This is a genomic window from Cerasicoccus sp. TK19100 (assembly GCF_027257155.1).
Lineage (GTDB): Bacteria > Verrucomicrobiota > Verrucomicrobiia > Opitutales > Cerasicoccaceae > Cerasicoccus > Cerasicoccus fimbriatus.
In genome coordinates, this window is record NZ_JAPWDU010000002.1 from 456,545 (window position 1) to 512,947 (window position 56,403).

A 56,403-nucleotide genomic window follows, 5' to 3' on the forward strand; every position below is an offset into this window, starting at 1 on the left:
CCTCGTCCTTGCCATAAACCGGGATCTGATACGTGCCGAGCACCTTCTCGCACAGGTGCAGGATCAGGCCCTTCACGAGGTCCATCATGCCGCGGTAGTCGGAGTATGCCTGGTAGACCTCGAGCATCGTGAACTCGGGGTTGTGGCGGCGGGAAAGGCCCTCGTTACGGAACACGCGGCTGAGCTCGAACACGCGGTCAACGCCGCCCACGAGCATGCGCTTGAGGTGCAACTCCAGCGCGATGCGCAGGTAGAAATCGCAGTCCAGCGCATTCATGTGCGTGACGAACGGACGCGCGGCGGCACCACCGGCCACGTTGTGCAGGCAAGGCGTTTCCACTTCGGCGAAGTCCTTGTCCCACAGGTAGCGGCGGATTTCCTTAACGATTTCGCTGCGCTGACGGAAGCGCGTGCGGCTCTCCTCGTTGCTGATCAGGTCGAGGTAGCGCTGGCGGTAAATCTGCTCGCTATCGGTCATGCCATGGAACTTCTCCGGCAGCGGACGCATCGACTTGGAGACGATCGCGTAGTCCTTGATGTGGACCGTGATCTCGCCCGTCGAGGTGCGGAAAGTCTGGCCGCGGACGCCGATGATGTCGCCGATGTCCACCATCTTCTTGAAGAAGTCGTTATATTCGCCCTCGGGGAGGTCGTCGCGGGTCACGTAAAGCTGGATAACGCCGTCGCGGTCGAGGATCTTCATGAAGCTCGCCTTGCCCATCACGCGGAAGGTGATGACGCGGCCCGCCATCGAGACCTCGGGGCCCATCGGCACTTCCGGCTTCGCGGGGACTTCGGGCAGTTCAAACGGATCGTCCTGCGAAATCTCGCCGGCCTGGATCTTGGCGCGGCGCTCCATCTTGGCAGCGTTCTGTTTCTCGGCAGCAGCCTCGTAAACCTCGAGCTCGGCTTTCACCGTTGGGTTTGCGTCAAAGAAAGCGGCTTCTTCGGCTTCAAATTGCGCGAAGGCCTGCTTGCTGGTGTGCGTCTGTTCCCAATTGGCGCGAAAAGGATCGCGGCCGGCTGCGCGCAGCTTGTCGAGCTTTTCGCGGCGCACGGCGAAAAGGTCATGGGAATTGTCTTGATCGGGCTGTTTCTGGCTCATGAGAAGCGGGAAACGCTGATGCCGAGCCGCCCCTGTGGCAAGTTTAAAGGCGCCTGCTTAGCTGCCTTTCACGATTTCGAATTCCCGCACCTCATATTTGCGCTCGTCGGCGATCGCGACTCGTAGCAGTTGGCCCGTTTCGGGGTTCAGCGCCATGGCCCCCAAAAGTCCGTCGCTTAGCAGGTAATATCCGTCGGCCTTGCGGTCGATAAGGATGCCAAATTTGCCACTGATCTTAATCCCCCGCTCATCGACTTCTTCCGTGGGCAAGCTAATGCCAGCGATCAGTCGATCTTCGTCGAGCATGAGACAGTTGCCCAAGTAAATTTTGTCCCCATTGATCGTGAAAACAACGTCGTCCTCATCCGCCGAATTCCGTGAAATCTTAAATTTACGGATGTCTTCCCCTCGGGCGATATAGGCGTAGCGGTTATCCCACGGCGGCACCTGTAAGCTACTGCTTGCAATGCACGTATTGAGCCGCTCCAAGCGAACGGGATTTGCGCTATCCACACGAAAAATGCCATTGCCGCCACAGGCCCCGAGCGTGAAGAGCACGTCGCCATCGCGATCATGGGCAATCTGGCCACCAAAGAACCAGAAACGGCCCTCCTGTTGGTCTTTGGCTCGCTCTTCCGGGCTGATACCGGGCTCGCTCTTTATATACTCCAGCGGCACGATGTCCCGCGCACCCGCTTCGGGCGTCCACGTAATTAGCTTCATGTGCGGCGTCGTTCCATTACCGGAAGACATGATAATTTCGCCATCCTTGCCAATACTCATGCCGTCCATCCAATAAGGAACAACGCCCAACGTTTTCTCACGCAGGGAAACGACTCCCAGATAGTTTGCGGGTACACGATTACCGCCAAATTTGAAGCCATCAATACGCGGGCGGAAATGCGCGAACTCGAACTCATCAGGAGTGTGCAGCGTGCCCAATTCAATGATACGCTGTTCCTCAATAAACTCCCGGTCGGCGGGGCTTAGCTGATCAATCTGGAGCTGAAATATCCGCTGATCCACCGAGCGGCGCACCTCGACACGATCATCCGTCGAAGAAATATAATCCGCTTCGAGTGTTCTCCCGTCGAGACTCGTCCAGGTTCGCCCCTGTAGTCCGTTTAACGCTAGCGAAAATACAAACAGTAACAAAGTCGGGATAGATAGCTTCATCACTTGATCTGAATCCAGCAATCACAGATTGTCGAGGCGAACTTACTCCAGATAGCTCCAGGACTGGACTCGCCAAAAACGTGGGGAGCCGCCCGGCCAGGCCTCAGACCAACTAACCGTGCTGCCGATGGTGCTTTTGCCGCTGTCGATAATTTCCCAATCCACCAGATTATCGCTTACCACAATGCTGGTCGGTTGGCCATAGACGACGCTCCAGCTCGCATCGGTCTCGCGCGTGGTGGAGTCGATCTCGACGCTCGCGCCTACCAGTTGAGCCTCTGCAGGGAAATTCAACCAAGGGACCAGCGCACTTCCCGTGCCCACGGTGACTTCCTTCGTGACCGTTTGGGCGAGTGAGCCGCCCGTGAATGTCAGTTGGTAGTTGCCAGCATCAGCGGGGATGGCGTAGCCGCCTGCTTCGCCGGTCACGGCAAAAAAATTTCCGCTATCGGGCATCACCGTAACACCGCCAAGCCCCTCGCCCGGGTCATAAAGCTGGTTGCCGTTTAAGTCCTCCCAGACTGTGCCCACGATGAAGCGATTATAATGATCGGGCGATGAGCTGCGGGCATTGCAGTAGTTGATCGTCGTCACCTGTGGGCCGATGGCGTTGGTGTTATCATTATCTTCGACGATGCCGACGCCGACATTGCTGTAATTACCCATCAACCCGGCGCGATGGCCGCGCCCAGTCTGCATGCCGGTGCCGTCGTTGCCGCCCCAATCAATGTTAAACCCGGCGTGTCCGTACGGTCCGTTGCGCGAGTAGGAAAAGACGCTGCCACGGTAGCTGGTCCAGCTAAAGCCGGCATCCGTCACCCGTGTGCTTTGGCCGTTGTGGTTTTGCCCATCAACACTGATTAGATAGTTCGAATGGTCCACCGCCGCATTGTGCAAACGGACGTCAAACGCCGCTGGCGGCCGGGCCGGAATCGCGGCGAATTCCTCCCGCAAGATGTCTAGGTTGACGTTGAAAAAACTCACCGCGTTTTGTATCTGAGCATCCGGGACGAGCGACAGCCAGACGCCCTCCACGGTCGGGTTCGTGCGGGCCCGGTTCATCAGCCAGACGTATTGCTGCTCCACGCCGCTAGGTCGCGTGCCGTCGGCACTTTTGTGATAGGTCCACTCGCTCTGCGAGAGCGGTGCCTTATGCTCAGCGGAGCGCGCAGTCGCCCCAGTTAAGGCCGTGGGCTCGCCAATGGCCGGGGGAAATGGTTCCGGGCTCTGGGGTGCGCCGTTGGCGGCAAAGGAGATCAGCCCTAGGCAAGCAAAGCAAAATTGTCGGGGAAATTTTCGCATCATCCATCCTCATCAAGGATGATGCACATGCTATAAAAACGTGCTCCGGGCACGAGCCGGAATCGCCCCCGGTGACGCGTTTCACAATTCTTTCAGCTTTGTCAGGCTGCGCGGCCAACGCTCTGCGCCGTCAGCATTGCCAACAACTGCTGCAAGCGCGGAAACCAGAAACACCCCGCCTGCGTGAGCGGAATACCGTCTGCCTGAGGTTCCCCGATGAGCCCGGCAACGCGCCAGTTTTCAGCAATCGCGGATGAGTCTTCGTGGGCGGGCCATTCGCTGAGCGGTGGCAACATGCGGCGCTGAATACTCGACATCACGGCATCCGTGAAATCCTGCCCGGGCTTGGGCTCTTGAATCGTGCAGCGCGCCCCCAGCGACCCGTCGTCCATCGCGGTTTCGTAGTCATCCAGCAGCCGGTGGCAACTAATGGTCACATTGCTCAAGCGCCCGCCCGCCGAAGAGCCAAACGGCAGGATGTCGGCGCTGGTCTTGGCGAGTTGATTGTAGATGGAACGCTCGCGCTCGCTGCGTCGCCAGTGCTGCGGCGTAAAGTGCTCGAAGCCATGGCGTGCGAGCTCAGCTGCTGCCGCGGTAAACATCTCGGCGCGCAGGTGGGTGTCGGCTGGCGCGGCCATTCTCCCCTGCTCCACCGCCTTCGCCAACGGGCTGCCGGGAAACTGCTTCAGCGCATACAAGTCCAGGCCATCGATACCGGTCTCCTCTGCCAGAAAACGGACGTCCTCAACGACCGAAGCAACATCCTGCCTCGGCAGGCCATAGATCAGATCAACAATGGTCACGTAGCCGAGGGCGACGAAGTTTTGCAGCGTTTCGCGAATTTGGCCGCGGTCCGCGAGGCGTCCCATCGAGCGCCGAATCTTGGTGTTAGTGCTTTGCAGCCCAATGGAAATGCGGTTCGCGCCGGCTTCACGCCAGGCCTCAGCCTTATCACGCGTGAAGCCCCAGATGCGCCCTTCCACGGTGATCTCCGTATCGTCGTCGATGGGATATAAGTCCCGCAGCTTACAGATCACCCGGGCCAGATCAGCCGCATCCATGTCACTCGGCGTGCCCCCGCCAAAGAATACCGAGCTCACGCGGCGCGCCGCAACCGTCGGCCCCAGCCAGCGCGCCTTTCGTTCGAGATCGCAGATCAGGTGGTCCGCATAGCGTGCGCTGAAGCCCGGCTTGGTCGTGTTTTGAAAGAATGGGCAAAACGCACAGCGGTGATGGCAAAACGGCGTGTGCAGGTAGAGATTCAGTGGCTGCTTCCGGCGCTGCCAGTTGACTTCCGGTGCCCAGTCCGCGAACGAATCGTCCACCGCCTTACCACCGCCCATTGCCCCGTGTCCATGACGTGGCCCGCCCCTGACCGGTGGAAATATATCCGCTAAGGGCACCCCAACCCGGGCCATGAATGGCGACTCTGCTACCTGTGTTTCGCATTGCATATGAGAAGCATGCCGGAGGCTGATCGCTTCCGCAAAAGCATTCGTGAGACGCGGTCTCGTTTTCAGGCAAGGCAAAGCCATTCATTAGGGAATCTAATAACATAAAAGCATGTGTTTAGATCAATGAAGACAAAGAAATGACAGAAATCTCACCATTTCCTGACATTTAAAATCTTTAATTGGCTAAAGTAATGGCCATCCACAATTGACCTATGAAACAACCAAAACGCCATTCCTCCTCCGGCTTCACTTTGCTGGAGATCATTATCGTCGTGGGGCTCATTGCCGCACTGGCCGGAACGCTTATCGCCGCATTGGCGAGAAACGACGAGGCCGCCAAGATCAAGATCGAGCAGCAATTCCTGGAGTCCGGCATTCGCGCCCAGCTCATGAGCTACCGGCTGCACCTGAATACCTACCCAACGACCGCTCAGGGCTTGCAAGCCCTGTCGGAGAAACCGCAGGATGTCGGTCGCAGTTGGCGCGGACCCTACGTCGATAGAAAGCTGGTCGATTCCTGGGGCTCCGCATATCAGTATCGGTTCCCCGGCGAGCACAACCGCAGCGATCCCGACATCTGGTCCACCGGCCCCAATGGCATCGACGAAGGCGGGCTCGGCGACGATATTAACAACTGGGGCGAGTAGCATCAGACTTGCCTCCCCGGGGTGGCGGCATACGCTGGCGACATGCAATATCGCCTGTTACTCGCCGCCCTGGTCAGCACCGCCGTTTTACCACTCCAGGCTGACCAGGAACCCACCCCGCCGCCGGCGGAAGCTGAAGTCGTCCGCGAGGAGGTTATCATTCTGGAGGATGCTCCCCCGCCCGCGGACGCCAGTGAGGAGGAAAAGGCCGACTACTGGGAGTCCGTCCGCGCCAAATATGAAGCCGCCAAGGACGCCACGGGCGAATACTACGACAAAGCTAAGAGCAAAACCGGCGAATACTACGACAAAGCCAAGGATACCACGACCGGCTGGTATGAGGACGCCCGCGACTGGACGCAGGAAGACATTAAAAAGGCCGGTGCCTGGCACTACCGCGTGTTGGTGGTCAGCCGCAATGATCTGGCCCGCGACCCGGATAAAGTCACCAACATGCTCAACGCCCTCGGTGCCGAGCGCTACGAATGCTTTTGGGTCGAGCCGCTTGACGAGGATCACACCAAGATCGCCTTTTTCTTTAAAAAATCCGGCTTCAGCTACCTGAAATCCATTCAAGCCACGGAGTTTTGGCGCTTCATGCCCAAGGGTGGCGATGCCGATGCCGGCGACGCACCCGGCGCTCAATAACGCGCCAAGTTTTAGACTCGCTTGCTCGCCAAAAATCGTAAGGATTTACGGGACATTATGATCAAAAAGATTCTCATCGCTTTAGTACTCATTGTGGTCATTGCCGCAGTAGCGCTCTTTTTCACGGTTAATTCCCTCATTGGCGGAGGCGTCACCAAGGCCTTCAACAAATTCGGACCAGAAATCACCGGCACCAAGACCTATATTGAAAGCACCAGCGTCAATGTGTTCGACGGCAACATCGGCATCAACGGCCTGTTCGTCGGCAATCCCAAGGGTTTCGAGAAGCCCAGCGCAATGGAAACCGGTGAAATCTACATCGACGTCGATCCCGGCAGCCTGTTTTCCGACACAATCGTGGTGAACGAAATTCGCATTCTCGCACCGAAGTTCACCTACGATCAGAATCTCGCCACGAACAACCTCACCACCCTGCAAAAGCAGATTGATGAGAACATGAAAAAGTTCAAAGGCACCGATGACAAGCCTGCCGAAAAGCCCGAGCAAGCGCCCACCGAAGAGCAGCCCAAGAAAACCATTATTCTGCACAAACTCGTCGTCAAGGAAGCCGAAGTGGACTTGGCGATCAACCTGGCAGTTGTCAAAACCGGTCGCGCGATCACACTCCCGGAAATCAATAAAGACTTCGGCGGTGAGGGCGTGACCCCGGCAGAAGCAGCGGACTACGTCCTGAGCGTCGTGCTGGAGCAAGTTGCCGAAGAAGCTGCCAAGCTTGTACGCGAAATTACCAACGATCCTAATGCCGTATTGGAGAGCGTCACGGGCGGCAGCGGCTCCCAAGCACTGGAAGACGCAGGCGACGCCGTCGAAAAGGCTGGCGAGAAGATCAAGGGCCTATTCGACTAAGCACTCCTCCCATGGGTCCGTTTCGCCTAACGCCTCAGGAAGCGCGGACCCTCACGGTGCTGCTGCTCATTCTGTTGGCGGGTCTGATGGGCCTTATGATTTGGGGCGGCGACGCCGAGCCACGGGAAAATATGGCGTCGCAGCAAGAGTGACCAATGTAACGACTTCGTGACAGCCACCAGCAGAGGTTGACCTCGAGCTATCAAGCCGACTCTTTGGCTTGAGCAAAATCTAGCTGTATTTATGTCGGAATTTTTCATGATACTCGGGTTCGCGTTGGCGGCCTATGCGATCGTAGCCAATGATTCGATCCAGACGCTTGGCACGTTCCTTAGCTCGAACGCGAAGCGCCCTTGGTGGATACTATGGGCGTGGATATCTGGCATTATGATCGTCACGGTGACCTGGGGCTGGGTGAGCAATGGCGGAGACCCGGCTTTCGGCCGACTCACCGCGAAGCACATCCCTTTTCCATCGGAGTATGGCGGCGTCTTTACTTGGGTCTTCATCTTACCCCCGCTTGCGCTCGTCATTCTGACGCGCATGGGGATACCAGTCAGCACGTCTTTGCTGGTTTTGACTGGTTTTAAAGGCATTGTGGCCGCCCAGGAAGGCAACAGCTACACCGAGGCTGTGGACCTGTTTAAATCCATGATGGAGAAGTCGCTCGTCGGCTACGCGATCGCCTTTGCCCTCGGGTTTGTCATTTTCTGGCTAGTTACCGCAAAATTAGAAAAACACTTCATTGAAACGCATGGGGATAAAACGCCTCATCCGTTTTGGACGGTGTTCCAGTGGCTTTCCACCGGCTTTCTTTGGTCGATGTGGCTCGTGCAAGACTTGGCCAATATCTTTGTGTATCTGCCACGGCAGCTGCACGTCTCCGGTTTAGTGCTGTCCTTGCTGGGCATGGTCCTACTCCAAGGATACCTAATCCGCTCACGCGGCGGTAAGATTCAGAAGATCGTCACCAGTAAGACCAATACAATCGATGTCCGTTCAGCGACATTCATCGACCTGCTCTATGGCTTGGTGCTCCTGTTTTTCAAGGTCGACTACATTCCTAAGCTTTTCGAAGCCATGGGCTTAGCAGTTCCCTGGCCGCCAAAAATGCCAATGAGCACGACGTGGGTGTTCTTGGGACTGCTGGCAGGCCGTGAGATTGGCTTGGCGCTCTATCTGCGCCACCGCAGCAAAAAGAAAATCCGCAATCTGGTCTTTGGCGATGCGGGTAAAGCCGTTGTCGGTTCGATTGTCGCGATCGTGTTGGCCATGATTGTCCCCATCATGATCACGCCCGTACCAGAGGAAGTCCAAGAGGAGGCCAGAGCCCAACACGCGACCGAAATTGCCGAATCCGAGGAAGCAACCCTTGAAGAGAGCCTGGCGGACGAAGTTCAAGAGGTCCAAACGACGCCAAACGAGCAATAATCCCGTTTCAATGGTCCAGGTGGACGTCGCCTTGGTGCTCACCTTCCGGGCCTTGGCCGGGGCGGTATTCTAGAGACAAGCATTCGTGAAATTGAATGACCGGCTGACCACGCCTTGGACAACGAACGAGCACCCAGCGGTGGTCTAAGTCCGCACAAAGATGCTGGCTGCGCGGTGCATCGCCCTCCCGTGTGCGGCATTCCCACATCATCTTGGAACGTGCGCGGGTTTCGTTGTCGGCAACTTCGATTTCCCAGGCGTTTTCATCGTAAACATGCGCCTCGTCGAAAAACTTAGCCTTCAGCTTCTGATGCGCCTCAAAGCCGGCAAAGCCATGCCACTCATTATCGCCAAATTTCAGCACCAGCCCGTCCTCGGCAAGGATGTCCATAAAGCCCGCCAGGCCTAAGTGTTCGTCGTGACGACGCCCCCATTTGCGGATCAGCTCTTTTGCTTCGTCTGCAGAAACCATGCCTCTATGACAAGAAAAAGGCCCGAAGTTCCCAAGCTAAAACTCAGGAACTCCGGGCATTTGAAATTCACTTAACAGCCTCAACTGCCTCTCAGCCTCAGCCACGGCTGGCTCTCCGGGGTAGCCGGACGCTGCCTAGTGGGCGACTTCGACCTTCTTACCCTTGGTCTGGCCAATAGCAGCCAGCAGCTCGTCGAACCAAGGCTCGTCAATGTTGAACGGCTTGCCGCCCTTGATGCGCTCGAACTCGATCGCGCGCAGGATGTTGCGCTGGTCTTCGTCGTGGCCGATCACGCCGGTCTTGCCTTCGTGTGCACATTGGACGGCGAGATCCGTGCAGCTCTTGATTAGGCGGAGGTCGTCGATATTGGCCGGAGCCGCACGGCTGAAGTAGCCGCTCTTTTGCACCATGTTTTTCTCGGCACCGAGGGCTTCAGCAAACTTGCTGCCGAAGTATTTGCCGGGGTTCACGGCGTCCAGCTTCACGTGGCCAAAAGCGTCGCGGGGCACTTCCTGGCCAGCGGCTTCCATCTGCTTGACGATGGACTCCACGCCCGCGCCTTCGGAGACAAAAATGTTCACGCAGTCGACTTCATCCATGACCTTCTTGAGGCGCTCGGCTTCGGCTTCGAGGTCGATTTCCATCTCGGGGATAAAAATCGCATGCACGTCGAGGCGCTCCTTGCTCAGGCCAAGGCCGGGCACGAAGCCACGGTCGCCAAGGATGTTGTCACGGTAGTATTTTGCGGTCGCCGCAGTCAACCAACCGCAGGAGCGGCCCATGACTTCGTGAACGATCAGCATGCGGGGGTTGGCGTTGTGCTCGGCCACGATGTTGCGGAAATACTTGGCACCCTCTTCGGCCGCCGTCCAGGCACCGAGGCTCTGAGCAATCGGGAAGACGTCGTTGTCGATCGTTTTGGGCAGGCCGATGACCTGCAACTCGTAATCATTGCGGTGCAGGAATGCAGCCAGGTCCGCCGCAGCGGTGTTGGTGTCATCGCCGCCAATGGTGTGCAGCACTTGGACGCCATCCTTGACGAGTTGATCCGCGGCGACCTTCTGCGGGTCTTCGCCTTCTTTGACGAGGCCCCGTTTCACGCAGTCCTTCACGTTGGTCAGCTTGACGCGGCTGTTGCCGATCGGGCTGCCGCCATGGCGATGCAGGATCGCGGCGTTTTTGCGCATCTCCGGCGTCACCGTGATGCTGTCGCCCAACAACAGGCCTTTGTAGCCGCCCACGTAGCAAATGATCTCCGTATCCGGAGCAATTTCCGTGTAGCGTTCAATCAGGCCACCGATGGCCGACGATAAGCAAGGCGCGAGACCGCCCGCAGTTAGAATTCCGACTTTTTTAGGTGCTGGCATAGCGAGTCCATCCAATCAATCTCCCGCCTCGTGGGAAGAAAAAACCAGCACAGCCAGCGTTTTATTAGCGTCGGCGCAGGGCCAGGAAAGCGTGAGAAACCTGTAATCAATATTTACGCGGACGATATCCCGGCTGGTAGCGCCCGTAGTCCGTCAGCAGGAAAACATCCCGCCGAGGCCAGGCGAAGCGCACCACGATCACGGCAATAATCAGCGTCAGGAATGCGGTCCACGCCGCTGCCAGCCAGAGGCCGTTTACCAGGCCCGCGACGAGGAAGCTCGTCAATACACTGCCCAGCACGGCCAGCGGCAAAAACAACGACCCCGGCGCGATATAGCCCTCCATAAAGATTCGCCCTATAAAATACTGCAGCGGCCACACGATAACCAGTGCCGTGAAGAACCAGCCAAAGAAATTAAGCATCGGCACGCCATAGTATGGCCCACTGCTCTCCCAGTGCCAATAACCGCAAACCAGCGTTGCCACCGGCTCCAGGGAGACATCGACCATCGTCGCCATAATGGCCACACAAAGCGGAATCAGCCCGGGCTTGAGCATTTTTTCCCGTGCCAGCATGTTGAAAAACAGCAGTAGCGGATAGAGCACCACCCACCACGCCAGCGGGATGGCCCAGGGCAGCTCCCCCAGGATGCGCGGTCCAAAGCGACCGGTGTAGCCGTATTCGCCGAACGGAATCCCCGTCTTGGCACCAAACATTTCGATGCCGCCCGACAACACGCCGATCCACAGCAGCACGACGATCGTCGCCCCCCAACCAATGCGACGCACCGCATCGAGAAAAATCACCGCCGAGGCCAAGATCATGAACAGCAGGTCTTCCCAGTGGCCCACGGGCGACTCATATGGGATGGCCACCGCGACCAACCCCACCAGAAACCAGATCACATACCAACCGAGTATGATTTGAAACAGTCGACGAAACATCGCGAAGAATAAGGCGCCCAAATTCTCGCGCCGCAACCATGATTCGCGAAGATTTCGCCAACTCGCTGTCCTGGCCTTTCTATCAGACGAAAGTGAGCCGTTTGCGGAGAATGCCCGCCCCTGGTTGCATTTTAATAAAATCGCTTGCGCCAAAGGACGTTTGCCCCGATGAATAAACGGTTCCAATGCCAGAACCAGAAGCCATACGTTTGCAGAAGTATTTATCCGAGCAGGGTTATTGCTCACGCCGCAAGGCCGAGACCCTGATCGAAGAAGGTGTCGTGACCATCAACGGCAAAACCGCCCAGCTCGGCGACAAAGTTGTCACCGGCAAAGATATCGTCAAAGTCGAGGGCCAGCGCGTCAACGCGCGCAAGCTCAAGCGCTGGGTCCTCATGCTGAACAAGCCCAAGGGCTACATCTGCAGCCACAGCGATCCGCACAACTCCAAAACGATTTACCAGTTGGTCCCTCCCGAGCTCGTCAGCGACAAGTTGATCTGCTGCGGCCGCCTCGATAAAGAGAGCGAAGGCATGCTGATCCTCACCACCGATGGCGACTTGGCCCAGCGCATCACCCACCCTTCCGGCGGCGTCATCAAGCGCTATCGCGTAAAACTAAGCCGCAAATTCGACACCGAGCTTATCCCCAAGCTCATCAAGGGCATCAAGCGCGATGGGGAATTCCTGCAGGCTAAAAAGATCGTCATGGCCACCAAGGGGCAAGACGTGGACCGCCGCCTGGAAGTCCACCTGGAACAAGGTCGGAAGCGTGAAATCCGCCGCATGTTCGAAGCTTTCGGCTACTTTGTGGACAAGCTGGAGCGCTTCCAAATGGGTAATCTCCCCATGAAGGGCATCCCCCGCGGCGGCATCCGCGAAGTGACAAACAAGGAATTGGACTTTCTCTTTTCAAAATAGTCGTTAGGCTTTCCTATGATGAATTTTAAGACCCGCATTTTGCTTTTCCTCGGCGCATGCCTGGCCTCGATCTCCCTCTTTGCTCAGGACCGCATGGTGAATATTTACCTGGAACCCGACATCAACGGCACCATCTATTTCCAGGAAAGCATGGACGAGCTCAATGACCTGGAGCCGCGGCCCTTGCTTGATGGCGGCGGCGCGGGCCAAGGTTGGATGTTCGTCCAATACCCGGGCAAATACGTGGGCTACGTGCCTGACAGCGAGATCCTCGCCAATGACACCGTCCGCAACGGATCCAAGGCATTTCTGCGCCCCGACCTGGCCAGCCCGGTTTTGGCCGTGATCATTGATGGCGACGAAGCCGAAGTTGCCCGCATCGAAAATGGCTGGGCCACCATTTACTTCGAGGGAGAAGCTCCCGCCTATTTCCGACTCGACGATAGCGCCGCCAGCAGCGCCCCTGCCCTTGCGCCGGCTGCCACGATCGGCAAAGCGCCCCAGAGCGCCTCAGCTAACTCAGCGCCAGCCAATTCATCCAATGCGGGCAATGCACCAGTACTACAGGAAGTCACGATGCAAGACACGGCCATCAATACTCCCGTCACCGCAGGCATTCGCCCGATGTCGCAGAGCGTTTCGCGCTACATTCAGGGTAAATTCGAGCGTATCACCGCTTGGGACCGCCTCTTCGGCAGTGACTACGATTACCGCCTCCTCGACGCCAACGACGACACCGTAGCCTACGTAAAGGTTAACGACACCATCATTTTCGGCACTATTGAAAGCTACTTCGGCCAACGGGTCGAAATCCAAGGTGTCATGAAGCGCATCAAAGGCAGTGTCCCTCTGGAAGTCACTGCGGATAACATCCGGGTGCTTCGGTAAGAGCCCTCAAGACTGAAAAAGCGCAGCCGGCGTGATTCCGACTGCGCTTGAAAATATGCGAGATACCTGCCCTCAAGGGCGGAGCATATCAGGACCAAGTCCGGGATTATTCGTTGCCCAAGTGGTATCGAACATCAGGCGCTCCTTCATCGTGAGGGTGTCGTCATCGTAGTCCGGGAAGATCACTGTGCGGTTGGTCTCGTAGCCACCGGAGAGATCATCCAGGACGAGATTACCCGAGTAGGTGTGGTCGGTGTTCGCGTTTTCATCTACGTCCTCAATCGAGAGATAATCGGCAATGTTGTTCGTGAACGTGCCGCCTTGATTGAATTCCCGAATGAGAATCTTACCAAAAGCGAGGTCCGGGCCGCCGTCATAAACTTCATCCGGATGCCCAATGCTCAGGCAATTGCGCACCTCGAAGTTCAAGTTGCCGCGCATGGCAATGCCGTTCTGGCTGTTGCTCACAAATACGCAGTGCTCCATGAGCCAGTCGCGATGGTTGCCGGTCCAATACGGGATGCGACTACTGCTGATGCGCTGGTCTTCGTTTTCGATGAGTGAGCCTTGTGACTTGCCATCGCCGTAGCCAAATACGCGGCGGATAAGCGCCTGGCGGTTCGGCGGCTGGTTGGGATTACCGAACTGGATGATGTCGCGGTGCTCCCCGGAGGTGTGGTTGCCCTCGTGGCCGAGCAGCTCGACATTTTCCAGCCAGATGCCACGGCTTTGCTGGAAGAACGCGTGGTCGTCGGCCACCGTTTGGCTCACCGTGTCAAAGACGCCAAATGCCTTCGTGTTTACGGATGCGGACAGCGCCGTATTGAAGTCCGACAGCGTGCAATCCTCCATCACAAGGTAAGTATCCTCGCGGGTCGTCACCCCGTTGCCGACATAGCGAAAGGTCTCCGTTGTCTCCCACTCGGTGCCGTCATTGAGATCGACCGTGACCGTGTAGCCCGTGAATGTGCAATTCTTCAGGCGGACACCGCGGGATTTCTTCAGCGACAACAGCGTCGTCTCGGAGGTCAGTTCAAAATCGACATTCTCTATGATGAAATGGCCGGTGGTATTTAGCCCGCCCTCCGTGATCTTGGCCCCACTGGCCCCAAGGATGATAACCGGGTCTTCGGTGGAGCTGGTTGAGAGGGCTTTGCCGTATGTGTTGCCCCAGCTGTAGGTGGTGTTCGTGGCTAGTTGGACGACGTTTCCGCCCGTGCCGATGGCGGCCTGAAACTCGGCGTTATTCGTTGGATAATGGGTCGGCGTGCGGTCGTGAGCGGCAATGATATCGAGGTCAATCGTCGCGCTGGCGGTGTCGTTGCGTGCGTCTGTCGCTTGAATAATAATCGCAGTCGACGCAGCACTGGCACTGGTCGGGCACTTGCCGCCAACGAGTCCATTGACCGGCATTTCGACCCAAGCAGGTGCGGATGTAATCGTGTATTCAAACGGCGGGAGGCCACCGGCAAAGAGCACATCGCAGCTAATCGGGAAAAGATGCTGGCCAGGCTCGACATACTGGTGGTCCAGTTGTGCATGCTTTGCGGTATCCAGCGTAGAATTGGCGGCCAAGGTTGCCGGTTCGGCGTCAACTTGCAGGTAAACGGTAGCGCCGTTAACCGATTGCCCGGCAGCGTTTTCGGCATAGATATTCATCGCCGTGAGCGTCTGAGTTGTGGTCGGCGAAAAGGTCAACACATCGCCGCTGACGCTCATGGGGATGCCGGCGTCGTTGGTATAATTACTCACGTTGCCGATGAAGGCGTCAGTCATGTCGACGGTGACGTCTTCGTTCACAAAGCCGAGATGATGCTGAATGTAGGGCTGCTGATCAAGGAAAGGCCGCGGCCCGTCGTCGCCGAGTTGGGTCACTTCGACCTGATAAATCTCGATGCGGCGCGTGTCGCCCGTTGCCACCACACCACGAAGTTGCCAGAAAATTTCGATATACGCAGTGTTTGCGGGAGCGGTGCCAGTGGCAGGCATGATGGTCTGGTTGTCGCCAAGGACGAGGTCTGCCGTCGTTTCCAAAACCGTGCCATCTGATTCGATCAAGCGCACAAAGTGGTCGGTAGAATTCCAACCCGAGCCAACGACCGCACTGCGGATGACGACCTCGTACGACTCGCCCTCCTCTGCCGGGAAGCGAAGCGTTAGGTATTCCCAGCTAGCGCCTTCACCGCCAAAGACCATTGCACCATCTGCCGCTCCGGCGTTAGCAGCGGTGGCGTCGTGGTATAGAGAGGCGGGCTCACTGTGAAATGGCGTCGTGCCGGATTCATCGGTTTCGAAGTCCGATGCGTAAAGTGAGACCGCGCCTGAGACAAAGGAGTCGATCGTTAACACACCGGTAGTAGCCCAAACCGTGGTGTCCCAAATGGCCGCGTAATTTTCGATAATGACGTTACTGGCATCGCCAACATTGACCGTCCCGCTGCCAGAGTTATCCCATAAATCATACGAATGCCCCACCGCTGGCACATAACCACCCTGCGGGACCAGCCAAACAGCACCACCATTCGTTCCCGCCAGGGTTAAAGCACCCGTTGAGTGGCTGACGTCAAAATACTCCGCATCGTCGTCACCAAAGACGTCCAGTTCGATCACGCCCGTGTTGATATCCACATGGCTGCCGACCTTGATATTGAACTTCCGCTGATTGCCGGAGTTCGTCCCTAAGGGCGCGAAAGCTCCGCCGTTTAAGGTGATGCCATTATCCTGTGTGATACTGAAGCCCTCAAGGCGGCCACCGGTTTCCACGGTGGTTGCCGAGCGCACGGAGGCGCTATCGTCATTGGCGTCGAGGAGCAGCCCGCCCGCACCAACAGCCACCCCGCCACTGGAGAGATGCCGAATCGCCGCATAGCTACCATGAACCGACAATGTGCCGCCTGCTTCAACGGATATCGTGCCACCCGAACCACCGTAGACATGGCGGTAAACGGCGGCCTCGTCTACCACCACATTCTCGCCGTCCAGATCAATATCCTGGGAGCTCGACGGCAGGCTGCCACCGATCCAATTGCCAGTATCATGCCAGTAGATACCATCGCCACTGGCACCATCGAGATCGTCTGCATCCCAGTAAACCTGGGCGGTTAGCGGGTTGGTCAGGGTTGCGCCAATTAAAATCAGCGCGCTGGGAGAGAGCAGCCAAGCAAATGGCCGGAGGGTGCCGGTTGTCATAGATGATGGGGGTTGGGGGTGTGTTTTTCAGCCTGGGGTAGGCTTCATCGGCTCCACTTGGATACAGTTAAAAATCACTGTCCCCAAATGGAATCCGCGCAAATACTAACGTTTGATTCACGTTTTTAAAAGAAAAATCAGCCAATCGAACAAACACGAGGAACTTCGCCCAGTGAACGCCAACTCCGAATCGCCCCCAATCTTCGCGCTCAACCTCCACACAACGAAGAACGCTATCGAATGCATTTTTAGCTTTGCCATTGGCGGCGGGGGCTTCTGCAATCGCCCATATGGAACTGATTGATGGTAATGCCATTTCTGAACAAATTCTGGACGAACTGAAGGCCGAGCTCGCTCAGCTGGATGGGCCCAAGCCCGGCGTGGCCTTTGTCCGCGTGGGCGAAGATCCGGCTTCCGTGTTCTACGTGAACAAGAAGCAGAAGGTCGCGGCCAATATCGGCGTCGAGAGCACGCTGCATGTTCAGCCCGAAAGCATTACCCAGGAAGAACTGCTCGCCGTCATTGATAAGCTCAATGACGATCCGGCGGTGCACGGCATTCTCGTGCAGGCACCCCTGCCCTCACACATCGAGGAACGCGTCATTTTTAACCGCGTATCGCCGGACAAGGATGTCGACGGCTTTAACGTCATTAACATCGGTAAACTCGTCCAGGAAGACCCAACTGCCTTTGTGGCCTGCACGCCCGCAGGCGTGATCGAGCTACTCAAGCGCAGCGGCGCCGCCACCAGCGGCAAACGCGTGGTCGTAGTCGGCCGCAGCCTGATCGTTGGCAAGCCCGCCGCTCTACTGCTCATGATGAAGGCCGAGTTCGGTAACGCAACCGTGACCGTCGCCCACTCGCGCACCTCGAATCTGGCTGAGGTCGTTGGCGAGGCAGACATCATCATCGCCGCCATGGGTAAGGCCAGCTTCATCACTGCGGACATGGTCAAGGAAGGTGCTGTCGTGATCGACGTGGGCATCAACCGCGTAGACGACGCCAGCAAGAAAAAGGGCTACCGTATCGTCGGCGACGTAGACTTCCCGAACGTATCGCCCAAGTGCTCCCAAATCACGCCAGTGCCCGGAGGCGTTGGCCCGATGACGGTTGCGATGCTGATGAAGAACACGGTCGCCGCCTACCGCCGCAGTCTGGAGTCCAACGCCTGATTATGGCGGAATCCAGCCCCGTGAAGCCTCCTCCGCTGCCCAAGATACCGGTGATTCAGATCGCGGGTCGGGGTAAGCGCACCCTGTGTGCCCTACTCGATTTTACCGTCATTTTGCTGGTATCGTCGTTTCTGGTGGCCAAGATATTCTGGCCTACGATGTATCCATCGGCCTGGCCGGAGCTCGTCGAATGGCAGCAGGAGGCCAACACCCAAATCGAGCACTGGCAATCCACTCCGGACGCGCCATATCCCACCTATCCCGACCCACCCTTGGCCGCGCAGGAAGGTGTGGCGTTTGCCCAAGTCTTCACGGGTATGGTGGTCTGGTTTTACTTCTTTTTCAGTGAAGTCTTTACGCGGGGAAGCTCTCTGGGCAAATCCGTCTTTGGGCTAAGGGTAATGAGCATGCGCCACGCCGGGCCTCCAACTCCTTTGGAATGCGGAGTCCGGGCCAGCATCAAGGCCTCGTGCTTTATTATGCCGATAATTTTACTACCGATCAATTTGCTCGTCATGCTCTTGCACCGACAGCGCCAGGCATTACACGATTTAACTGCTTCCACGCTGGTCGTCGCGATGCCGATGGTGCTGGTTCAGAAAAAGCCGGTTAAGCGCGACGATTAATTTAACTTGCGGCAACTGCCGGTCGTTATATGTTATGCGGCTTGTTAAAAACTTAACAAAGCCCCGACTCAGACGTCCCAAAATACTGCGCCAGTGCCTCCCGAAACCAATAAACAGCTCATACTGGTCGTCGACGACCAGCCCATTAATATCAAGCTGCTCCAACGGAAGTTGGAACGCGAGGGCTATGAGGTGCTGACCGCTTTCAATGGTCAGGAATGCCTCAACATTGTGGCCGACCGAAAGCCGGATCTTATTCTGCTAGACGTGATGATGCCCGAGATGGACGGCATCGAAACCTGCGAAAAGCTGAAGGAAAACGAAGACACTGAGACGATACCGGTCATTTTCATCACGGCCAAGTCCTCCAAGGAGGGCAAACTAGAGGGTCTCGGCGTCGGCGCGGTCGACTACATTACCAAGCCGATCGACTTGGAAGAAACGCTGGCTCGCGTAAAGACGCAGCTGCGCATTCAGGAAATCTACCGCGAAAACATCGAGCTGCAAACGCAGTTGGGCGAGATCCGCCGCAGCGCAGCCGTGGGTGCTATCACACAAGGCATCGCGCACAATTTGAATAACCTGCTCGGCGTCGTCGTCGGCTACCTCGATCTGCTCCGCAACGGCTACGACAGCCCAGACATGGTCAAGCGCAGCGTCTCGCTGATGGATCAGGCGATCCAGCGTATGGTGAACATCATTCGCCACCTCAGCTCAATCGCCACCAGCGAGCGCGTCCAGATTTCCCCGCTCGAAATTGGCATCCTCATCAATGGCGCGCTGGACCGCTTTAAAACGGAATACGAGATCGAAATGGACATCCCGGTCGAATACTCCATCCCGGAAACCTACAAGTTCGAGGCCAACAGCGAAGTCTTTGAAAACGTCCTGCTCAAGCTGCTGGTCAACGCTTGGGAGGCCTATTCCAAGAACATTGACGATAACCAAAAGGCAATTGCGATCAAGGTCCAGATGTCGGACAACGGCGAAACAATTTTGATCAAAGTGATCGACGAAGGCCAAGGCGTCCCCGCCGACATTCGCGACCATATTTTCGACCCGTTCATTACCTCGAAAACATCCGTTGGCCGCGGCCTGGGCCTGACCATGGCACGCCACTCAATGCGAAATCTCAAGGGCGACCTGACTCTCGTTAACCGCGCTGAGAAAGGCTGCGTGGCCACGATGATCCACCCGATCAAGCAGCCTACGCTGGACCCGGTAAAACCGCCCAGCCCGTCGCAGCACAGCCCACAAGGGCCCGCAATTATTTCCACGCAATCGGGTAACATTTCCTCGGCCGCCACCCGCCATGATTAAAGTCGCATTTATCGGCGCTGGCCGCATGGCGTCCGCCATGGTGCGGGGCCTCCTGAAAACTGGTCACTACAGCCCGGGCGAAATCGGCTGCACTTGCGGTGAAGATCCCAGCGGTCCCCAGCTCGCCGACAGCACCGGCATCATATACGAACCCAAGCTGGAAAAATTGCTGGGGCAGTCGGACATCATCGTCCTGGCCTGCAAGCCTCAGCAATTCAACGGCTTGGATGCGACCATCAGCGCGCTCGCCAAAGATCAGTTAATCATTTCCATCCTCGCGGGCACTACCCTGGCGCGGATCAACGAACGTTTCCCCGAGGCCCGCAATCGCGTGCGCTCCATGCCAAATACACCCGGACAAATCGGTGCGGGCATTAGCGCCTATGCCAGTGATCAACGCCTGGACGATACCGACAAACAAATCGTGCAGCTAGTCCTCGGCGCATTGGGCGAAGTGGTTGCCGTACCGGAAGACCAACTCGACGCGGTGACCGCTGTCAGTGGCAGCGGCCCGGCCTACGTGTTCGAATTTACCGCCGCCATGGCGGAGGCAGGCGTCGCCGCCGGTCTACCCAAGGACGTGGCGGAAAAATTGGCCCGCCAAACCGTCATCGGTGCAGGCCTGCTCCTTCAGGCTTCGGACGAACATCCCGAAGAACTGCGCCGTCAGGTAACCTCTCCAGGTGGCACCACACAAGCCGCCCTGGAGCAGTTCACCGAAGACAAGCTGCGCGACATCGTTCGCCACGCCGTGATCGCCGCCAAGCAGCGCTCCATCGAACTGGCGCAAGCCTAACGCTGTGGCGCGGGCATTCCTTGGGCTGGGCAGCAATCTCGGCGATCGTCAGGCTACGCTGTTGGACGCGATACAGCGCTTGCAGCAAACCGATGGCATACAAGACTGCCGATGCTCTTCCTTTTACGAAACGGCTCCCGTTGGGCCAGTCCAGCAAGGCGACTACCTTAACGCCGTGGTGGAAATAAAGACATCGCTTGAGCCGATGGAGCTCTTCCAAAGCTGCCAGCGTCTGGAAAAGCAGGCTGACCGCGTCCGCGAAGTCCGCTGGGGGCCGCGCACGCTGGACATCGATATACTGGCTTTCGACGACGTTTCACTGAACTCTCCGGAGCTCACCCTCCCCCATGCCGAGGCCTGCCGCCGCGCATTCGTGCTAGTCCCCTGGGCAGAGTTGGCACCGGATTTTATGCTCTTGGGTAAAGCCGTGGCTGACTGGCTACAGGAAGTTGGCCACGAGGGCGTTCGTAAGTTTGACTGACGCCAGCCGCCGCACAGGATAGCACGCATGGCATTGATTGAGCCCAGCAGTTTGCATCCCGTCGAGGCCTTTGCCCGCCTGCGGCGAGAGGTGGGCTGCTGCTGGCTGGACAGTGGCGAAGGTGCCAGCGAAATACAGCGTTACTCAATCCTCGCTGCCCGCCCGAGCCTGACCCTCCGCGCTTGGGGCCCACGCGTTGAGCGCATCACGAAGGCGGGCGTCGAATACATCGACACCGACTCACTGGCGCATCTCGAAGCCGAGATAAAAACCCGCCGTAATGACGCAAAATTTGCTGGCGGCGCGGTCGGCCATTTCAGCTATGAGTTTGGTCGTCGCCTTGCGGGGCAGTGCGACAACTCGGGCCGCGCAAGGCATTGGCCGGATTTTCATTTTCAGTTCTACTCGGCGGTCTATGTTTTTAACCATGAAGATGGCGTCGCCTCACTGCGCGCCACCGATGATGCCGAGGGGCAGACCGCGCTGAATGAGTTGATGAACATCCTGAGGTTGCCCCCCGCTCAGGATGGCCCGGCCTTCGCCGGCAAAGAATTCACCGCTAATCGCAGCCGCGAAAACTACACGCAGTCGGTATCTGCGATCCGCGAGTCCATCGCCGCCGGAGACATCTACCAGGCCAATCTTGCACAGTTTTTCTCAACGCCATTTCTCGGCGATTCGAGCACTCTCTACAACCGTCTTCGCCGCCACAATCCCGCCCCCTACAGCATCTATCTCGACCAAGGCAGCCGGCAAATCCTCAGCAGCTCGCCTGAGATGTTTCTGCGCGTCGAAGGTGGGCGCATCATCACCCGGCCGATCAAAGGCACCCGCCCGCGTGGCGAGACTCCCGCCGAGGATGACGCCTCCCGCGACGCACTGCTGGAAAGCGCTAAAGAACGCGCCGAGCTGCTGATGATCGTCGATATGGAGCGCAATGACCTCGGCCGCATTGCTGAGTTCGGCAGCGTGAAGGTCAACAAGCTCTACCAGGTGGAAAGCTATGCGACCGTCCACCACCTGATTGGTGAGGTCGAAGCGCAGCTCAAGCCCGGCGTGACGCTCGCGGATCTGCTGCGCGCAACGTTTCCCGGCGGATCGATCACCGGTGCCCCCAAATTGATGGCTATGGAGATCATTGCCCACCAAGAGCCCTCGCCGCGCGATGTTTTTTGCGGGGCCATTGGCTGGCTCGGATTCAATGGCGACATCGACCTTAACATCGCCATTCGCACCATCACTTGCCAAGAAGGCCGCGCGGATTTCGGTGTTGGTGCCGGTATCGTTTGGGACTCCGAACCCGAAGCCGAATACGAGGAAACCCTCCACAAAGCCAAGGCACTCTTTGCCGCGCTCAGCGAGCAATAATCAGCTTTGCGACGGCGCACAAACTCTCTAGGATTCCAGCATGCAGATTGTTTTCAATGGTGAGTTTATGGGGCACAGCGAGGCCAAGATCGGTATCATCGAGCCCGCAGTGCTTTATGGCCTCGGCTGCTTCACCACGATTCGACTGCATGCTGGCAAGCCCCGCTTTTTTGACGAACACTGGCGGCGATTCACCGACAACATGCAGCAGCTCTGTATCGAGTTAACACTGAATGCGGACACAGCCCTGGCGCATATCATCGAGCTTGGCCGCCTGAATAAAGTCGCCGAAGGCGCAGTCCGCATCTCCTGCCACCCACGCTATGAGGGCGTGGATTATATGATTTTCGTGACGCCGCCGCGCCGCGCGGATCCGCCCGCCGCCTATCGCCTAACGCTCAGCTCTTGGCCTCACCCGGGTGCCTCTCCGTTGTCCGCCGTGAAGCACAACAACTACGCGCTCTTTCGCTCGGCCCACATGGAGGCACGCGCCGCAGAGTGGGATGAATGCCTGCTCGCCGATGCGTCACAACAGGTCATCGAAGGCGCGATCAGCAATTTCTTCTGGGTCGACGATGAGCAATGCCTCTGCACGCCCTCGATCGAAAGCGGTGCCTTGCCCGGCGTGATTCGCGGCAAAGTTCTGGAGCTATTTCCGGCCATTCGCGAACGCACGCCACACGTTGACCAGCTGCGCCGAGCAACAGAAATTTTCCTCACCAACTCCTCCTTCGAGATTAAGCCCGTCAGCGAAATCGATGGGGAGAAGCTGGCTGGAGCATCCGGCGAAATAACAGCCAAGGTCATTCGCAGCTTTCAAGAGGCCTATCCGGAGATGTAACGGCGCGGAAACGTTTTTTTTCTGGCTCTTGGCCTACGGTATGCTTCAAATGCGGCCCCAACGTGTCATCATCCTCTCCCAAAACAGAACAATGGAACTCGCGGCTGGGCGTCATTCTGGCGGTTGCCGGTAGCGCGGTTGGTCTGGGTAACTTTTTGCGATTCCCCGGCCAGGTCGCCCAAAACGGCGGCGGTGCCTTCATGATCGCCTACTTTGTTTCCTTCTTGTTGATCGGTTTGCCGATCTGCTGGGCGGAATGGACCATGGGCCGTCACGGTGGCCAGAAAGGCTACAACTCCAGCCCCGGCATTTTTAACGCAATCTGGCGCAGTCCGGCATCGAAATACATCGGCATCATCGGGGTCATCATCCCGGTGGTCATTTATATGTATTATGTTTACATTGAGGCTTGGTGCCTGGGCTACGCGGTCAATTTCGCCCTCGGCAACCTGGAGTTCACCACCATCGACGAGTCCAAGGCGTGGTGGGCCTCATTCATCGGCATTGAGAAAGACGGGCAGGCCTTCGAGGGCTTTGGCATCGGCAATGTGGCGATCTTCCTGTTCTTCGTCTTCATCCTGAATTTTGTGCTGATCTTTCGCGGCATTTCGGGCGGCATTGAGTTTTTCTGCAAGTTTGCCGTGCCCACGCTGGTGCTACTGGCGGTGGTCGTATTAATCCGCGTGATGACGCTCTCAACCGACGTCACCGCGCCGGAAGAAAACGTCAACAACGGCCTGGGCTTTCTCTGGAATCCAGTGAAGTCGTTCGTTGTGGAAACCGATGTCGCCACCGGTGAAACGACCCGACGCGAGATCGTCGACAAAGACTTCAAGGAACACTACTCGGCCATTAGCGGCACAACCGAGAACGGTGTGAAATACGAGTATGAAACGGTCGGCGTCGTGAAGCAGCTGATGAATCCGCAGCTCTGGCTCGCGGCGGCGGGGCAAATATTTTTCTCCCTCTCGGTGGGCTTCGGCGTGATAATCACCTACTCCAGCTACATGCGTAAGAACGATGACGTCGTCCTGAGCGGCCTGTCGGCGACCAGCGCCAATGAGTTTTGCGAAGTCGCGCTGGGCGGGCTAATTACCATCCCTGCGGCTGTCGCGTTTATCGGTGTTGCAGGCTTGGCGGGCGCGGGCCTCGGCACGTTCGACCTTGGCTTTAAAGTGCTACCACTGGTCTTCTCGGAAATGCCCATTGGCAATGCCTTTGGCGCGCTTTGGTTCTTCCTGCTCTTCCTGGCGGCCATGACGAGCTCCATCTCCATGCTGCAGCCCGGCATCGCGTTTATTGAGGAAACCATGAAGGCCGACCGCAAACGGTCATGTGCGATCCTCGGCCTGATCACCGCGATTGGTTGTGGCTTTGTGGTATATTTCAGCGCGGGCATCAAGGCGTTGGACACGCTGGACTTCTGGGTCGGCACGTTCCTGATCTTTGTCTTGGCGACGATTCAGATCATCCTGTTCGGTTGGGTATTCGGCATTGATCGCGGTTTCAAAGAAGCCCATGAGGGCGCAGCGATCAAAATACCCGGCGTGTATCGCTTCATCATGAAGTATGTCAGCCCGCTGTTTTTAATCGTTATTTTCGTGTGCTTTGTGCTCACCAATGTATTCGGGATCAGCTTTACCGGTGGCGAAGCACATTTGAGCGGCTATGTAACGGATCTTATTGGCACAGAGGATTCCAAACCGAACGTCGTGGCCTGGCTAAGCGTTGGGCTGGTCGCGATCTTGTTCGCGTTCTTTGCGGTGTTGGTCTCCTCAGTGAAGCGCTACAAGAAACTTCACGAAAACTGGAAGGAGCAAGCATGACTGCGGGTGGATGGATTTTTATGAGCGTATCAGTCGGTGCCGTATGTGTGCTGTTTTCATGGTGCATGTGGAAAGTAATGACCACCCCTGGTGAGTCCGAACACATGCACGGCTTCAGCGCCGATGAGGAAACGCCGGACAAATAAGGCGCGTTTTTTACCTACGGATATCTCGGATGAACGCGGATTAGGCATTGTTAAGCACTTATGATTTCATCTGCGTCCATCTGCGCTATTCGTAGTTTAATATTTACGGTCGCCATCCTCACGCTGGCAGGCTGCGGCTCCACGCAAGAGCACCGCGCCAGACAGTATTCCACGGCATTTGGTAAGCTCGACGCCCCTGCCCAGGAACGCGCACTGAGCGGTGGCATTGCCATCGGGGATTCGCGGGAAGCGGTTTATATCGCCCTCGGCGTGCCACAGGGCCAGCGCAAAATCGATAACGTCGAGGTCTGGGAATACGTAGCGCGCCCGGTTCCCTCGGAGACCCCTTTTACCGACGGCTCCACTCAATATTACCTCACTCCCAACAGCGGCGCATGGTCACCCAAATGGGACGACAATTCCGGCTACCTCTACCTGGAATTTGAAGACGGCGTGCTCGATCTTTACGATTACCAGGAGAATGGCTACCCGCTGAAAATGCAGCCCAACGCGGTCATTAATTTGCCCGGCTAGCGTATTCAGTTTTTCTGAACACCGCCTCAGGCATCACTCATGGCCAATTAAACGCGGGCGTGTTATCCTTGGCGCATGAAAACGCGCATCGCCCGACTCCTCCGCTTCTTTCCACGGTCCAAGACATTCAACAGCCCGCAGTTGCCCTCGGGGCGGAAGTTGTTTATCAATGGACGCATCATTTCGTTATGAGCTTGGAAATCCATTTACTGCGCACGTTTTGTGTGGTCGCCGAGGAGGAAAACGTTTCGCGTGCGGCGGAGCGTCTATACCTGAGCCCGCCATCGGTCAGTGCGCATATTAAATCGCTGGAAGATGAGCTCGGCGTGCGGTTGTTTACCCGGAGTTCGCGCGGCATGGCGCTAACTGAGGCCGGCCGCTCGCTGTGGGAAGATGCGGAGAGCATTATTCAGCAGACCGCTCAACTGCGTCGTAAGGCTCAAAGTCTGAGCCAGGACATCAGTGGCACGCTGCGCATCGGTATCAACAACCCTCCGGAGACATTGTATCTGGACGAGATTTTCAACCGACTCGGGCAGGACTTCCCCACCCTGCGCTTTGATTGCTCCTTTGGCTCCAGCCAAATCATCCTCAACGGCCTGCGCAACGACGTGCATGAGGTCGGCTTTTTCGAGGGCAAAAACAGCAACCCCGACATCGCCTCCATCGAACTGGAAGAGCGTCAACTGGTCATGATCGCGCCCCTGGCCTGGGCGAACGACCTGCTGAATGCGCCGGTCGGCCAGCTTCAGGAGTATCCCTGGATTTTTGCCAGCGAGGGCTGTTCTTATTACAAGTTTGCCCACGAGTGGCAGCGGGCCCGCGGCCTGAAAATCGACGAGCGCATCCGCTCCGTGAACGACGATTGCTCCACGCTGAGTTTCGTTACTTCCGGCCTTGGCTTGAGCATCGTGTCGAAGCAGATTCTCAACGCCTCGAAATATGCCGACACCGTTTGCGTGCTGCCGCAGTTTAGCGGCAGCGTCTGCTTGTCCATCGGCTACCTCAAACACCGGCAAAACGACGGCGTCGTGCAGGCTGCGCTCAAGACGATACAGGAAATCTGGCGCACCAAAGTTAGCACGGTTGCGACCACGGCCAGCTAGCATATATCTCGTTATAAACGGAAAACATTCCAGTTGCGCAATTGTGATTTCGCGCGCAGCCTAGAGGCTGATGTCCGCGTTATCGCTCAGTCTTCCATGCCGCCAAGCCGGGTCTAGCCGCACCTTGGCTCGATGAACCGCGACCGTAAGAACTACCTTGCGCACTCGCTGGAAGGCGGCCTGTTTATTGGCGGCATGTCGTTTATTGCCGGACAAACGGTGCTCACCGTCATGGCCAAAGAGCTTGGCGCGCCCAACTGGGTGATTTCAATTTTGCCGATTGCGATGTTCATGGGGCTCATCATGGCACCAATATTTACGGCCTCGTTCATTGAGCGCAGTCGCCACATGAAGCGCATTTCAATGATCACCGGCGTGCCGCAACGCCTGGTCTTCCTGGTAGCGGGCCTGGTGATTATTTTCTGGGGAGAGGAACGCCCAAGCCTCGCGCTGACAGCCCTGGTCCTGGCCCCGATTCTCTCCGGAGCGTTTGGCGGCATCGGCCATGGCGCGTGGATGCAGCTTGTTGCGCGTACGGTACCGGCCAACCGTCGCTCATCGCTCTCGGCCACGCGCAACCTGATCGCAGCCACGATTAGTATCTTTGCGGGAATTGCCGTGGAGCGTATCCTCAGCGCGTATGACGGCGTATTTGGCTTCGGTTTGTTACACTTGATCGCGTTTGCATTTCTGGTGCTGTCGTATCTGTTTTTTACCCAGATTCAGGAAAACGTGGTTGAGCCAATCGCCATCAAGCGAAGCCGTTCACTACCTGAGTATTTCAATGAGCTCGTGACCATTTTGCGTGCAGACCGGGACTTTCGCTTTTTTGCGATCATGCGGGTCACGGGACCGTTTAACCAGTTTGTCGTGCCCTATATGACGATCTACGCGATCGACGTGCTGGGTGCCTCGGCAAGTTTTGCAGGAAGCGCGCTGATCGCGAGCACCGTCGGGCAATTTGTGGGCAACGCGATTGGCGGCGTGCTCGGGGATCGCTTGGGCGGAAAGATGCTACTCGTCATCGCACGAGTGGCCTTTTTGCTATCCTTTATCTGCGCAACCATGGCGCAGACCTACTTTGCCTTCATGCTGTTTTTCTTCACCACCATGCTGGCAGCGAGTATCAACGGGATTGGCAATATGACGCTGATGCTGGAGATCGCACCCGACCACCGACGCCCGACGTATGGTGCCTTGGCGGGCCTGCTAAATGGTCCATCGATGATTTTGCTTTCGCTGGTAGGCTCGATGTACTGGACGAGTTTCAACTCCATGCAGTTGCAGGCTCTGATCGCGAGCTGCGGCATGATCATCTCCACCTACGCGATCTGCAAGGTCCGCGAGCCGCGCCGGAACAAACTCACGCTTTAATCTTGCTCGGCGCGGATGCCCTTAGTGAATTGCAGGCTTACTTTTTAAAACCCTCCAATGACCTATCCTATCCGCACTTCGACGAACCTCTGGGAAATCCCCGAACTGACACATATCAACCGGCTGGACATGCATTCCGGCCTGTTGCCCTACCCAGAGGCCGAAGCCGCACGGTCCGGTGAAAAATCCCCATGGACCCAGTGCCTGAACGGCCAGTGGCAATTTGCGCTCTTCCACCGCCCATCGGAGGTCACTGATGACATGCTGAAGGCCGCCTTTGACGACGCCTCCTGGGGCGCGCAGACGGTGCCCTCCCAATGGACGCTGCAAGGCTTATGGGACCGCCCCATCTACACGAATGTCCAGATGCCCTACGACAACACGCCGCCGCTGGTTCCCGAGGAGAACCCGACTGGCGTTTACCGTCGCACCTTCACCCTGTCCAACGACTGGGTGGAGCGGCGCACGGTGCTACATTTCGGCGGTGTGGAAAGCTACTTTGAGGTCTATGTAAACGACGTCTTCGTGGGCATGTCCAAAGACAACCGTTTGCCGTCAGAGTTTGACGTTAGCTCGGTTGTCCACGCGGGTGAGAACACCATTGCCGTCAAGGTGCTAAAGTGGTGCGACGCCAATTACGTGGAAGACCAGGACATGTTCTGGCATGCCGGTATTTATCGCCGCGTGTTTCTTTACTCGACCGACAAATGCTGGTTGCAGGATATCTTTGCCGAAACAAATTTCGACACGCTGACCAAGGAAGGAGAGCTGGATCTGCAAATCAAGCTCGGCTATGACCTCGGCGCATATCTGCCCGCCGGCCCCCAAGGAAACGTTGTCGTCGAGGCCGAACTACGCGATCCGGCAGGTGAAATCGTTTACGAAGACAGCGAGGAAATTGACTGCCGCTTCCGCATCAGTGGTTACTCCGCAAACTTGTTTGCGCTGATACCGAATTGCCAGGCCTGGTCCGCGGAATTACCCGCACTCTATACACTGACGGTGTCTCTCTACGACGATGCGGGGAAATTGCTCGAAGCGAAATCCACGCGAATCGGGTTTAAGAACGTCGTCGTCAAAGACCGGCAGCTGCTGACCAACGGCAAGGCCGTCATGATCCGCGGCGTCAATCGCCATGAGTTCCACATGACCACGGGCCGCACATTGACGCGTGAGGACATGATCAAGGACATCCTGATCCTGAAGAAATTTAACTTCAACGCCGTCCGCACTGCACATTACCCGAACGACGAGCTGTGGTATGAGCTATGCAATGAATACGGCCTCTACATTGTCGACGAAACCAACCTCGAATCACACGCGAATTACCCGTCGCTCTGTCGCGATCCGCGTTGGCGCAACCAGTTTGTCGAGCGCGGCGTGCGCATGATCCTGCGTGACCGCAACCACCCCTGCATCTTCTGTTGGTCGCTGGGTAATGAGTCGGGCAACGGCGAAAACCACGACGCTATGGGCCTCGCCATGGCCGCACTCGACGACAGCCGCATCTTCCACCACGAAGGGGAAATCCACCTCACCTGGAAACAGGGCCCGCGCAATTATGCCGAAACCCAGCCGATCCACAACGAGATGATCGACCCGATGTATCCCTCTCTGGAAGAAGTGAAGCGCTGGGCCGAGACCACAACCGACCACCGCCCCTACATCCCTTGCGAGTATTCACACGCCATGGGCAATAGTTGTGGCGGGCTCAAGGACTACTGGGAGCTTTTCGAAAACTACCACGGCCTGCAAGGAGGCTTCATTTGGGAATGGGTCGACCATGGCATCCTCACCACCGACGAGCAGGGCCGTGAATATTGGGCCTACGGCGGTGACTTTGGTGAGACGATCCACGACTCCAATTTCTGCACCGACGGCATGGTCGCGCCCGACCGCACGATTCGCCCGTCCGTGTATGAGTTTAAAAAGCTGGCGCAACCGATCGGCGTCACCGCAGTCGATCTCACGCAGGGCAAAATCCGTGTAGCGAACAAGAATTACTTCACCACGCTTGAGCTCTATGTTGGCAAATGGACAATCGAAACCGAAGGCGCAGTCGTTGCCCAAGGTGAACTGCCAGCACTAGCAACTGTGCCGGAGGCATCCGAGATCGTGACGCTGAATTTGCCTGCGGTTTCGCGCCGCGCCGACCAGGAAAGCTTTCTGAACATCCGCTTCGAAATGCGCGAGGCAACTCCATGGTGCGAGGCTGGCCATGAGGTTGCCTGGGAGCAGATCCCAATGCCAGCCAGCGAAATAACGCCCGCCCTGCCCGAACCGGCATCACGCGAAATTTCGGTCAACGCCGATGGCGACACGACCACCATCACTTGCGGCGATGTTCAGCTAACAACCAACACGGCGACCCACGAGATCACCGGCCTCAACTTTGCTGGACAAAGCTTGCTCAATGAATTTGCGGACCTCTGCGCCTGGCGCGCCACGACCGACAACGACGGAATCCGCCGTTGGGACGGCCAGGATGAGAAGCCAATGGGGCAATGGCTCAATGCCGGACTCAACGAGCTGAAAGTGAAGTCGCGCACGCTGACCATCGACGGCGCGGCGATTACCCAACGCACCGTCTGGGCAGGCAAAGATGAGGCAAAGGAACTCACCCATGAGCAGAAGGTCCAGGTGCTGCCCAGCGGCCACCTATCCGTTGAGAATACTTGCGATTACCACTCCGAGCTGCCGTCCCTGCCCCGCGTAGGCGTCGTCATGCAAGCACCGGCCGGATTTGAGAATGTCCATTGGTTTGGCAAAGGCCCGTGGGAAAACCACATCGACCGCGATGCGGGAACACCCGTTGGCCTCTACGCAGGCTCGGTCGATGATCAATATGTGAAATATGCCATGCCCCAGGAAAATGGCAATAAATCCGGCGTTCGCTGGTTCACATTGGACAATGGCAAAGTTGGTCTGAAGTTCATCGGTTCCCCAACCTTCGAATTTTCCGTGCGCCACTACACCGATGCTGATCTATTCACGAGCTACCACACCCATGAGCTGGAGGACAAAAAGCGCGCAGAGACAGTCATACACCTTGACCACAAACAGCGCGGCTTGGGCACTGGCAGTTGTGGCCCGCAAACCAGCGAGCCTTACACCGTCCCGCCCCAACAATACACATTCAGCTATACGATTGCCCCCTACCAAGTCTAGCTCTGGCATAGTTGATTCAACGGCGTTTTAGGTTTCACATAGCGCCGATCCCGCTTACGATTCAGATCATGCAGCCCCGCATGTATCCTCTTTGTTGTTGCCTGATATTCTTGCTGTTTGCCTGCGTGTGCCCGGCCCAAGTCGAGGTGCCTGAAGCAACTGAGGGCATACGGCTACGCGGTGCCAATGGCGCAGAAATCGTTGTCGCCGGTGTCTTGGAAGCGCGCCCGGAAGGCGCAGTCTTACTGATGTACGGCCAGCAGTCGACGATTCTCGCTCATTGGAACAAGTTCGATCTCGAATTGCTCAAGGAAGACCAGCCCGAGATGTATTACGGCTACCTCGACGCAACCCGCTACAATCGCCCATTCCTGCTGAAGCTCGGCGTGTTCGAAGGCATCGTCAGCTTTGAGGAAGCAGTTACTCAAATACACCGCGAGCTGAGCAAGCCGCGCTATTACCCGCTGCCGGAAAATGTTAATTATTTGATCGAGCAGGAGCCAGATGTCATCCGCTGGAAGGCCCGGGATTTAACGCGCTACAGCAAATTGATGCGTGATCACCAGCAACAGTTGCAGGACTTTCTTCGCCGTATTTTTCCCAAGGAATCCGTCATCATCGACGATCAGGGCAATGTCCACTTCAAGGACCGCCCTACCCGTGTGGACCTCAATCGTGGCGAGACGTCACTCTCCACGATTTTGACCGTGCTGGCAGACACCCGGCGTGCGCCGTCCCGCATCGGCTTGGACTATTTAAAAGAGGTCACAACTTTTCGCGAGGACATCAGTTCCCAATGGAAGGAGCTGCGAAAAGGCATTCCCAACGCCAGCTTCGATGAGGGAAATCTCAACCACCAAAAGCTACCCATACTGATGGACGAGTCACGGCTGGCGCTCATTGCCCTGCTCAACGAGTCCCACCTACATCAAAGCCACCAACAAAAAATTAGTGACTTCTACCTGTTTATTTACAGCCATACCCCCAGCTATTAAATTTTCACCAAACATGGCTCAAAAGTCTTAATACTGACTCGCCGTAACCTTGACTTTGTTACGAAATTTAAAGATTTGAATACTCATCAAATGAGTAAGCGTTTCCTACCCAGCATTGATCAGATTAAGCGAGCTTCCGAAGAACTGCCGGACGCCGATAGCCACGAATCGGAAGAATGCGCCGTGTCCTTCAAGGTTGGCAGTACCACGCGCGAGCTTTCCTTCAAGCGCGTAAAATTCAACGCAGGCGAAGGCAAAAGTATCTACCGCTGGGTTTACGACGGCAAAGTCATGATCCGCAACAGCGACATCCAGAAGAGTCGCCAAAAGGAAAAAGATGACGATTCGGTGATTTTCAGCGTATCGGTTCGATAAATTTGTCCAACACTTTGGCCGAGCTAATGACGCCCGGCAGACCGGCACCAGGATGCGTTCCCGCGCCGACAAAATAGAGACCATCGACGTCCTCACTCTTGTTGTGCGGACGGAACCACGCGCTCTGCGTGAGTAACGGCTCGAATTGAAACGCGCTCCCCTGAAACGCATCCAGACGATCATGGAAATCCTGCGGCGTGAAGATAAGCTTCGACTTTAAGTGCTTACGCAGATCCGGGACGAGGTGGTCTTTCTCCAACGAGGCCAGAATGCGATCCGCGTATTCTTCTTTAATATCGGCCCAATTCTGACCACCCTTCAGGTTGGGCACCGGGCTCAGCACATAAAAGCATTCGCAGCCTGGAGGTGCCAAGCTGGGATCCGTGCGCGTCGGCGCGTGCAGGTAGAGCGAGAAATCCTCAGCGACGACCTTCTTGTCAAAAATATCGCCTAAAAGCTCCTCATAGCGTGGTCCTAAAACGATGCTATGATGCGGCAGGTGCTCGTAAGTCCGGTCCGTGCCAAAGTAGATCACAAACAAGCTCATCGCATACTTCATGCGCTCCAGCCGCGGGTCCGTCCACTTGCGACGATGCTCGGGCTTGACGAGCTTACGGTAGGTGTTGGCCACATCGCCATTACTAATGACGACATCCGCCTCAAAGTATTCATCGGACTTCGCGGTAAACCGATACCCCGGCACATGGCTGGCGTCAGCCAAATCCTCTTCCTGCGAGCCCAGAATCGCGCGAACGCCTTTCACCTTGCCGTTTTCAACCACGATTTCCTCCGCCCGCGCACCGGTGATTAATGTGCCGCCAATGTCTTCAAACAGCTTCACCAAGCCCTTGACCAGAGCCCCCGTGCCGCCCATCGCGAAGTGCACGCCCCAAGTTTTTTCCAGGTAGTGGATCATTGCGTAAATCGCCGAAGAACGCAGCGGATTGCCTCCAATGAGTAACGGCTCAAAGCTGAAAACCTGCCGCAATTGCGGGTTCTTGATGTAGTGGCTGACGCGCTTAAAAACAGACTGCTCTGCGCGCAGTTTCACGAGGTCCGGAGCGACCTTAACCATCTCCCAAATAGAGTGAAATGAGTGATCGGCCAGATCGGTGAAAGCGCGATCAAATATTTGCTCACTGTAGGCCAGAAACTCGCGATATCCCGCAACATCCTCGGGGCTGAACTTGGCGATTTCCGCCTCCAGCGATTCCTTGTCACCACGATAATCGAAGACCTTGCCGTCATCGAAATAGATGCGGTAAAAGGGATCACAGGGCACGATCTCGATGTAATCGGAAAGCTTCTTTCCAGCGACTTCGGCAAGCTCGTCCAACACGAAAGGCACGGTGACGATCGTTGGCCCAGCATCATAGGTAAACCCTTGATCTTCATAGACATACGCGCGCCCTCCCGGCTTGTCGCGCATCTCCAGCAAAGTGACATCATATCCCTTGGCCTGCGTCCGAATGGCCGCGGCCAAACCACCAAATCCACTACCAATGACAACTGCTTTCTGCTTGCCCATGAATGAGATAAGAGCCAACTCAGCGCGTTTGACAAGCCCCACGTGAATAATTCCTCGCGAGGAAGGAAAGAGCTGCACCTACTCCCAAGCCAAGAAAACAAATGATCATGGCTCTCCCCCATAAGGCTGAAATGATTACCGTTATACGACCAAATCTTAGTACCATTCAGGTTAAACTTGGAATTCATACACGAATACTAATCTATATTTGAAATAAAATTCGTACGCCCCATACTCACTCCTATTATTTGATGGTTAAGCATAACTGGATATTGAATATCGCTGCTATTGTGATAATGCTACTGGCATCATCTTGTAATAAACAGGGTAATTCCAGTGTTGATGGTCGGCTAGTAGGCGTTTGGCGACTGAATGTTCCTTTAACATTGGAAATCCTCAAGAGCTCAAATATTGATGAAAGCGTGAAGGCTGAGCTTTCTCGTGCGTATCTAAGTTCAGAGTTAGAATTAGACACAGTTACTATTGAGATATCTAAAGATGGAGCAGTCAAAAGATCGTTTCCAGGCTTTCCTGTTCAGAGATCTGAAGTGGTTTTAATAGATGGTTTTTACCAAATTGGGAATTCGCCAATAGTATTGCAGAAGGATGGCAATTTGAGGATATCCAGTGCCAGAAGTAATGTTGACCTTGAAGAAGTATGGACTAAGGAGTAGCAGGCTATAAGAAGGGCAAAAGTGGCAAAACGTAGAATTAAACATTGATCACCATCAATGCTTAGGGTGTCCTCTATCTGCTCATGGCTGAGCCAGCGCTCGGCTATTCCCCAAAGGACGGAGGTTATGTTGCTGCGACAACACCACTTATGTTGCCTCAACAACAGTGGCTATGTCGACGTAACAACACTACTGTTGTTGGACAAACAACAGTAGTGGCTTTTTGAAAACACAGCAGTAGGCTTTTCCATAACAACAGAATAAGCTTTCTTATTTTGGCTCAGTTGCTTCGGTTGGCTTGCTCTTCGCCTCTTCTGAGAGGATTCGTGCCCCACGCCACACATTGAATGAGTGGGGGCAATGGATATCTAGGCGAAGATGATTTTCTGGGGAAAGCGCGTCTATGTGGATGTGGCCTGGCCTTGGCTCGCGATGCGTATTTTGGGAACCGTCAGGAAGAAGGTCGTGCCTTCGCCGGTTCGGGATTCCACCCAGATTCTGCCGCGGTGGAAATCGATGACGCGCTTAACGATGGCCAGGCCAATGCCGGTCCCTTCGTAGGGACCATCGACATGCGCTCGCTGAAACGGAAGAAAGATATTTTGAAAGTCCTTTTCTTCGATGCCGATGCCGTTGTCTTCGATCTTAAAGCGATGCATGCCCTTGACCTTTTCGTCGGCGCAAATGCTGACCGTCGGCTCGGGCTTGTCGTTGTATTTGAGCGCATTGTAGATCAAATTTGTCCAGATTTGAGTAAAGCGAACGGGGTCGCAGTAGATCGCCGGCAAGTCTCCCTTGATAACGATTCGTCCGCCGCGCTCCTTGCAGTAGAGCTTCAAACGCTGGACGACATCCTTCAGCATATCGTTCATGGATACGGGTTCGCGAGAAAGCTCCACCTTACCGGCGCGCGCGAACTCCAATAGCTCCGTGATGAGCGTGTTCATGGACTCTGCCGCGAATTCAATGGTTTCTAGCGCCTCTTTTTCATCGGGCTTCAATTGGTTTTCGAGGTCCTGCTTCAGCAACTCGGCCAAGCCATAAATGCTGGCGATCGGGTTCTTCAGATCGTGGGCGACAATGTAAGCGAAGCTCTCCAATTCGTCGTAGCGACGCTCGATTTCTTCCGCCATTGCGTTGAAGGCGCTGGTCAGCTTGCCAACTTCATCCAGGGAACGGCTTTCCATGCGGGTTGAGAAGTCGCGCATAGTAATTTTCTCTGCCATATCCACGAGCCTGAGCAAGGGCTTCGTGACGTGAGTGATAGTGAAGAAAATGACGCAGGCGGCAATCGGTAACACTAAAACAATGGGAATGATGGTAAACCAGAGCTCGCGTTCGTCAGCCTTCTCCAGTCGATGCACCGAGTGTTCGACTTCGTTTTCAATGCTATTGGAAAGCTCCTCAATCAGGTCTGCCATTGTGACCGCCACCCTGTCGTTAAGGAGCATGAATGTGGGCTGAGCGTCATCGATCTGCTGTAGATCTTCTTTGCTGAATAGCGCCTCCATCTCCTCGCTGATGCGATTTAGGCCAGCCTGGAAATCTTCCACTTCCTGGCGCTCGATTGGCGTCAATTCGAGAGCATTGAGCTCATTCAGGCGGTTTTGAACTTCACGCTTTTCCTGGACGAAGGTCGTGCGGTATTCGGCATGGCCTGAGAGCGCGTAGCTGTTTTCCGCCATGAGCAAGCGGATGTAATGTGACTCAATGCCCGCCAAGGCTCGCTGTTTGTCGACGCTTTGGTTGATTTGATCGGCGACGTTACGGTCTATCGATAGGGTATACAGGGACGAAGTAGCCATCAATATCATTAGGAACATCATGATGGCCAGTGGGATAGCTATTTTTTGGTTCAGAGTCAGGGAGCGCATGCGTTCAGGTTGCTAAGGGGGATTGTCGATTGGGGCGAAGGCTCTTCATAAGCCGTATTGATGACACTTATAACTAATAAATATCGGCAGATTCTGCAAAAGGCAAAGGTTCAGTGCTCACAAATCGTGTGCAACAGCGCGCAAATTTTCATTAAGCCGGCTCAGCGCTTTGCTTTTTAATCACGATATCATCGGGTGCCTCCAGTGGGAAAGTTGAAAATGTGAAATTACGAGGAAAAACAACCAGCCTCAGGGTCATTGTGCCTCAGGCCTTCACACTCCCAGTCGACCATAGATGGCCATTTGCATTAAATTTCGCCCGAAACCGAAACAACGATACGTAGCATCGCTCGGATGTGAGCCAGGCAAAACCCGAATCGAGCCCGCTGGAGACCGCTCGACGACAATCAGCCAGCCCTCTCAGCGATTGGACTTATTCCTCGGCCAGCTTCGCGACTTCCTTCACGACGACGCTGGTCAACGCGCGCCGGACGCCGGAAAGTGGCTTCAAAAAGCGCATTAGCCGGGGTATATCCCCCCAGTGGACGGCCAAGTGGAGCCCGAGACGAAACGGCGTGGTGACGCCCTTTTCCTGGTCGTAGCTGTGTTGCAGAATGTCGACGGGCACGCTTTCGCTGGCCAAGTCGCTCACGGCGCGAATAACCGTCAGCGGCAAGTCATGCTTTTGCGCGACTTCGGCGATGAAATCGCTTTCCATGTCGACCAGCGGGGCACCGGTTTCGGCGAGCAGACGGGCCTTGTCCTCGGCGGTCGCGATGACATCCCGTGCGGTGTGGATCTTCCCCTGCCCCCGGTTAATGAATACTTCGCCACGCTTGAGCGCAGGGTCCAGCGCGCCGGCATACCCCGCCAAAATCAAATGACTGAGCTGGTAGAATTCGATAAAGCTCTCGGTTCGCGAGGCGCAGTGCGGTGGCCCCATGCCCACGACACCCACGGCGATTTCCTGCCCTTCCAGCTTGCCAAGCCAGGTCGCGCAATACTTCTCCGGGCGCGCCGCCACGCGCTCGGTCATCTGGTTAAGCAGGTCCGCGCTTTCAAAAGAACTGGGAAAAACCACGCCGATCATCGGGTCGTTGTGTCGGGTAATTCCCTTCGGCGCAATCGATTAAATCGATGTATACAGGCTGGCCAAGCCCGGCTTTGTTTGTTCATATTAAATCGCATACTACTCACATGTCCGACGCTCACGAAAAAATTTGGTACTACGCGGAGTCCGGCCAACAGGTTGGCCCGTTTACCGGCGACGAAATGAAAAACATGGTCGCCAGCAAGAAAATCGCTGCCACCACCCCGGTGTGGAAAAACGGCATGGCCGAGTGGACGCCCATCGCCCAAGTCCCGGAATTGGCAGAGGCTCCGGCACCCAAGCAACCCGAGCCTCACGCCAGCGAGGATAGACCCACGAGCCTCAAGCTTGGTGCCGAGCGTAAATACAAGTCGGTTAACGAGGCTGACGAAAATGCGGATGCCGGTATCAACGTCACTGACATGCTCAATGCCGGCCCTCAGCAAGAGGGCAAAAAAGCGCCAGCCAAGCAGGAGCCGCGCATCGTGGCGCAGTCGAAGGTTGGCTTCTTCGAGAGCTTTGGCCTGGGTTCCTTCGAATCGGCCTTTTTCGCCATCACACTGGTTCTTGGCGGCATCGCTTGCGCGATAAAATTCGATTACTGGCACACCATCGTGATCGGCGTCGGCTTCCTTTGGATGTTTGCCGCCGGCATTGCCCTGATCGTGCGCGCCTTTATGCGGCACTGGGGCTGGGGGCTGGTCTACCTGCTGGTGCCGTTTGGCGCGCTGGTCTATATCATCGTGGACATCAAAAGCGCCTTCAAGCCGCTGCTGCTCTACGTCGTGGGGCTGGCGGCTTGCATTGCCGCGGTGCAATCACCCGGCTTTGAGGAAAGTCCACTTTTTGAATTCTACCAGGAATACGCCGAGCAGATTGAGGCCGAAATCGAAAAGCAGCAGCAGGAAATGGAAGAAAGCCGCAACGAGCGGCTGGACCAATTTAGCGAATAACCTCAGGCCGAATTTCCTTGGTCTTCGCGTAAATTTCGCTATCTCAATCGGTTATGGCGGACACTGTCACATCTTCCACCGGCCCTTCACTTGAAGGCGTCGATCAGTCCATTGAGCGCATTAAAGATTTCCTGTTTTCGATCCAGGAAAAAGGCGGCTACTGGAATTGTGAGCTACCCATCGACATCACTGTCGCCTGCGACTACGTGCTCTACCACTACTGGGCCCGCCTGGAGGACAAGCTTCCCAAGGAAAAAATCATCGCGCACATCAAGAAGCGCCAGAATGAAGACGGCGGCTGGTCCCAGTTTCAGGATGGCCCGAGTGAGATCGGTGCCACCGTCAAGGGCTACTACGCACTCAAGATGATGGGCGAAAGCCCGAATGCCGAAATCATGACCAAGGCCCGCGACAAGGCGCTGGACCTCGGCGGCATCCCGGCTCTCTGCACTTGGTATAAGCTCACACTGGCGCTGATCGGCTGCTTCCCATGGAAAGATTGCCCGCTAATCCCCGTGGAGGTGATGCTCCTGCCGCGCTGGTCCCCCTTTAACATTTACCGTGTCAGCAGTTGGACCCGCAACATGCTCGTGCCGTTGGCCGTGATCAACCACTACAAGCCCACGCGCATCATCGAAAGCTGCCCCGACCTGAACGAGCTCTACCCGGGCGGCTCAATGGAGAGCGATCTCGGCCTCAAATGGAGCGAAAAAACCTTCTCCTGGAAGAATTTCTTCCTGGCTTGCGACAAGACCTTCCGCTTCGTCAACAACCTGCCCCAGGGCCTGTTCCGCAAACGTGCGCTGAAGGCCGCCGAGGGTTGGATCAACGACCGCGTCACCCACGGCTCCGACGGTATGGGGGCCATTTTCCCGGCGATGATGAATGTCCTCCTCGCCCTGGAGTGCTTCGGCTACGAGAAGGACCACTGGATTTTCGAAAAGAACTACAAGCACTTCGTCGACCTGACCACCGACGGCGACTGCTGGCCGACCTACGGCAAAACGCAGGGCAACACCACCGACGGGCCCGACGAGTGGCGCATCGCGCCGTGCTTCTCGCCGACGTGGGACACCGCCATTGCCACCATGGCCATCGCCGAGAGCGGCCATGATCCGGAGGACCCACGCCTCCAAGCCGCTGCCGACTGGTTGCTCGACCGCGAAATCACTTTCCGCGGCGACTGGAAGGAAAACTGCGAATTCACCGAAGCCACCGGCTGGGCCTTCGAGTTTAACAATGACTTTTATCCGGACGTCGACGACACCTTCCAGGTCGTCCTCGGCCTCAAGCCCCTCCTCGCCACCAACACCAAGTCGCAGGAGCAAACGCTCGACCGCGCCATCCGCTGGTGCCGTGCCATGCAGTGCAAAGAAGGCGGCTTCGCGGCGTTCGACAAGGATATCAACGACGCCTGGCTGGAAGAAATTCCCTTTGCCGACCACAACGCCATTCTCGATCCGCCCTGCTCCGACATCACTGGCCGCGCGCTCGAAACGCTGGCGCTCATGGGCTACGGCCTGGAGGACGATGTCGTCGACCGCGCCGTGCAATTCCTCAAGGACACGCAGCTCGAAGACGGCTCATGGTTTGGCCGCTGGGGCGTGAATTACATCTACGGCACCGGCCACGCGCTCCGCGGCCTGCACGCCGTAGGTGCCGACATGAGCCAGGGCTACATTCAGCGTGCCCGCAACTGGCTGGAAAACTGCCAAAACGAAGACGGCGGCTGGGGCGAATCCATCTGGACTTACCACGACGAGACCACCAAGGGCGAAGGCGAGTCCACACCCTCGCAAACCGCTTGGGCGCTCCTCGGTCTGCTCACCTTCGGCAACCCGAACCGCCCGTCCATCCAACGCGGCGTCAACTACCTGCTGAACAATCAGAAGGAAGACGGCTCCTGGCGCACCCGCCTTTTCACCGGCACTGGTTTCCCGCGCATTTACTACCTGAAGTATGACAGCTACGAATGGAGCTGGCCACTGTATGCGCTGTCGAAATATCGGCAGTTGGCGAAGACCGGCGAAGAATAATCCTCGCCGTTGAATCCTCACGCCCACGCTGCTGGTAAACCAGCTCAAGACCATTGCGGCACCACCAAGCTCTTCATTGAATCGGCAGAAATGACCACCGAACCTTTCCTCGATAATGACGGGTTGCGCGTTGATAACTGCGAATGTGACGCCAATTAAGCCCCTCGTTGGACGAACGTTTGCATCCAGGTTTTCGCAGTCCGGGTTTGAAAGCTGATTGGCTCAGCACCGCCAGGGAAAGTTGCGCAAGCCCCTTTTGCGGAAGATCTAGACCCCCAATCATGACAGCGAAAAATCTCCTACGGATTATCTAAAGGCAATTCAATCGCATTTGCTCGACCTACCACCGAAGTTCAATTAACAGACAACGTGATGAAAAAATGGATTCAAGATCTAGATAAGACCGAATTTGGAGAAGGGACATACTCCCAGTCATACCAAGACACTCTTTTGGACATTATTTTTGAGAATATCGGCACGGTAAATAACCCTCCGTATTGCGTTGAATTTGGCTACAACTGCGACTCCCTTACCGGTGGTTCGGGCGCAAATGTCGCCAAGTTGATCCTGGACCATGGCTGGAAGCACCTCCTGCTCGATGGGGGTAATGAAAATCCAGCAATCAACCTGCACCAACATTTTCTTTACTCGCATAACATTTGCGAAATTTTTCGTAAGTACAACGTCCCGCAAGAGCCGGATTACGTCTCCATCGACGTCGATTCGACCGATATGTGGCTTTTTGATGCAGTCTTGAAAGAATTCAAGCCGCGGGCATTGACCGTGGAGTATAATTCGCACTTTCCACTAGACCGCGCGATCACCTTCCCGGAAAACAGCGAAGAGCAATGGGTTGGCGACCGGGCCTTCGGAGCTTCCCTGAAGGCGCTAAACATCGTCGCCCAGAATCATGGTTACTCGCTTATCTGGGTGATTCCCTGCCTGGACGCCTTTTTCGTTCGCAATGACCTAATCGACGACGGTTCCGGCGAGTTGACGTTCCCCTATGAAAAATGGGAGCACTGCTGTAAGCTGGTTAACAAAAAACCACTGTACGACCCCAAACGCACCGCCATTTTTCTAGATTATGAAGTATACTTGAAAACCGGTGGCAATGAGGAGGCCGCGCACCAAGCAGCTCAGGATGTTTGCAACCACGTTCTACTAGATACGTTACCCAGAAAGTTCTTACGCCGCATGCGACGACATTGGATGCGCCTTAAGCAGCCGAAAGGATATCTACTGGAGCGAATCTGACGATTCACCGAAAAAGGCCTGCGCGTCCTGCTGGCGGACAATGCCCCAGATCAGGCGAAAGCTCGGCGCATAGTTGCGGCGATCTTCGCGGATCAGCGCATCCAAGGCGTCCGGCTGATACCAGGCACCGGCGTCGATTTCCTCGGGATCTAGCGTCATATCTGCATCCCAGACCAAATGATAAACTTGGATAAATTCGGCACCCGTATGTTTGCAGGCGGGATGTTTAAAGAGCAGCTGCATCGCCTCGGGACCCTGGATTTGGATGCCAAGCTCTTCCCCGAGTTCGCGCACGGCAGCGGTATCGTAGTCCTCCCCGGAGTCGACATGCCCGGAGGCGGAGGTAGTCCAGACACCGGGCATCTGGTCTTTGCTCATTGAGCGCTTTTGCAGGAAGACTTCGTTGCGACTATTCCAGACCAAGATATGCACGGCACGGTGCATCAGGCCTTCGGCGTGTACGCGTCCACGTGGGGCCTGGCCAATCACCTGGTCTGTCTCGTCGACGATATCAAAAATTTCGTTGGGGCTGGAGGGCATATCGATTTGAGATTGGGGGTAGCGGAAATTGTTCCTAAATGGATGCATATCCAAGATTTATGCAACTTATAACCTATTAGTTGGATTTCCACGGGTGTTTACTGACCAGACAGACCCTTGTCCCAAAATAAACTTGCCTCATAGCATGGTGGGACACACTCTCATTTGTTTGATTCAAGATTGCTATGGAAGTTATTAGAGCAGACAGTGCTGGATTTTGCTGGGGTGTTGAGCGCGCCATTGATATCGCCGCTAAATTTGCGGCTGAGGGCAAGCGCCCCGTCTACACAGACGGACCCCTGATTCACAATAAGCAGATGATGGAACGCCTTGAGGCGACCGGCATTAAGGAAGTCGGCGACTACCAGAGCAAATCCGACCTGACCGTCTCCGATGAAGACAAGGAAAACGGCGTGCTCGTCGTCCGCGCACACGGCATTTCGCCTGAGCGCCGTGAGTATCTGAAGAGCCTCGGCATGAATTTCAAGGACGCCACCTGTCCGGACGTCGGCATCATCGCCGGTAAGATCAAGATGCATGCCCGCAAAGGCTTTGACACCGTCATTTTCGGCGACCCCAAGCACCCTGAAGTGATGGGCCTCATGGGCTACACCGAAGGACGTGGACACGTCGTAAAGAACGATGAAGACATCCGCGCCCTGCCCGACTCCATCGGCCCACAAGTCTGCATGGTTTCGCAGTCCACGATGTTTACCGACGAGTTCGAGCGCCTTTCGAACATCCTACGCGAGCGCTTCCCGGAAGCCAAGGTCTTTGACACCATTTGCGGTGCCACCAAAGAACGCCAATCCGATATTCATGTCCTCATGAACAACGGTGCCGAAGCCATCGTGGTCGTTGGTGGCCGCCACAGCGCCAACACCAAGAAATTGGCTGCGCTCGTGGAAAAAACAGGCCTCCCCGCCTACCACGTTGAAACCGTGGCTGAGCTGGACATCACGCACCTGCACGATAATTACAACAAGGTCGGCGTGACCGCTGGGGCCTCCACACCGGAGTTTCTGATCAAGGAAGTCGTTGAAAAACTCCAGTCTGCCTAGCAAGTCGCTAAGCAGTAGAGCTTGTAAAACGACAGAAAATCGATTGTAACGTCTGTTTAAACGCAGAATAGGCGCGTCATTTGGCGTCTATAGTGACTATTGAGAGCGAACTATGTCCGAATTTGACATCACTCGCCTGATAAATGAGCGCGCAGGCGAAAATTACGAGCTCCACGACCAGCATGTAAATCGCACGCTGGTTAAAGTGTTACGCACCATTGGTTTCGATAAAGTTTATACCCGAGCAAAAGGCTCCTATCTCTACGACGCCGAGGGCAATGACTACCTGGATTTTCTAAGCGGTTACGGTGTTTACAACATCGGCCGTAACCACCCTCTGGTCGCCAAGACCATTAAGGACGTCCTGGACCTGGACATGTCCAACATGGTCCAGATGGACTGCGCCCTTCTCAGTGGCTTGCTCGCGGAAAAAGTCGTGGAGATCACGCCGCCGCACCTGGATGCCGTCTTTTTCTGCAATTCCGGTGCCGAAGCCGTCGAAGGCGCACTGAAATTTGCCAAGGGCGCAACCGGCCGCAAGCGCATCCTGTCACTCGCCGGTGCTTATCATGGCCTGACTCTCGGAGCCCTCTCCTTCACCAACAACGGCAACTTCCAGGAGGGCTTTGGCCCGCTGCTGCCCGGCGCGGAAATGGTGGCCTATGGCGACCTCAACCAACTCGAGGAAAAACTACGCCAGGGCGACGTCGCGGCCTTCATTGCTGAGCCCGTTCAGGGCAAAGGCGTTTACTGGCCAGATGAAGACTATTTCCCGCAGGCTCAGGCACTCTGCCGCCAGTATGGTGCCCTCTTCATTATGGACGAGGTGCAGACTGGCCTCGGCCGCACTGGCAAGATGTGGGCCTTCGAACACTGGAATCTCGAGCCCGACATTCTCACCATGGCCAAGGCGCTTTCGGGCGGCTATGTGCCAACTGCTGCGTTTGTCACCCGTCGCGACATTCACCAGAAAGTGTTTTCGCGCCTCGACCGTTGCGTGGTTCACTCCACCACTTTTGGGCGCAACAACCTCGCCATGGCCTGCGGCTTGGCAACGATCCACATTCTCCAGCATGAAAAGCTCGTGGAAAATGCCGCCTGGGCCGGCAAAGTCATTGAGGAAAAACTGCTGGAGCTCAAAGCCCACCATGAGCTGATTAAGGAAGTCCGCGTCAAGGGCTGCATGGTCGCCATCGAGTTCGGCGAACCCCGCTCCATTAAAATGAAGCTCGCCTGGAAGGGCATCCACGCAGTGGACAAGGGCCTGTTCCCGCAAATGGTGGTGACGCCGCTGATGACCAAGCACCGCATCCTCACCCACGTCGCCGGCCACAATTTGGACATCGTTAAGGCCCTGCCGCCGCTCATCATTGGCGAGCCGGAAATCCACCGTTTTGTGAATGGCCTGGATGACATTTTGCAGGACTGCACACGCCTGCCTGGCCCGATGTGGGACTTTGGTCGCAACCTCGTGCAAACTGCGATAAAGCAGCGCAAGGGCAAGAAGCTCGCGACGGCATAGCGTGTCATTTCGATCTTCACACGGCATGCGTTTCATTGCTTAACTGCTGCGCATGCCCAGACTGAATCCCCCCATCCAAGCGTTCCTGGACGAGCTCATTGACCAGGCTGACGAACGCGGCTTGCAGGTTGTCGCCTATCACCATGGCGAACTCGTCGTCGACGCCTTTGCTGGCGTGGCGGATATCAACACCGGGGCACCTGTCGATGCGGATACGCTTTTTCCCGTTTTCTCGGTGACCAAGGCCCTTGCGGCAACTGCCATCCACCTGCTGGCTGAGCGCGGGCAACTCGACTACGACGCGACCGTGGCCAGCTACTGGCCGGAGTTTGCCGTTAACGGCAAAGAGGGAATCACCGTACGCCAGATTTTGGGCCACACTGCTGGTCTTTACAAAATGCCCGATGACCTCGACCACACAAAGCTGGCCAGTTGGGATTACATGGTCAATGCGCTGGCCAAGGAGACTCCGGCCTACACTCCCGGCGAGCAGCAAATCTACCATGCCATGACTTACGGCTGGCTGACTGGCGAACTGATCCGCCGCATCGATGGCCGGGCTTTTCCGCAGTTTCTCGAAGAGGAAATCAAGGCTCCACTCGGCATCGAGGCGATGTATTGCTCGATTCCCGATGAGGTCGAGCGCCGCATTGCGTGGTTGGAGGAGGACAACCCCGGCTCACCCGACAACCTCGGCAACGGCTCCGTCCCGGGGTGGCTTCGCCCGCTGCATGTCTGGATGAACCGCGATGACGCCCGCCGCGCCTGCATCCCTGCCAGCAGCGGCATCATGAACGCGCGCTCGATTGCGCGACACTTTGCAGCCCTATTGCCCGGTGGCGTCGATGGGGTTTCGCTGTTGCCCAAGTCTCGTATTGCGACTGCGACCGAGCGCCAGTGGCCAACCACCGCCCCGGAAAACTCGCTTAACTTCGGCCTCGGTTTTGCCCTCGGCAGCGAGGATAGCGCGATCGGCCCTCACGGCTTCGGCCACGGCGGCTACGGTGGCTCGCAAGCCTTTGCCGATCCCGATGCCGGTCTCGCCTTCGCGCTATGCAAGAACCGCTTCAATGATCAGGGCAACACGCGCAAAGTCATCGATAAAGTGCGCGAACTGATCGCGAGCTAATCCAGCGTCGCCACAAATTCCACAATCGAATCGTAGAGCGGAATACCATGCGCGGCGAGCACGGTCGAGGCCTTCTCGTTGATGGCCTTCCCCGTCTTGAGCGCCACCGGCTGGATGCCGGCATTGACGCCGCATAGCCAGTCACTCTCGCGGTCGCCGAGCATGTAGCAGGCATCGGGATTCAGCCCGTCGCGCGCAATCATTTCGAGAATGTATTTCGGCGACGGCTTGCGGTATTCGCTGGGTTCGTCCGGCCGCTCCGGCGCGATGCAGATGCCCGCAAAAAGATCGTCTCCCATGTTCAGCAGCTCGAATAGCCGCCGATTGCAGGCATGGACGTCGTCCATCGTCAGCATGCCACGGTTCACGCCGCTCTGATTCGTGACCATATAAAACACATAACCCAACTCCCGGGCCCGGAGCAGCGCCTCGCGCGCGCCCGGTATCAGCGCTACCTCATCCGGATCGCGCAAGTAATGCGTGTCGTGATTCAGCGTGCCGTCGCGATCGAGAAAAAGCGCTTTTTTTTTCATGCACTTCGAGTCAGCCAGTAGACTTTCGCGTTGGCAAGCATCCGCTGCTCACGTAAAAACGAAGGCATGATTTTACCTCGCCACATGTTGCTCGGCTGCCTGCTGCTTGGCCTGACCTTTGCCGTCGCCGACCAGCCAAGCACCGACACGCCCGAACGCGTCACTGCGGAGACTTATTTTCCGCTGACCATCGGCGACAAAGACATCCGCGTACAGCTCGCCATCCTGCCCAGTGAGCAAGCACAAGGCCTGATGTTCCGCCAGGAGCTGGGCGAGAACGACGGCATGCTGTTCGTTTTCCGTAAACCGGGACCACGCGGCTTCTGGATGAAAAACGTCGATATCCCGCTCGACGTCGGTTACATCCTTGCCGATGGCACGCTGGCCGAAGTTTACCCGATGTATCCACACGTGGAGGAGTCCGTAAAATCCAAGAGCGACAAAATCAAAATCGTGCTGGAGATGAACCAGGGCTGGTTCGCGGAAAACGGCATTAAGCCCGGTGATAAAATCGACCTCGCCCAAGCCGCAGCGGCCATGGACGCTCGCGGCTACAGCGCCGCCCGCTACGGCTTGAAATAACCCACCCAACATGAGCACACAACGCATCCTTTTCCTCTGCATGGGCAACATCTGCCGTTCACCAGCGGCGCACTGTGTCTTCCAGCATCTCGTCGACACCGAAGGCCTCACCGAGTACTATGACATCGAGTCCGCAGGCACAACCGGCTACCACGAAGGCGCTCCGCCCGACAGCCGCATGCAGCAGGCCATGCGCCGTCGTAATATTCCGATCATTGGCCGTTCGCGCCCTCTTGAGCGACGTGACCTCATCGACTACGACTTGATACTTGCGATGGACAAAGACAACCTCGCCGGAGCCCGTAGCCTCGCGCGGACCGACGAAGAGCGTGGCAAAATCAAACTCTTTTCCCACTACTGCACCCAACACGATGAGCTGGAAGTGCCCGACCCCTACTACGGAGGTGACAACGGCTTTGAGCACGTATTAAACATGGTCGAAGACGGCTGCGCGGGCCTGCTTGCGGCCACCCGCCCCGATGCCTGAGACCTGGCAGCAGGCAGTCGGTGAAGCCATCACCGAGGCAACCGGCGATTACTTTGCGATACAAAGTGAAACACCCTGTGGCGGTGGTTGCATCAACGAGGCCACCCTGCTCCACGGTGATGCGATAAGCTACTTCGTGAAGCTCAATGATCGCAGCGCAGAAGCTATGTTTGCCACGGAGTTTCGCGCGCTGGAGGCCATCAACTCGGCAAACGCCATTCGCGCGCCCCACCCCATTGCCTTGGGTCAATTTGCAGGTCGGGCTTTTCTGGTACTCGAAGCCATCGAGTTTGGAGCAGCACCCGCCGACTGGTCTGCCATGGGCGAACAGCTCGCTACTTTGCATCGCAAAGTAAGTGATCGCTTTGGCTGGGCGGAGGGCAACTACATCGGCTCATCCCCGCAGTGCAACGCATGGGCCGACGACTGGACGACCTTCTTTCGCGAGCAGCGCCTGAGGCCACAGCTGGAGATGGCCAAGCGACGCGGCTCACCGATTCGCGGCGCCGTTCATTTACTCGCCGCGGTGGATGATCTGCTGGCTGGCCATCGCCCGGAGCCCTCGCTGCTTCACGGTGACTTGTGGGGTGGCAACGCAGGCCACGATGCCAGCGGTTCGCCGGTTATCTACGACCCGGCCAGCTACTACGGTGACCGCGAGACCGACCTGGCATTCACCGAGATGTTTGGCGGCTTTCCCCCGTCATTTTACGCCGCCTACGACCGAGCGTGGCCTCGCCCAGCGGGCTACGAGCAGCGCAAGGCATTGTATAACCTATACCATGTGATCAACCACGCGAACTTGTTCGGCGGTGGCTACCAAAGCCAGGCCGAGTCGGTGATCCGGCAGTTGTTGGCGTAGCTAGATTTTGGTCGCGGCGCTGACCACTTCTTTCTGGAAGTAGTTCAGGTCCATGCCTTGGTTGACCACGATGCCCTGCGCGTTAATGCCGCTGCTCATCGGGCTCAGCAAAAATACGGCAGTGTTCGCGACCTCTTGCGTCGTGATCGCTTTGCCACGCAAAGTAAGTTTCTCCGCGAAAAGATAATTCTCCAAGTAGCCGGGGATGCCGGCACTGGCGCTCGTCTTAAGCGGGCCGGCGTTGACGGTGTTAAAACGGATCTGCGTGTCTTCACTGAAGGACTTAGCGAGGAAGCGTGAGGTGCTTTCGAGCGCGGCCTTGATCGGGGACATGTAGCCGTAGTTTTCCGCAAGCACCTGGCTGGAAATGCCAATCGACACCACCGTGGCGTCAGGCTTCATGAGCGGCTTAAAAGCACGGGCAATCTCGACCAGTGAAAAACTGGAAATCGCTGTGGCTTGCAGGAAATCCTCACGCTCCGTTTCATGAAATGGGCGGATGCCCTTGCTGTAGTTTGCAAACGCGATCGAGTGGACAACGCCATCGAAGGGTGCCCCACCCTCGGCCTGAATCTTCGCGGCCAATGCGGTGATTTCCTCTTCGCGTTCAACGTCGCATATGTGGACCTCACGGTCGCCCATGAGCTTGGTCAACGACTCCTGACGCGCCTCCGAGCGCACCGAGTAAACGACTTGGGCACCCTCGTCTTCCAAGGACTTGCCAATGGCCCAGGCCACGCTTTTGCGGTTCGCGACGCCAAAAATCAGATAGCGCCGGTTGTTAAGATCGAGCAGAGACATGTTGATTAATCCTCGGGCAAGGCGACGTTCTTTTTCTTCATCGTCAGCCGGTTCTTGTCGCCGTCGCGCTCGTAGTCGAGTTCGTCCATCATCTGCTTTAGAAAGAAGATGCCGAGGCCGCCGATTTCGCGGTCTTCCAATGCGGATTCCAGGTCGGGATCCTTGGAGTCAGTCAGCGGATTGAAGGCCTTGCCGTTGTCGGAGATCTGGGCAACCACCAGCTCACCTTCCATGCTCATTTCGAGGTCGATCCGATGATCGGCACCGTCCTCAAAACCGTAGGAAATAATGTTGGTGATAATCTCGTCGAGGCAGAGATTGAAGGCATGAACCACGGCCATATTAATGTCGTGCTTCTCGCCAAATGATTCAAGGTCCGTCGCCAGTTTTTCCAGCTCGGACAAATCGTTTTGATAAGTGAAGTGCATCAGCAGGTGTCAGGGTTTTAGGCGAGAGATGGCGCTTACTTGAAAATAATTTCGACGAGGGAGTAATCGTCTTCAAAGGCGTCGCGGCCCTGGGCTTCGCGCACCCAGTCAACCATGTGGTCGACCTTGGATTTCTCCGATGGGGCCGGCTTGTCGAGCTCGATCGCGAATTCGTCGTCGGTCATCATGCCGGAGCCGTCCTTGTAATCGACTTCGTAGACGCCGTCGCTGAATACGTAAAGCTTGTCGCCGGGCTCAATTTTGACGGTCTCGGTCATAAAGCTCAGGCCCGGCATCCCACCTATAATCATACCCGGCGTAGCCAGGCGCTGCAGATTCGCGCCGTCGCGGACCAGCACTGAGGCCGGGTGACCACCGGAGCTGTAGACCATTTCGCGGGTCTGCTTATTGTAAACGCCATACCACATGGTGAAGTACATGTCGTTGTGCTTCTCCATGTCGAAGGCTTCATTGAGACCGCCCAGCACAGCCCCCGGATCGTGGAAGTCTACCCCGGGCAGCGACATCGCGCGCATCACATTGATCGCCGACACCGAGTGCAGCGCCGCGCCCACCCCATGACCGCAAACATCGAGCAGGTAGATGGCGAAATGATCGTCGTCCAGCCAATGGTAGCCAAAGGTGTCGCCCGCCAAATCCGTTGATGAGATGAAGACCCAGTCGGTCTTGACGATGTCGTCCTCATGCTTGGCCGGGAAAAGCGATTGCACGTAGCGGGCGGCTTCATCGAGCTCGGCCTGCAGCGCGGCTTGCGCGGCATTTCTCTCCAGCAGGCGGATATAGCCCGTAGAGTGGTAGCGAATGCGCGCGATGACCTCCAACTTGTCCGGCAGCTTGACCATGTAGTCGTTGGCACCGAGCTCGAAGGCCTTCTTTTTGGTTTCCGGCTCTTCTTTGGATGAGAGCACAATGATTGGCACGTCCTTCAGCTCGGGCTTGGCGCGGTAGAACTTTACCAAGGTCAGTCCGTCGACATCCGGCATGACGAGGTCCTGCAATATGACGGTCGGCTGGATGTGAAGGGCGGACTCGATGGCCTTGGTTGGCTCGGTCATCGAGTGGAATTCGATGCCGGGCTCATCGGCTAACATGCGACGTACGGCCTCGCACACCATGCCCTGGTCGTCGACCATTAGCACCTTGATTTTAAAATCCTGTTTCGCAGCTTCGAGGGCGTCACTCATAGTATTACGGGTCAACATAGCGCACGTGATGCCCAGCACAAGCGTTCAGTCGCAAAATGAGCGCTTAACCCGCTAAATTTTAAGCAGTTAGCACCAAAAATGCGCAAACAAGCACTGATTATTATGTTAGTGCTCAGATGGCACATAGGTTGCTGAGACCCCAATATATCGTTTTATTCCATAAAAGACTTACTATATTTAGGGGGAACAAAATCCTTTTTGACGCTTTCTTAACCAAAAATCATTTGACGAATCGCCCCATTCATACGATTGTATGGATACCGGCGATTTGCCGTTAACTAACGCCAAACAACCACAACATGCCAGCAACACTCGAGACACCAAAAGCGCGTCAGGCCCCCAAGCCCAAGACGTCCCCGAAGCTCGCCGAAATCGTTGACCGTATTGACGACCTTGGCGAATGGCCCATCACCAAGTGTGACGAAGCCAATGTGCCGCTGAATATAGTAATCAGCGAACCCGATGAATTCAATGCACGGTGGACCCTCCTTGCGGACAATTTCAAGCCGCTCAATGCCACCATCGAAATTGAATCCTACGAAATCGAAGCCGATTCCAAGGAAGACCTCCTGGCCATCGTCAACGAAATCATCCTGCCACTGTATAAGGCCGCCGTTTTCCAACTCGAAACGAAGGGCACCTGCTTCTTCTGGAGTAAAGACAACAGTCAGCAGTAAGGCAGATTGGCACAGTTCAGTTAACGGATCACGGGCCGGAGTAGTTTACCAGCCCGTTTTTTGTGTACGGATGTCAGGAATTGAGCCCCGCGATCTGCTGGCGGAGCCACTGCTCGAACTGCGGTTTCGGTAAGGCACCCTGCTGCTTCGCCACGAAGTTACCGCCCGCAAACAGCATCAGCGCCGGTATCGAACGAATCTGAAACAACCCGGCGGTCTGCGGGCACGCCTCGGTGTCCACCTTGAGGAACACTGCCTCCGTCGCCATCGAAGTCGCGACCTCCGCAAAGGTCGGCGCAAACATCTGACACGGCCCACACCAGTCAGCCCAAAAATCCACCACTACTGGCAGGCTCGACTTGCCCAAAAAGCGCCCGAAGTTGGCATCGGTCGCATTAATCGGCTTCCCGGGGAGCAGCGGTGCCTGGCATTTGCCGCACTTGGGCCCGGCGGCCAGTTTTTCACGCGGTGCGCGGTTGATGGCGTTACAGCTTGGGCAGACGATTTGGACAGGTTCGGTGGACATCACTTGAAACTAGAAACACAAATGCCGCCATGACAACTCACTTCAGCCCATCCAGAGCGTCCCACGGGCTCTTTTCCTTCCACTGTTTTTTCACCTGCTTCTGGCGCTGATTGATCGCCTGTCGGCTGCGGGAGTCGCAGCGGGCCACCCAGTCGCGCAAGTCATCAGGGCGGATGGCGAAGCCACCACTGGCGCGAATAGACTCCGCAATCAGGTTATCCCGGCTGACCACGGTGCACGTTTTGGGGTCCTTGGCGTTCTTGACAATTTGTTCGATCAGGCCGTCAGCCGAGAGATCGCTGGGCGAATAAAGGACGGCAAATGTGGCGATATTGCCCGGAAACTGCGCATCGACCATCGCGCCGCGCCCATCGAAAACGACCGTGACGCGGTAGTTGTCGATGTCGTGGATGACGCGGACCGTTTCCACTAGGTGATCACAAGCGCCCGCCGGGTCGCGGTGGAAGTATTCGGCGAAATCCGGCCACTGGTGGATTACGTTGTAGCCGTCGATCAGCAGATGATTTTTCGCCCTCACGCTGCCTACGTTTCAAAAGTAACGGTAAATAGCAATACCGGTGTAAAAACCATTGCGCGTCGCCACGGCGCATTGCAAACTTCGCCGCCAATGGAAACCCAAGTCCGCATTGGCCCGGAAGAGATCGACGCTGCGATCAAGCAGCTCGTCGACGCAATCGTGGCGCTGGAGCCCACGCCGGAGAACGTCGTTGTCGCCGGCATCGCCAATGGCGGTGTGCCCTTTGGCGAAATCCTGGCCCAGGCCTTGAGCAAGCGTTACGATACCGAGATCCCGCAGGGGCAGCTCAATATTACCTTCCAGCGCGACGATTTGGCGACGAATCCCATTCCGTCGGAAAAATACCGCACCTCGCTCCCCGTCGAGCCCAATGGCAAGACCGTCATCCTAGCCGACGACGTCATCTTCTCCGGGCGCTCGGCCCGCGCCGCTCTCGCGGAGCTGCACGACCTGGGCCGCCCGGATTGCGTGCGCCTGGTTACCCTCTTCGACCGCGGCGGGCGCAAGCTGCCCATCGCCACCGACGCCACCGGCTTCCGCCAGGAGGTCGACGCCTCCAGCAGCGTTCGCGTCGAGCTTAACCCGGCCGACCGTTCCCAGAACAGCATCACCATTTCACCCAAATAAATGAGCACCGAAGCAGAGTGGAAACGCAAAGACCTTGTCGGCATTGAGGAATTAAGCCGCGAGGAGCTCGAAATTATTTACGCCAAGGCCGAGGAGTTTAAGGCGACGCTTAACCGCTCGCAGCGCAAGCTCCCCACCCTGCGCGGCAGCACCGTGGTCAACCTCTTTATGGAGCCCAGCACGCGCACGCGGTTGGCCTTCGAGGTCGCCGCCACTCGCCTCAGCGCGGACGTGCTGACCGTCTCCGGCAACGCCAGCAGCCTGGTCAAGGGCGAGAGCCTGCGTGACACCGCTAAGAACATCGAGGCGCTCAGCGCAGACATCATCATCATGCGGCACTCGGCGGCAGGCGCGGCGCGTTACCTTTCGCGGCAAATCGACATCCCCGTCATCAACGCGGGTGACGGCGCGCACGAGCACCCCACCCAGGCCCTGCTCGACACCTTTACGATGCGCGAAAAACTCGGCAAGGACCTGACCGGTAAGAAGGTAACGATCCTGGGCGACATCCTTTTCAGCCGCGTGGCGCGCTCCAATATCTGGGCGCTGCGTAAGCTCGGCGCAGAAGTCACGCTGGGCGGCCCATCCACGCTAGTCCCCAAGGATTTCGAGCACTTCGGCGTAAAGGTCATCCACGACCTGCGCGAAGCCTTGGCCGAGGCCGACGCCGTGATGCTGCTCCGCATCCAGCACGAGCGCCAGTCCTCCACGCACTTCCCGTCGCTGGGCGAATACACCAGCATGTTCGGCCTCAACGAAAAGCGTGAAAGCTGGCTGAAAAAAGACGCCATCATTATGCACCCGGGGCCGATTAACCGCGGAGTGGAGCTGGACTCCAAGCTCGCCGACTCTGGCCGCTCCGTCATCCTCGAACAAGTCACCAACGGCATCGTTGTCCGCATGGCCGTGCTTTACCTTTGCGCCTCTTACGCAGCCCAACACCGATCGGCATGAGCATTCATTGGATCAAAAACGGTCGCATCATCGACCCGGCAAACCAGCGCGACGCAGTGGGCGACCTCTTCACCGTCGACGGCAAAATCGTCGATTCGCTGAGCGAGTCGCAAAAGCAGGAAGCCAAGGTGTTCGACGCCGATGGCCTCGTTGTTTGCCCGGGCTTCGTGGACCTGCATTGCCACCTGCGCGAACCCGGCGACCGCCACAAGGAAACCATTAAGTCCGGCAGTCGCGCTGCGGCCAAAGGCGGCTTTACGACCGTCGTAGCCATGTCCAACACCAAGCCGCCGACGGATACCGTGGGCGCGATCCGGCAAGTCGTGGACGTCATCGACCGCGACGCCGTGATCAACGTTTTGCCCACCGGCTGCCTCACCCAAAATCGTGACGGCAAGGCCCTGGCCCCGATAGGCTCGCTGAAGTCCGCCGGTGCCGTGGCAATCACCGATGGCGGCCATTGCGTGCAGAATCATGAACTCATGCGTCGGGGCGTGGAATACGCAGCAATGTTCGGCCTGGTCGTCATGGACCACTGCGAGGACGTTACCCAAACCGATGGCTGCGTGATGAACGAAGGCGTCTGGTCACTGCGTCTCGGCCTGCGCGGCATGCCCCGGGCAGCGGAAGACATCATGGTCTCGCGCAACGTTATTTTCGCCGCGCATTACGGCGCGCACATCCACCTGCAGCACATCTCCTCGGGCTACTCGGTGGACATCATTCGCCGCGCCAAAGAACGCGGTATCAAGATCACCGCCGAGGCGACGCCACACCACCTGTCACTCACGGAGGCCTCGCTCAAGGACTACAGCACGCACTTTAAAGTTGTCCCGCCGCTGCGCACCGAGAAAGACCGCCAGGCCCTCATCGAAGGTCTCCAAGACGGCACCATCGACTGCATTGCAACGGCCCACGCGCCCCATACCGAGATCGAGAAAGACAAGGAATTCGACTTTGCGCCCTTCGGCATGAATGGCCTCGAAACCGCCCTCTCCGTCTGCCTCGATACGCTGGTGCACAACGAGCTACTTACGCTACCGCAGCTCATTGCTTGCATGACGCATAAGCCGGCGGGCATCCTCGGCCTTGACCGGGGAACGCTATCCAGCGGTGCTCCGGCAGACATCACCATCTTCGATCCCGAGGAAAACTGGGTGGTCTCCCGCGACAACCTCGCCAGCCTCTCCCACAACTCTCCCTGGCTTGGGCTAACGTTGCGGGGCAAAGTTCGCGCAACTTATTCCGAGGGCGAGCTGGCGTATCCATTTGCCGACTAGCGGCGGCCAATGTTCATCAGCGCATACGTCATCGGCATCTTCCTCGCGGGTCTCTATTGCCTGATCCTTGAGGTGCGCCGCGTTGGCAGCTTCAACGGCCAGCAGTTACCCGCCTGGAACATTGCCTTCTGGGACTTCATTCAACGCTTCGGCTGCGCCGTGGTGGTCTATCTGCTCAGCAGCATGCTCGCGGCAGAAGTGACCAAGGACTGGAACGCCAACGAAGCCCTCGAACCGTGGCGAATCGTGATCATCGGCTATGCCGCGCACGGCTCAATACTGTTGCTCCTGGCTTCCATGTTTCACCCCTATTTACGCCGACACCTACAGGTAAACTTTGCCGAGTCCTCTCTGGTGTTCAGCGTCCAGCGTCTGCCGATTACCAAATTTTTTCAGTGGGGCCTGTTGTCGTTTCTCGCCGCAATCCCGATCATTTTTGTCGCCAGCGCCGGCTGGGAGCAGGTGCTCCTTTTCCTGAATAATGCCGGGTTCGAGATTTCCATGGACCGCCAGGCGCAGGTGGAAATGTTTACCGAATACGAAAATCTGCCCGCGACTATTCTGCTTATTGTGCTCGCGGTAATCGTCGCCCCGATCAGTGAGGAGCTGTTCTTCCGCGGCTGCGTTTACCGGTATTTCAAAGGGCGCATGCCGACGGCTTTGGCCATGCTTGCCAG

56 protein-coding genes (2 of these 56 only partly in view) are annotated in these 56,403 nt (G+C 56.7%); 37 read left to right on the forward strand and 19 right to left on the reverse strand.

What is annotated here, in order from left to right:
- The 4 genes from lysS to O3S85_RS05420 form a co-directional block, all read right to left on the reverse strand.
- On the reverse strand, positions 1-1,105 hold the 5' portion of the coding sequence (gene lysS / locus O3S85_RS05405; protein WP_269538775.1) for a lysine--tRNA ligase. 557 nt of this gene lie to the left of the window's left edge; the window shows 1,105 of its 1,662 coding nt (coding positions 1-1,105); the start codon lies at positions 1,103-1,105; its stop codon lies off the left edge, out of view.
- 57 nt (positions 1,106-1,162) lie between these two features.
- Positions 1,163-2,281: a hypothetical protein gene (locus tag O3S85_RS05410; protein WP_269538776.1), complete on the reverse strand. Its 1,119-nt coding sequence runs from the start codon at positions 2,279-2,281 to the stop codon at positions 1,163-1,165.
- A gap of 42 nt (positions 2,282-2,323) precedes the next feature.
- A complete protein-coding gene (locus O3S85_RS05415; protein ID WP_269538778.1) occupies positions 2,324-3,586 on the reverse strand; it encodes a CAP domain-containing protein in 1,263 nt (420 codons plus the stop codon).
- A 98-nt stretch (positions 3,587-3,684) separates the two neighbouring features.
- Positions 3,685-4,908 (reverse strand): radical SAM protein, encoded by a 1,224-nt coding sequence (locus O3S85_RS05420; protein ID WP_269538779.1) that lies wholly within the window; start codon positions 4,906-4,908, stop codon positions 3,685-3,687.
- 341 nt (positions 4,909-5,249) lie between these two features.
- Here O3S85_RS05420 and gspG point away from each other — a divergent pair, with 341 nt between their 5' ends.
- The 5 genes from gspG to O3S85_RS05445 all read left to right on the forward strand — a co-directional run bounded on the left by gspG (position 5,250) and on the right by O3S85_RS05445 (position 8,630).
- Positions 5,250-5,684, forward strand: a complete 435-nt coding sequence (gene gspG / locus O3S85_RS05425; protein WP_269538781.1) for a type II secretion system major pseudopilin GspG — start codon at positions 5,250-5,252, stop codon at positions 5,682-5,684.
- A 42-nt stretch (positions 5,685-5,726) separates the two neighbouring features.
- Complete coding sequence (locus tag O3S85_RS05430) at positions 5,727-6,332, forward strand: hypothetical protein (protein WP_269538782.1); 606 nt, start codon at positions 5,727-5,729, stop codon at positions 6,330-6,332.
- A gap of 57 nt (positions 6,333-6,389) precedes the next feature.
- Positions 6,390-7,199, forward strand: a complete 810-nt coding sequence (locus tag O3S85_RS05435; RefSeq protein ID WP_269538783.1) for an AsmA family protein — start codon at positions 6,390-6,392, stop codon at positions 7,197-7,199.
- An 11-nt stretch (positions 7,200-7,210) separates the two neighbouring features.
- Positions 7,211-7,351: a hypothetical protein gene (locus O3S85_RS05440; protein ID WP_269538784.1), complete on the forward strand. Its 141-nt coding sequence runs from the start codon at positions 7,211-7,213 to the stop codon at positions 7,349-7,351.
- 106 nt (positions 7,352-7,457) lie between these two features.
- Positions 7,458-8,630 carry a hypothetical protein gene (locus O3S85_RS05445; protein ID WP_269538785.1) on the forward strand — a complete coding sequence of 391 codons (1,173 nt, stop codon included), beginning with the start codon at positions 7,458-7,460 and terminating at the stop codon, positions 8,628-8,630.
- A gap of 7 nt (positions 8,631-8,637) precedes the next feature.
- Here O3S85_RS05445 and O3S85_RS05450 read toward each other — a convergent pair whose 3' ends face one another.
- The 3 genes from O3S85_RS05450 to O3S85_RS05460 form a co-directional block, all read right to left on the reverse strand.
- A complete protein-coding gene (locus O3S85_RS05450) occupies positions 8,638-9,102 on the reverse strand; it encodes a hypothetical protein (RefSeq protein ID WP_269538786.1) in 465 nt (154 codons plus the stop codon).
- Positions 9,103-9,237: 135 nt separating this feature from the next.
- Positions 9,238-10,470 (reverse strand): pyrophosphate--fructose-6-phosphate 1-phosphotransferase, encoded by a 1,233-nt coding sequence (locus tag O3S85_RS05455; protein ID WP_269538787.1) that lies wholly within the window; start codon positions 10,468-10,470, stop codon positions 9,238-9,240.
- Between the two features lie 106 nt (positions 10,471-10,576).
- Positions 10,577-11,416, reverse strand: coding sequence for a carotenoid biosynthesis protein (locus tag O3S85_RS05460; RefSeq protein WP_269538788.1), 840 nt, complete (start codon positions 11,414-11,416; stop codon positions 10,577-10,579).
- 185 nt (positions 11,417-11,601) lie between these two features.
- Between O3S85_RS05460 and O3S85_RS05465 the strand changes: the two genes are divergently transcribed.
- Positions 11,602-12,336, forward strand: coding sequence for a pseudouridine synthase (locus tag O3S85_RS05465; RefSeq protein WP_269538789.1), 735 nt, complete (start codon positions 11,602-11,604; stop codon positions 12,334-12,336).
- Positions 12,337-12,351: 15 nt separating this feature from the next.
- On the forward strand, positions 12,352-13,224 hold the full coding sequence (locus tag O3S85_RS05470; RefSeq protein WP_269538790.1) for an SH3 domain-containing protein: 873 nt from the start codon (positions 12,352-12,354) through the stop codon (positions 13,222-13,224).
- Between the two features lie 72 nt (positions 13,225-13,296).
- On the opposite strand, the gene O3S85_RS05475 is transcribed toward O3S85_RS05470, so the two are convergent.
- Positions 13,297-16,413, reverse strand: coding sequence for a hypothetical protein (locus O3S85_RS05475; RefSeq protein ID WP_269538791.1), 3,117 nt, complete (start codon positions 16,411-16,413; stop codon positions 13,297-13,299).
- A 67-nt stretch (positions 16,414-16,480) separates the two neighbouring features.
- The gene (locus O3S85_RS05480; protein ID WP_269538792.1) at positions 16,481-16,729 is read right to left on the reverse strand and encodes a hypothetical protein; all 249 of its coding nucleotides are present in this window, start codon (positions 16,727-16,729) and stop codon (positions 16,481-16,483) included.
- On the opposite strand from O3S85_RS05480, the gene folD reads away from it, so the two are divergent.
- The 15 genes from folD (at position 16,704) to O3S85_RS05555 (ending at position 32,541) form a co-directional block, all read left to right on the forward strand.
- Positions 16,704-17,585, forward strand: a complete 882-nt coding sequence (gene folD, locus O3S85_RS05485) for a bifunctional methylenetetrahydrofolate dehydrogenase/methenyltetrahydrofolate cyclohydrolase FolD (RefSeq protein ID WP_269538793.1) — start codon at positions 16,704-16,706, stop codon at positions 17,583-17,585. The genes O3S85_RS05480 and folD overlap by 26 nt on opposite strands.
- A 2-nt stretch (positions 17,586-17,587) precedes the next feature.
- Positions 17,588-18,211 (forward strand): RDD family protein, encoded by a 624-nt coding sequence (locus O3S85_RS05490; RefSeq protein WP_269538795.1) that lies wholly within the window; start codon positions 17,588-17,590, stop codon positions 18,209-18,211.
- A gap of 93 nt (positions 18,212-18,304) precedes the next feature.
- The gene (locus O3S85_RS05495) at positions 18,305-19,531 is read left to right on the forward strand and encodes a response regulator (protein ID WP_269538797.1); all 1,227 of its coding nucleotides are present in this window, start codon (positions 18,305-18,307) and stop codon (positions 19,529-19,531) included.
- The gene (proC, locus tag O3S85_RS05500) at positions 19,524-20,327 is read left to right on the forward strand and encodes a pyrroline-5-carboxylate reductase (protein WP_269538798.1); all 804 of its coding nucleotides are present in this window, start codon (positions 19,524-19,526) and stop codon (positions 20,325-20,327) included. The genes O3S85_RS05495 and proC overlap by 8 nt, the downstream gene beginning before the upstream one ends.
- Positions 20,328-20,331: 4 nt before the next feature.
- Complete coding sequence (folK, locus tag O3S85_RS05505; protein ID WP_269538799.1) at positions 20,332-20,808, forward strand: 2-amino-4-hydroxy-6-hydroxymethyldihydropteridine diphosphokinase; 477 nt, start codon at positions 20,332-20,334, stop codon at positions 20,806-20,808.
- Between the two features lie 27 nt (positions 20,809-20,835).
- A complete protein-coding gene (gene pabB, locus O3S85_RS05510; RefSeq protein WP_269538800.1) occupies positions 20,836-22,176 on the forward strand; it encodes an aminodeoxychorismate synthase component I in 1,341 nt (446 codons plus the stop codon).
- Between the two features lie 40 nt (positions 22,177-22,216).
- Complete coding sequence (locus O3S85_RS05515; protein ID WP_269538801.1) at positions 22,217-23,017, forward strand: aminotransferase class IV; 801 nt, start codon at positions 22,217-22,219, stop codon at positions 23,015-23,017.
- A gap of 62 nt (positions 23,018-23,079) precedes the next feature.
- Positions 23,080-24,843: a sodium-dependent transporter gene (locus O3S85_RS05520; RefSeq protein WP_269538802.1), complete on the forward strand. Its 1,764-nt coding sequence runs from the start codon at positions 23,080-23,082 to the stop codon at positions 24,841-24,843.
- 20 nt (positions 24,844-24,863) lie between these two features.
- On the forward strand, positions 24,864-24,989 hold the full coding sequence (locus tag O3S85_RS05525) for a hypothetical protein (RefSeq protein ID WP_269538803.1): 126 nt from the start codon (positions 24,864-24,866) through the stop codon (positions 24,987-24,989).
- Between the two features lie 60 nt (positions 24,990-25,049).
- A complete protein-coding gene (locus tag O3S85_RS05530) occupies positions 25,050-25,523 on the forward strand; it encodes a hypothetical protein (RefSeq protein WP_269538804.1) in 474 nt (157 codons plus the stop codon).
- A 188-nt stretch (positions 25,524-25,711) separates the two neighbouring features.
- Entirely contained in the window at positions 25,712-26,629 is a 918-nt protein-coding gene (locus tag O3S85_RS05535; RefSeq protein ID WP_269538806.1) for a LysR family transcriptional regulator, read from the forward strand.
- A 132-nt stretch (positions 26,630-26,761) separates the two neighbouring features.
- Complete coding sequence (locus O3S85_RS05540; RefSeq protein ID WP_269538808.1) at positions 26,762-28,003, forward strand: MFS transporter; 1,242 nt, start codon at positions 26,762-26,764, stop codon at positions 28,001-28,003.
- Between the two features lie 57 nt (positions 28,004-28,060).
- Complete coding sequence (locus O3S85_RS05545) at positions 28,061-31,171, forward strand: glycoside hydrolase family 2 TIM barrel-domain containing protein (RefSeq protein WP_269538809.1); 3,111 nt, start codon at positions 28,061-28,063, stop codon at positions 31,169-31,171.
- Positions 31,172-31,239: 68 nt separating this feature from the next.
- Complete coding sequence (locus O3S85_RS05550) at positions 31,240-32,166, forward strand: hypothetical protein (protein ID WP_269538810.1); 927 nt, start codon at positions 31,240-31,242, stop codon at positions 32,164-32,166.
- Between the two features lie 90 nt (positions 32,167-32,256).
- The gene (locus O3S85_RS05555) at positions 32,257-32,541 is read left to right on the forward strand and encodes a hypothetical protein (protein ID WP_269538811.1); all 285 of its coding nucleotides are present in this window, start codon (positions 32,257-32,259) and stop codon (positions 32,539-32,541) included.
- Here O3S85_RS05555 and O3S85_RS05560 read toward each other — a convergent pair.
- Complete coding sequence (locus O3S85_RS05560) at positions 32,522-34,069, reverse strand: phytoene desaturase (RefSeq protein ID WP_269538813.1); 1,548 nt, start codon at positions 34,067-34,069, stop codon at positions 32,522-32,524. The genes O3S85_RS05555 and O3S85_RS05560 overlap by 20 nt on opposite strands.
- Before the next feature lie 251 nt (positions 34,070-34,320).
- Between O3S85_RS05560 and O3S85_RS05565 the strand changes: the two genes are divergently transcribed.
- The gene (locus O3S85_RS05565; protein ID WP_269538814.1) at positions 34,321-34,743 is read left to right on the forward strand and encodes a hypothetical protein; all 423 of its coding nucleotides are present in this window, start codon (positions 34,321-34,323) and stop codon (positions 34,741-34,743) included.
- 401 nt (positions 34,744-35,144) lie between these two features.
- Here O3S85_RS05565 and O3S85_RS05570 read toward each other — a convergent pair whose 3' ends face one another.
- Positions 35,145-36,548, reverse strand: coding sequence for a sensor histidine kinase (locus O3S85_RS05570; RefSeq protein WP_269538815.1), 1,404 nt, complete (start codon positions 36,546-36,548; stop codon positions 35,145-35,147).
- A gap of 502 nt (positions 36,549-37,050) precedes the next feature.
- Entirely contained in the window at positions 37,051-37,707 is a 657-nt protein-coding gene (locus tag O3S85_RS05575) for a phosphorylase family protein (protein ID WP_269538816.1), read from the reverse strand.
- A gap of 107 nt (positions 37,708-37,814) precedes the next feature.
- Between O3S85_RS05575 and O3S85_RS05580 the strand changes: the two genes are divergently transcribed.
- The 3 genes from O3S85_RS05580 (at position 37,815) to O3S85_RS05590 (ending at position 41,953) form a co-directional block, all read left to right on the forward strand.
- The gene (locus O3S85_RS05580; RefSeq protein WP_269538817.1) at positions 37,815-38,660 is read left to right on the forward strand and encodes a GYF domain-containing protein; all 846 of its coding nucleotides are present in this window, start codon (positions 37,815-37,817) and stop codon (positions 38,658-38,660) included.
- A gap of 53 nt (positions 38,661-38,713) precedes the next feature.
- A complete protein-coding gene (shc, locus tag O3S85_RS05585; protein WP_269538819.1) occupies positions 38,714-40,696 on the forward strand; it encodes a squalene--hopene cyclase in 1,983 nt (660 codons plus the stop codon).
- A gap of 450 nt (positions 40,697-41,146) precedes the next feature.
- Positions 41,147-41,953 (forward strand): hypothetical protein, encoded by an 807-nt coding sequence (locus tag O3S85_RS05590; RefSeq protein WP_269538821.1) that lies wholly within the window; start codon positions 41,147-41,149, stop codon positions 41,951-41,953.
- On the opposite strand, the gene O3S85_RS05595 is transcribed toward O3S85_RS05590, so the two are convergent.
- Positions 41,936-42,493: an NUDIX hydrolase gene (locus tag O3S85_RS05595; RefSeq protein ID WP_269538822.1), complete on the reverse strand. Its 558-nt coding sequence runs from the start codon at positions 42,491-42,493 to the stop codon at positions 41,936-41,938. The two genes, O3S85_RS05590 and O3S85_RS05595, sit on opposite strands and share 18 nt — an antisense overlap.
- A gap of 185 nt (positions 42,494-42,678) precedes the next feature.
- Here O3S85_RS05595 and ispH point away from each other — a divergent pair, with 185 nt between their 5' ends.
- The 3 genes from ispH to O3S85_RS05610 all read left to right on the forward strand — a co-directional run bounded on the left by ispH (position 42,679) and on the right by O3S85_RS05610 (position 46,205).
- On the forward strand, positions 42,679-43,554 hold the full coding sequence (gene ispH / locus O3S85_RS05600) for a 4-hydroxy-3-methylbut-2-enyl diphosphate reductase (protein WP_269538824.1): 876 nt from the start codon (positions 42,679-42,681) through the stop codon (positions 43,552-43,554).
- A gap of 112 nt (positions 43,555-43,666) precedes the next feature.
- Complete coding sequence (locus O3S85_RS05605) at positions 43,667-45,076, forward strand: aspartate aminotransferase family protein (protein WP_269538825.1); 1,410 nt, start codon at positions 43,667-43,669, stop codon at positions 45,074-45,076.
- A gap of 52 nt (positions 45,077-45,128) precedes the next feature.
- Positions 45,129-46,205 (forward strand): serine hydrolase domain-containing protein, encoded by a 1,077-nt coding sequence (locus O3S85_RS05610; RefSeq protein ID WP_269538827.1) that lies wholly within the window; start codon positions 45,129-45,131, stop codon positions 46,203-46,205.
- On the opposite strand, the gene O3S85_RS05615 is transcribed toward O3S85_RS05610, so the two are convergent.
- On the reverse strand, positions 46,202-46,738 hold the full coding sequence (locus O3S85_RS05615) for a D-glycero-alpha-D-manno-heptose-1,7-bisphosphate 7-phosphatase (protein ID WP_269538828.1): 537 nt from the start codon (positions 46,736-46,738) through the stop codon (positions 46,202-46,204). The genes O3S85_RS05610 and O3S85_RS05615 overlap by 4 nt on opposite strands.
- Before the next feature lie 66 nt (positions 46,739-46,804).
- On the opposite strand from O3S85_RS05615, the gene O3S85_RS05620 reads away from it, so the two are divergent.
- From O3S85_RS05620 to O3S85_RS05630, 3 genes are read left to right on the forward strand one after another with little or no spacing between them, the layout of a single operon-like run.
- Positions 46,805-47,320 carry a DUF192 domain-containing protein gene (locus O3S85_RS05620; protein WP_269538829.1) on the forward strand — a complete coding sequence of 172 codons (516 nt, stop codon included), beginning with the start codon at positions 46,805-46,807 and terminating at the stop codon, positions 47,318-47,320.
- Positions 47,321-47,330: 10 nt separating this feature from the next.
- Positions 47,331-47,807: a low molecular weight protein-tyrosine-phosphatase gene (locus tag O3S85_RS05625; protein ID WP_269538830.1), complete on the forward strand. Its 477-nt coding sequence runs from the start codon at positions 47,331-47,333 to the stop codon at positions 47,805-47,807.
- Entirely contained in the window at positions 47,800-48,669 is an 870-nt protein-coding gene (locus O3S85_RS05630; protein WP_269538831.1) for a fructosamine kinase family protein, read from the forward strand. The genes O3S85_RS05625 and O3S85_RS05630 overlap by 8 nt, the downstream gene beginning before the upstream one ends.
- Here O3S85_RS05630 and O3S85_RS05635 read toward each other — a convergent pair whose 3' ends face one another.
- The 3 genes from O3S85_RS05635 to O3S85_RS05645 are packed head-to-tail and all read right to left on the reverse strand — an operon-like array spanning position 48,670 to position 51,103.
- Complete coding sequence (locus tag O3S85_RS05635) at positions 48,670-49,470, reverse strand: enoyl-ACP reductase FabI (RefSeq protein ID WP_269538832.1); 801 nt, start codon at positions 49,468-49,470, stop codon at positions 48,670-48,672. It abuts the gene before it with no gap.
- A gap of 5 nt (positions 49,471-49,475) precedes the next feature.
- Positions 49,476-49,898: an ATP-binding protein gene (locus tag O3S85_RS05640; RefSeq protein ID WP_269538834.1), complete on the reverse strand. Its 423-nt coding sequence runs from the start codon at positions 49,896-49,898 to the stop codon at positions 49,476-49,478.
- A 35-nt stretch (positions 49,899-49,933) separates the two neighbouring features.
- Entirely contained in the window at positions 49,934-51,103 is a 1,170-nt protein-coding gene (locus O3S85_RS05645) for a fused response regulator/phosphatase (RefSeq protein ID WP_269538835.1), read from the reverse strand.
- Positions 51,104-51,423: 320 nt separating this feature from the next.
- Between O3S85_RS05645 and O3S85_RS05650 the strand changes: the two genes are divergently transcribed.
- Positions 51,424-51,801: a hypothetical protein gene (locus tag O3S85_RS05650; RefSeq protein WP_269538836.1), complete on the forward strand. Its 378-nt coding sequence runs from the start codon at positions 51,424-51,426 to the stop codon at positions 51,799-51,801.
- A 73-nt stretch (positions 51,802-51,874) separates the two neighbouring features.
- Here the strand turns inward: O3S85_RS05650 and trxC are convergent, their stop codons facing one another.
- Positions 51,875-52,327: a thioredoxin TrxC gene (trxC, locus tag O3S85_RS05655; protein ID WP_269538837.1), complete on the reverse strand. Its 453-nt coding sequence runs from the start codon at positions 52,325-52,327 to the stop codon at positions 51,875-51,877.
- 37 nt (positions 52,328-52,364) lie between these two features.
- On the reverse strand, positions 52,365-52,865 hold the full coding sequence (locus O3S85_RS05660) for an NYN domain-containing protein (RefSeq protein ID WP_269538838.1): 501 nt from the start codon (positions 52,863-52,865) through the stop codon (positions 52,365-52,367).
- A 90-nt stretch (positions 52,866-52,955) separates the two neighbouring features.
- Between O3S85_RS05660 and O3S85_RS05665 the strand changes: the two genes are divergently transcribed.
- The 4 genes in view from O3S85_RS05665 to O3S85_RS05680 are tightly spaced (at most 9 nt apart) and all read left to right on the forward strand, a layout consistent with a single transcriptional unit that may run on beyond the window.
- Complete coding sequence (locus O3S85_RS05665) at positions 52,956-53,492, forward strand: bifunctional pyr operon transcriptional regulator/uracil phosphoribosyltransferase PyrR (RefSeq protein ID WP_269538839.1); 537 nt, start codon at positions 52,956-52,958, stop codon at positions 53,490-53,492.
- Positions 53,493-54,446: an aspartate carbamoyltransferase catalytic subunit gene (locus O3S85_RS05670; RefSeq protein ID WP_269538840.1), complete on the forward strand. Its 954-nt coding sequence runs from the start codon at positions 53,493-53,495 to the stop codon at positions 54,444-54,446.
- Positions 54,443-55,726: a dihydroorotase gene (locus O3S85_RS05675; RefSeq protein WP_269538841.1), complete on the forward strand. Its 1,284-nt coding sequence runs from the start codon at positions 54,443-54,445 to the stop codon at positions 55,724-55,726. Before O3S85_RS05670 ends, O3S85_RS05675 begins: the two co-directional genes overlap by 4 nt.
- 9 nt (positions 55,727-55,735) lie before the next feature.
- Positions 55,736-56,403: the 5' portion of a CPBP family intramembrane glutamic endopeptidase gene (locus O3S85_RS05680; protein WP_269538842.1), read on the forward strand. It continues 187 nt past the right edge of the window; 668 of the gene's 855 nt are visible here — the first part of the coding sequence; the start codon lies at positions 55,736-55,738; its stop codon lies beyond the right edge, outside the window.

Excerpts from the sequence above, each read along its gene's own strand:
- O3S85_RS05605 (WP_269538825.1), top strand. The coding sequence starts at position 43,667 with ATGTCCGAATTTGACATCACTCGCCTGATAAATGAGCGCGCAGGCGAA.
- folD (WP_269538793.1), top strand. The coding sequence starts at position 16,704 with ATGGAACTGATTGATGGTAATGCCATTTCTGAACAAATTCTGGACGAA.
- O3S85_RS05440 (WP_269538784.1), top strand. The coding sequence starts at position 7,211 with ATGGGTCCGTTTCGCCTAACGCCTCAGGAAGCGCGGACCCTCACGGTG.
- O3S85_RS05525 (WP_269538803.1), top strand. The coding sequence starts at position 24,864 with ATGAGCGTATCAGTCGGTGCCGTATGTGTGCTGTTTTCATGGTGCATG.
- trxC (WP_269538837.1), bottom strand. The coding sequence starts at position 52,327 with ATGTCCACCGAACCTGTCCAAATCGTCTGCCCAAGCTGTAACGCCATC.
- O3S85_RS05630 (WP_269538831.1), top strand. The coding sequence starts at position 47,800 with ATGCCTGAGACCTGGCAGCAGGCAGTCGGTGAAGCCATCACCGAGGCA.
- O3S85_RS05620 (WP_269538829.1), top strand. The coding sequence starts at position 46,805 with ATGATTTTACCTCGCCACATGTTGCTCGGCTGCCTGCTGCTTGGCCTG.
- O3S85_RS05640 (WP_269538834.1), bottom strand. The coding sequence starts at position 49,898 with ATGCACTTCACTTATCAAAACGATTTGTCCGAGCTGGAAAAACTGGCG.
- O3S85_RS05450 (WP_269538786.1), bottom strand. The coding sequence starts at position 9,102 with ATGGTTTCTGCAGACGAAGCAAAAGAGCTGATCCGCAAATGGGGGCGT.
- O3S85_RS05515 (WP_269538801.1), top strand. The coding sequence starts at position 22,217 with ATGCAGATTGTTTTCAATGGTGAGTTTATGGGGCACAGCGAGGCCAAG.
- O3S85_RS05675 (WP_269538841.1), top strand. The coding sequence starts at position 54,443 with ATGAGCATTCATTGGATCAAAAACGGTCGCATCATCGACCCGGCAAAC.
- O3S85_RS05650 (WP_269538836.1), top strand. The coding sequence starts at position 51,424 with ATGCCAGCAACACTCGAGACACCAAAAGCGCGTCAGGCCCCCAAGCCC.
- ispH (WP_269538824.1), top strand. The coding sequence starts at position 42,679 with ATGGAAGTTATTAGAGCAGACAGTGCTGGATTTTGCTGGGGTGTTGAG.
- O3S85_RS05595 (WP_269538822.1), bottom strand. The coding sequence starts at position 42,493 with ATGCCCTCCAGCCCCAACGAAATTTTTGATATCGTCGACGAGACAGAC.
- O3S85_RS05570 (WP_269538815.1), bottom strand. The coding sequence starts at position 36,548 with ATGGCTACTTCGTCCCTGTATACCCTATCGATAGACCGTAACGTCGCC.
- O3S85_RS05615 (WP_269538828.1), bottom strand. The coding sequence starts at position 46,738 with ATGAAAAAAAAAGCGCTTTTTCTCGATCGCGACGGCACGCTGAATCAC.
- O3S85_RS05535 (WP_269538806.1), top strand. The coding sequence starts at position 25,712 with ATGAGCTTGGAAATCCATTTACTGCGCACGTTTTGTGTGGTCGCCGAG.
- O3S85_RS05475 (WP_269538791.1), bottom strand. The coding sequence starts at position 16,413 with ATGACAACCGGCACCCTCCGGCCATTTGCTTGGCTGCTCTCTCCCAGC.
- O3S85_RS05665 (WP_269538839.1), top strand. The coding sequence starts at position 52,956 with ATGGAAACCCAAGTCCGCATTGGCCCGGAAGAGATCGACGCTGCGATC.
- gspG (WP_269538781.1), top strand. The coding sequence starts at position 5,250 with ATGAAACAACCAAAACGCCATTCCTCCTCCGGCTTCACTTTGCTGGAG.
- pabB (WP_269538800.1), top strand. The coding sequence starts at position 20,836 with ATGGCATTGATTGAGCCCAGCAGTTTGCATCCCGTCGAGGCCTTTGCC.
- shc (WP_269538819.1), top strand. The coding sequence starts at position 38,714 with ATGGCGGACACTGTCACATCTTCCACCGGCCCTTCACTTGAAGGCGTC.
- O3S85_RS05480 (WP_269538792.1), bottom strand. The coding sequence starts at position 16,729 with ATGGCATTACCATCAATCAGTTCCATATGGGCGATTGCAGAAGCCCCC.
- O3S85_RS05670 (WP_269538840.1), top strand. The coding sequence starts at position 53,493 with ATGAGCACCGAAGCAGAGTGGAAACGCAAAGACCTTGTCGGCATTGAG.
- O3S85_RS05530 (WP_269538804.1), top strand. The coding sequence starts at position 25,050 with ATGATTTCATCTGCGTCCATCTGCGCTATTCGTAGTTTAATATTTACG.
- O3S85_RS05575 (WP_269538816.1), bottom strand. The coding sequence starts at position 37,707 with ATGATCGGCGTGGTTTTTCCCAGTTCTTTTGAAAGCGCGGACCTGCTT.
- O3S85_RS05610 (WP_269538827.1), top strand. The coding sequence starts at position 45,129 with ATGCCCAGACTGAATCCCCCCATCCAAGCGTTCCTGGACGAGCTCATT.
- O3S85_RS05540 (WP_269538808.1), top strand. The coding sequence starts at position 26,762 with ATGAACCGCGACCGTAAGAACTACCTTGCGCACTCGCTGGAAGGCGGC.
- O3S85_RS05455 (WP_269538787.1), bottom strand. The coding sequence starts at position 10,470 with ATGCCAGCACCTAAAAAAGTCGGAATTCTAACTGCGGGCGGTCTCGCG.
- O3S85_RS05565 (WP_269538814.1), top strand. The coding sequence starts at position 34,321 with ATGGTTAAGCATAACTGGATATTGAATATCGCTGCTATTGTGATAATG.
- O3S85_RS05415 (WP_269538778.1), bottom strand. The coding sequence starts at position 3,586 with ATGATGCGAAAATTTCCCCGACAATTTTGCTTTGCTTGCCTAGGGCTG.
- O3S85_RS05560 (WP_269538813.1), bottom strand. The coding sequence starts at position 34,069 with ATGGGCAAGCAGAAAGCAGTTGTCATTGGTAGTGGATTTGGTGGTTTG.
- O3S85_RS05465 (WP_269538789.1), top strand. The coding sequence starts at position 11,602 with ATGCCAGAACCAGAAGCCATACGTTTGCAGAAGTATTTATCCGAGCAG.
- O3S85_RS05625 (WP_269538830.1), top strand. The coding sequence starts at position 47,331 with ATGAGCACACAACGCATCCTTTTCCTCTGCATGGGCAACATCTGCCGT.
- O3S85_RS05555 (WP_269538811.1), top strand. The coding sequence starts at position 32,257 with ATGAGTAAGCGTTTCCTACCCAGCATTGATCAGATTAAGCGAGCTTCC.
- O3S85_RS05645 (WP_269538835.1), bottom strand. The coding sequence starts at position 51,103 with ATGAGTGACGCCCTCGAAGCTGCGAAACAGGATTTTAAAATCAAGGTG.
- O3S85_RS05470 (WP_269538790.1), top strand. The coding sequence starts at position 12,352 with ATGATGAATTTTAAGACCCGCATTTTGCTTTTCCTCGGCGCATGCCTG.
- O3S85_RS05445 (WP_269538785.1), top strand. The coding sequence starts at position 7,458 with ATGATACTCGGGTTCGCGTTGGCGGCCTATGCGATCGTAGCCAATGAT.
- O3S85_RS05490 (WP_269538795.1), top strand. The coding sequence starts at position 17,588 with ATGGCGGAATCCAGCCCCGTGAAGCCTCCTCCGCTGCCCAAGATACCG.
- O3S85_RS05410 (WP_269538776.1), bottom strand. The coding sequence starts at position 2,281 with ATGAAGCTATCTATCCCGACTTTGTTACTGTTTGTATTTTCGCTAGCG.
- O3S85_RS05460 (WP_269538788.1), bottom strand. The coding sequence starts at position 11,416 with ATGTTTCGTCGACTGTTTCAAATCATACTCGGTTGGTATGTGATCTGG.
- O3S85_RS05580 (WP_269538817.1), top strand. The coding sequence starts at position 37,815 with ATGTCCGACGCTCACGAAAAAATTTGGTACTACGCGGAGTCCGGCCAA.
- O3S85_RS05430 (WP_269538782.1), top strand. The coding sequence starts at position 5,727 with ATGCAATATCGCCTGTTACTCGCCGCCCTGGTCAGCACCGCCGTTTTA.
- proC (WP_269538798.1), top strand. The coding sequence starts at position 19,524 with ATGATTAAAGTCGCATTTATCGGCGCTGGCCGCATGGCGTCCGCCATG.
- O3S85_RS05435 (WP_269538783.1), top strand. The coding sequence starts at position 6,390 with ATGATCAAAAAGATTCTCATCGCTTTAGTACTCATTGTGGTCATTGCC.
- O3S85_RS05550 (WP_269538810.1), top strand. The coding sequence starts at position 31,240 with ATGCAGCCCCGCATGTATCCTCTTTGTTGTTGCCTGATATTCTTGCTG.
- O3S85_RS05545 (WP_269538809.1), top strand. The coding sequence starts at position 28,061 with ATGACCTATCCTATCCGCACTTCGACGAACCTCTGGGAAATCCCCGAA.
- O3S85_RS05635 (WP_269538832.1), bottom strand. The coding sequence starts at position 49,470 with ATGTCTCTGCTCGATCTTAACAACCGGCGCTATCTGATTTTTGGCGTC.